Annotated in this window: 52 protein-coding genes, 1 tRNA gene and 1 riboswitch (1 of these 54 only partly in view); of the genes, 11 read left to right on the top strand and 42 right to left on the bottom strand. The window is 71.0% G+C overall.

Annotated elements, in window-relative coordinates; translation table 11 throughout:
- The 7 genes in view from ACWCPI_RS35515 to ACWCPI_RS35485 are tightly spaced (at most 52 nt apart) and all read right to left on the bottom strand, a layout consistent with a single transcriptional unit that may run on beyond the window.
- A protein-coding gene (locus tag ACWCPI_RS35515) for an SDR family oxidoreductase (RefSeq protein ID WP_451042079.1) crosses the window boundary here: on the bottom strand, positions 1-642 show its 5' portion. Its footprint begins 51 nt before the window's first position; 642 of the gene's 693 nt are visible here — the first part of the coding sequence; its start codon is at positions 640-642; its stop codon lies off the left edge, out of view.
- Positions 639-1514 carry a cupin domain-containing protein gene (locus ACWCPI_RS35510; protein WP_451042078.1) on the bottom strand — a complete coding sequence of 292 codons (876 nt, stop codon included), beginning with the start codon at positions 1512-1514 and terminating at the stop codon, positions 639-641. The genes ACWCPI_RS35515 and ACWCPI_RS35510 overlap by 4 nt, the downstream gene beginning before the upstream one ends.
- Positions 1511-2863: an amidohydrolase family protein gene (locus tag ACWCPI_RS35505; protein WP_451042077.1), complete on the bottom strand. Its 1353-nt coding sequence runs from the start codon at positions 2861-2863 to the stop codon at positions 1511-1513. Before ACWCPI_RS35505 ends, ACWCPI_RS35510 begins: the two co-directional genes overlap by 4 nt.
- A 22-nt stretch (positions 2864-2885) precedes the next feature.
- Positions 2886-3866 (bottom strand): alpha-ketoacid dehydrogenase subunit beta, encoded by a 981-nt coding sequence (locus tag ACWCPI_RS35500; RefSeq protein WP_451042076.1) that lies wholly within the window; start codon positions 3864-3866, stop codon positions 2886-2888.
- Positions 3854-4831 (bottom strand): thiamine pyrophosphate-dependent dehydrogenase E1 component subunit alpha, encoded by a 978-nt coding sequence (locus tag ACWCPI_RS35495; protein WP_451042075.1) that lies wholly within the window; start codon positions 4829-4831, stop codon positions 3854-3856. The genes ACWCPI_RS35500 and ACWCPI_RS35495 overlap by 13 nt, the downstream gene beginning before the upstream one ends.
- Positions 4831-6168, bottom strand: coding sequence for a M24 family metallopeptidase (locus ACWCPI_RS35490; RefSeq protein WP_451042074.1), 1338 nt, complete (start codon positions 6166-6168; stop codon positions 4831-4833). Before ACWCPI_RS35490 ends, ACWCPI_RS35495 begins: the two co-directional genes overlap by 1 nt.
- 52 nt (positions 6169-6220) lie before the next feature.
- Entirely contained in the window at positions 6221-6868 is a 648-nt protein-coding gene (locus ACWCPI_RS35485; RefSeq protein WP_451042073.1) for a helix-turn-helix domain-containing protein, read from the bottom strand.
- A 54-nt stretch (positions 6869-6922) separates the two neighbouring features.
- On the opposite strand from ACWCPI_RS35485, the gene ACWCPI_RS35480 reads away from it, so the two are divergent.
- The 5 genes from ACWCPI_RS35480 to ACWCPI_RS35460 all read left to right on the top strand — a co-directional run bounded on the left by ACWCPI_RS35480 (position 6923) and on the right by ACWCPI_RS35460 (position 10048).
- The gene (locus ACWCPI_RS35480) at positions 6923-7207 is read left to right on the top strand and encodes a hypothetical protein (protein WP_451042072.1); all 285 of its coding nucleotides are present in this window, start codon (positions 6923-6925) and stop codon (positions 7205-7207) included.
- Between the two features lie 33 nt (positions 7208-7240).
- Positions 7241-8068: a hypothetical protein gene (locus ACWCPI_RS35475; protein ID WP_451042071.1), complete on the top strand. Its 828-nt coding sequence runs from the start codon at positions 7241-7243 to the stop codon at positions 8066-8068.
- A 170-nt stretch (positions 8069-8238) separates the two neighbouring features.
- Complete coding sequence (locus ACWCPI_RS35470) at positions 8239-9048, top strand: SAM-dependent methyltransferase (protein ID WP_451042070.1); 810 nt, start codon at positions 8239-8241, stop codon at positions 9046-9048.
- Between the two features lie 95 nt (positions 9049-9143).
- The gene (locus ACWCPI_RS35465) at positions 9144-9524 is read left to right on the top strand and encodes a hypothetical protein (protein WP_451042069.1); all 381 of its coding nucleotides are present in this window, start codon (positions 9144-9146) and stop codon (positions 9522-9524) included.
- Entirely contained in the window at positions 9521-10048 is a 528-nt protein-coding gene (locus ACWCPI_RS35460) for an NUDIX hydrolase family protein (RefSeq protein WP_451042127.1), read from the top strand. The genes ACWCPI_RS35465 and ACWCPI_RS35460 overlap by 4 nt, the downstream gene beginning before the upstream one ends.
- 158 nt (positions 10049-10206) lie before the next feature.
- On the opposite strand, the gene ACWCPI_RS35455 is transcribed toward ACWCPI_RS35460, so the two are convergent.
- The 8 genes from ACWCPI_RS35455 to betA form a co-directional block, all read right to left on the bottom strand.
- Entirely contained in the window at positions 10207-10665 is a 459-nt protein-coding gene (locus tag ACWCPI_RS35455; protein ID WP_451042068.1) for an SRPBCC family protein, read from the bottom strand.
- Between the two features lie 59 nt (positions 10666-10724).
- Positions 10725-11897 (bottom strand): N-methyl-L-tryptophan oxidase, encoded by a 1173-nt coding sequence (gene solA, locus ACWCPI_RS35450; RefSeq protein WP_451042067.1) that lies wholly within the window; start codon positions 11895-11897, stop codon positions 10725-10727.
- 134 nt (positions 11898-12031) lie between these two features.
- The gene (locus tag ACWCPI_RS35445; protein WP_451042066.1) at positions 12032-14470 is read right to left on the bottom strand and encodes a GcvT family protein; all 2439 of its coding nucleotides are present in this window, start codon (positions 14468-14470) and stop codon (positions 12032-12034) included.
- A 203-nt stretch (positions 14471-14673) separates the two neighbouring features.
- Positions 14674-15642, bottom strand: coding sequence for an ABC transporter substrate-binding protein (locus ACWCPI_RS35440; RefSeq protein ID WP_451042065.1), 969 nt, complete (start codon positions 15640-15642; stop codon positions 14674-14676).
- A 13-nt stretch (positions 15643-15655) separates the two neighbouring features.
- Positions 15656-17683 carry an ABC transporter permease gene (locus tag ACWCPI_RS35435; RefSeq protein WP_451042064.1) on the bottom strand — a complete coding sequence of 676 codons (2028 nt, stop codon included), beginning with the start codon at positions 17681-17683 and terminating at the stop codon, positions 15656-15658.
- Complete coding sequence (locus ACWCPI_RS35430) at positions 17683-18771, bottom strand: quaternary amine ABC transporter ATP-binding protein (protein WP_451042063.1); 1089 nt, start codon at positions 18769-18771, stop codon at positions 17683-17685. The genes ACWCPI_RS35435 and ACWCPI_RS35430 overlap by 1 nt, the downstream gene beginning before the upstream one ends.
- 20 nt (positions 18772-18791) lie before the next feature.
- Complete coding sequence (locus tag ACWCPI_RS35425) at positions 18792-20261, bottom strand: aldehyde dehydrogenase family protein (protein WP_451042062.1); 1470 nt, start codon at positions 20259-20261, stop codon at positions 18792-18794.
- Positions 20262-20401: 140 nt separating this feature from the next.
- Entirely contained in the window at positions 20402-22072 is a 1671-nt protein-coding gene (gene betA / locus ACWCPI_RS35420) for a choline dehydrogenase (protein WP_451042126.1), read from the bottom strand.
- A 202-nt stretch (positions 22073-22274) separates the two neighbouring features.
- Between betA and ACWCPI_RS35415 the strand changes: the two genes are divergently transcribed.
- Entirely contained in the window at positions 22275-23021 is a 747-nt protein-coding gene (locus tag ACWCPI_RS35415; RefSeq protein WP_451042125.1) for an IclR family transcriptional regulator, read from the top strand.
- A 1-nt stretch (position 23022) separates the two neighbouring features.
- On the opposite strand, the gene ACWCPI_RS35410 is transcribed toward ACWCPI_RS35415, so the two are convergent.
- The 5 genes from ACWCPI_RS35410 to ACWCPI_RS35390 all read right to left on the bottom strand — a co-directional run bounded on the left by ACWCPI_RS35410 (position 23023) and on the right by ACWCPI_RS35390 (position 27650).
- Positions 23023-24153, bottom strand: coding sequence for an aromatic ring-hydroxylating oxygenase subunit alpha (locus ACWCPI_RS35410; protein ID WP_451042061.1), 1131 nt, complete (start codon positions 24151-24153; stop codon positions 23023-23025).
- A gap of 55 nt (positions 24154-24208) precedes the next feature.
- Positions 24209-25372, bottom strand: a complete 1164-nt coding sequence (locus ACWCPI_RS35405) for an NAD(P)/FAD-dependent oxidoreductase (RefSeq protein ID WP_451042060.1) — start codon at positions 25370-25372, stop codon at positions 24209-24211.
- Entirely contained in the window at positions 25369-25731 is a 363-nt protein-coding gene (locus tag ACWCPI_RS35400) for a bifunctional 3-phenylpropionate/cinnamic acid dioxygenase ferredoxin subunit (RefSeq protein WP_451042059.1), read from the bottom strand. The genes ACWCPI_RS35405 and ACWCPI_RS35400 overlap by 4 nt, the downstream gene beginning before the upstream one ends.
- Positions 25732-25929: 198 nt before the next feature.
- The gene (locus ACWCPI_RS35395) at positions 25930-26562 is read right to left on the bottom strand and encodes an MBL fold metallo-hydrolase (RefSeq protein ID WP_451042058.1); all 633 of its coding nucleotides are present in this window, start codon (positions 26560-26562) and stop codon (positions 25930-25932) included.
- Positions 26559-27650, bottom strand: a complete 1092-nt coding sequence (locus ACWCPI_RS35390) for an S-(hydroxymethyl)mycothiol dehydrogenase (protein ID WP_451042057.1) — start codon at positions 27648-27650, stop codon at positions 26559-26561. The genes ACWCPI_RS35395 and ACWCPI_RS35390 overlap by 4 nt, the downstream gene beginning before the upstream one ends.
- A 258-nt stretch (positions 27651-27908) precedes the next feature.
- Between ACWCPI_RS35390 and ACWCPI_RS35385 the strand changes: the two genes are divergently transcribed.
- A complete protein-coding gene (locus ACWCPI_RS35385; RefSeq protein WP_451042124.1) occupies positions 27909-28553 on the top strand; it encodes a class I SAM-dependent DNA methyltransferase in 645 nt (214 codons plus the stop codon).
- Between the two features lie 269 nt (positions 28554-28822).
- Positions 28823-30460 (top strand): ATP-binding SpoIIE family protein phosphatase, encoded by a 1638-nt coding sequence (locus tag ACWCPI_RS35380; RefSeq protein WP_451042123.1) that lies wholly within the window; start codon positions 28823-28825, stop codon positions 30458-30460.
- Between the two features lie 115 nt (positions 30461-30575).
- Here ACWCPI_RS35380 and ACWCPI_RS35375 read toward each other — a convergent pair.
- The 14 genes from ACWCPI_RS35375 to ACWCPI_RS35310 all read right to left on the bottom strand — a co-directional run bounded on the left by ACWCPI_RS35375 (position 30576) and on the right by ACWCPI_RS35310 (position 43198).
- A tRNA-Pro gene (locus ACWCPI_RS35375) sits at positions 30576-30649 on the bottom strand.
- Positions 30650-30785: 136 nt separating this feature from the next.
- Positions 30786-31145 (bottom strand): MmcQ/YjbR family DNA-binding protein, encoded by a 360-nt coding sequence (locus ACWCPI_RS35370; protein ID WP_451042056.1) that lies wholly within the window; start codon positions 31143-31145, stop codon positions 30786-30788.
- A gap of 71 nt (positions 31146-31216) precedes the next feature.
- Entirely contained in the window at positions 31217-31702 is a 486-nt protein-coding gene (locus ACWCPI_RS35365; protein ID WP_451042055.1) for a YfbM family protein, read from the bottom strand.
- A gap of 147 nt (positions 31703-31849) precedes the next feature.
- A complete protein-coding gene (locus tag ACWCPI_RS35360; RefSeq protein WP_451042054.1) occupies positions 31850-32362 on the bottom strand; it encodes a GNAT family N-acetyltransferase in 513 nt (170 codons plus the stop codon).
- A complete protein-coding gene (locus ACWCPI_RS35355) occupies positions 32359-32946 on the bottom strand; it encodes a helix-turn-helix domain-containing protein (protein WP_451042053.1) in 588 nt (195 codons plus the stop codon). Before ACWCPI_RS35355 ends, ACWCPI_RS35360 begins: the two co-directional genes overlap by 4 nt.
- A gap of 46 nt (positions 32947-32992) precedes the next feature.
- Positions 32993-33895 (bottom strand): LysR family transcriptional regulator, encoded by a 903-nt coding sequence (locus ACWCPI_RS35350; protein WP_388806184.1) that lies wholly within the window; start codon positions 33893-33895, stop codon positions 32993-32995.
- Between the two features lie 36 nt (positions 33896-33931).
- The gene (locus ACWCPI_RS35345) at positions 33932-35125 is read right to left on the bottom strand and encodes a glycine C-acetyltransferase (protein ID WP_451042052.1); all 1194 of its coding nucleotides are present in this window, start codon (positions 35123-35125) and stop codon (positions 33932-33934) included.
- A gap of 54 nt (positions 35126-35179) precedes the next feature.
- Positions 35180-36208: an L-threonine 3-dehydrogenase gene (gene tdh / locus ACWCPI_RS35340; protein ID WP_451042051.1), complete on the bottom strand. Its 1029-nt coding sequence runs from the start codon at positions 36206-36208 to the stop codon at positions 35180-35182.
- Between the two features lie 370 nt (positions 36209-36578).
- Positions 36579-37157: a GAF domain-containing protein gene (locus ACWCPI_RS35335; protein ID WP_451042050.1), complete on the bottom strand. Its 579-nt coding sequence runs from the start codon at positions 37155-37157 to the stop codon at positions 36579-36581.
- A 61-nt stretch (positions 37158-37218) separates the two neighbouring features.
- A complete protein-coding gene (locus ACWCPI_RS35330; RefSeq protein ID WP_451042049.1) occupies positions 37219-37818 on the bottom strand; it encodes a GTP-binding protein in 600 nt (199 codons plus the stop codon).
- On the bottom strand, positions 37796-38167 hold the full coding sequence (locus ACWCPI_RS35325) for a DUF742 domain-containing protein (RefSeq protein WP_451042048.1): 372 nt from the start codon (positions 38165-38167) through the stop codon (positions 37796-37798). Before ACWCPI_RS35325 ends, ACWCPI_RS35330 begins: the two co-directional genes overlap by 23 nt.
- A gap of 2 nt (positions 38168-38169) precedes the next feature.
- Positions 38170-38604 (bottom strand): roadblock/LC7 domain-containing protein, encoded by a 435-nt coding sequence (locus ACWCPI_RS35320; protein WP_451042047.1) that lies wholly within the window; start codon positions 38602-38604, stop codon positions 38170-38172.
- A gap of 92 nt (positions 38605-38696) precedes the next feature.
- Positions 38697-41345 carry a sensor histidine kinase gene (locus ACWCPI_RS35315; RefSeq protein WP_451042046.1) on the bottom strand — a complete coding sequence of 883 codons (2649 nt, stop codon included), beginning with the start codon at positions 41343-41345 and terminating at the stop codon, positions 38697-38699.
- Between the two features lie 629 nt (positions 41346-41974).
- The gene (locus ACWCPI_RS35310) at positions 41975-43198 is read right to left on the bottom strand and encodes an MBL fold metallo-hydrolase (protein WP_451042045.1); all 1224 of its coding nucleotides are present in this window, start codon (positions 43196-43198) and stop codon (positions 41975-41977) included.
- A gap of 325 nt (positions 43199-43523) precedes the next feature.
- Here ACWCPI_RS35310 and ACWCPI_RS35305 point away from each other — a divergent pair, with 325 nt between their 5' ends.
- Positions 43524-44702, top strand: coding sequence for a Glu/Leu/Phe/Val dehydrogenase dimerization domain-containing protein (locus ACWCPI_RS35305; protein WP_451042044.1), 1179 nt, complete (start codon positions 43524-43526; stop codon positions 44700-44702).
- Between the two features lie 69 nt (positions 44703-44771).
- Complete coding sequence (locus ACWCPI_RS35300) at positions 44772-45392, top strand: TetR/AcrR family transcriptional regulator (protein ID WP_451042043.1); 621 nt, start codon at positions 44772-44774, stop codon at positions 45390-45392.
- Positions 45393-45492: 100 nt separating this feature from the next.
- Here ACWCPI_RS35300 and ACWCPI_RS35295 read toward each other — a convergent pair whose 3' ends face one another.
- The 3 genes from ACWCPI_RS35295 to ACWCPI_RS35285 form a co-directional block, all read right to left on the bottom strand.
- Complete coding sequence (locus ACWCPI_RS35295; protein WP_451042122.1) at positions 45493-46278, bottom strand: SGNH/GDSL hydrolase family protein; 786 nt, start codon at positions 46276-46278, stop codon at positions 45493-45495.
- 317 nt (positions 46279-46595) lie between these two features.
- The gene (locus ACWCPI_RS35290; protein ID WP_451042042.1) at positions 46596-47546 is read right to left on the bottom strand and encodes a M23 family metallopeptidase; all 951 of its coding nucleotides are present in this window, start codon (positions 47544-47546) and stop codon (positions 46596-46598) included.
- Between the two features lie 4 nt (positions 47547-47550).
- Positions 47551-47716: riboswitch (cyclic di-AMP (ydaO/yuaA leader) on the bottom strand.
- Positions 47717-48016: 300 nt separating this feature from the next.
- Positions 48017-50086 (bottom strand): alpha-galactosidase, encoded by a 2070-nt coding sequence (locus tag ACWCPI_RS35285; RefSeq protein ID WP_451042041.1) that lies wholly within the window; start codon positions 50084-50086, stop codon positions 48017-48019.
- Between the two features lie 183 nt (positions 50087-50269).
- Here ACWCPI_RS35285 and ACWCPI_RS35280 point away from each other — a divergent pair, with 183 nt between their 5' ends.
- Entirely contained in the window at positions 50270-51067 is a 798-nt protein-coding gene (locus tag ACWCPI_RS35280; RefSeq protein WP_451042040.1) for a tyrosine-protein phosphatase, read from the top strand.
- Between the two features lie 21 nt (positions 51068-51088).
- Here the strand turns inward: ACWCPI_RS35280 and ACWCPI_RS35275 are convergent, their stop codons facing one another.
- The 5 genes from ACWCPI_RS35275 to ACWCPI_RS35255 all read right to left on the bottom strand — a co-directional run.
- Complete coding sequence (locus ACWCPI_RS35275) at positions 51089-51208, bottom strand: DUF6126 family protein (protein WP_019759758.1); 120 nt, start codon at positions 51206-51208, stop codon at positions 51089-51091.
- The gene (locus ACWCPI_RS35270; RefSeq protein ID WP_451042039.1) at positions 51205-51837 is read right to left on the bottom strand and encodes a helix-turn-helix domain-containing protein; all 633 of its coding nucleotides are present in this window, start codon (positions 51835-51837) and stop codon (positions 51205-51207) included. The genes ACWCPI_RS35275 and ACWCPI_RS35270 overlap by 4 nt, the downstream gene beginning before the upstream one ends.
- A 72-nt stretch (positions 51838-51909) precedes the next feature.
- Positions 51910-53295: an aspartate aminotransferase family protein gene (locus tag ACWCPI_RS35265; RefSeq protein WP_451042038.1), complete on the bottom strand. Its 1386-nt coding sequence runs from the start codon at positions 53293-53295 to the stop codon at positions 51910-51912.
- On the bottom strand, positions 53292-55250 hold the full coding sequence (dxs, locus tag ACWCPI_RS35260; RefSeq protein ID WP_451042037.1) for a 1-deoxy-D-xylulose-5-phosphate synthase: 1959 nt from the start codon (positions 55248-55250) through the stop codon (positions 53292-53294). Before dxs ends, ACWCPI_RS35265 begins: the two co-directional genes overlap by 4 nt.
- Before the next feature lie 31 nt (positions 55251-55281).
- Positions 55282-55494, bottom strand: a 213-nt coding sequence (locus tag ACWCPI_RS35255; protein WP_451042036.1) for a flavodoxin-dependent (E)-4-hydroxy-3-methylbut-2-enyl-diphosphate synthase, incomplete at its 5' end; no start/stop codon positions are given.

Raw genomic sequence — 55494 nt, 5'->3', positions numbered from 1 at the left:
CCGGTTGCGCAGCAGGAAGTCCACCGCGTCCACCACGTCGGCCATCGTGGCGAGCCGCCCGGTGGGCGTTCTGGCGCGCAACCCGGCCAGCACCTGCTCGGGTCCGCCGCGCCAGTGCGGGCTGTCCCCCACGACCCCGGGATGCACCGCGTTGACCCGGACGGGCGCCAACTCGGTGGCGAGCGTGCGTACCAGACCGCCCACTCCGGCGTTGACGGTCGCCACCGTCGTCGCCCCCGCGTACGGCCGCTCCTTGGCCTGGCCGCCGAACAGCACGATCGCGCTGTCGTCGTGCAGTCGGCGCCGCAGGGTGTGCACGACCTCGGTGTACCCGACGAGCTTGAGCGTGACCAGACGCACAGCGGCGTCGATGTCGTACGCGGTGACCCGGTTGTCGTCCCGGGAGATCGCCGCGATCACCAGGTGGTCGACGCGTCCGACCCCGGCCAGGGCGGCGGCGATCTCGCGGGGCCGCGAGAGGTCGAGGGCGAGGCCTTGCGCGGCACCGACCTCCTCGGCCACCGTGCCGGCGCGAGGCGCGTCCCGGCCGGTGAGGACCACCCGGTCGCCCCGCGCCGCACGCAAGCGGGCGAACTCGCGGCCGATCCCGGACGTCCCGCCCACGACGAGCACACTGCTCATGACCCCAGGGCCTCCCTCAGGTACTCCCAGTCCCGGGTGAACCGGTAGGAGTGGCGCGACGGCGGCTGCGGCGCCTGCGTCTCCAGCCAGCGCAGGGTCCCCTCCCCGGCGTTGGCGAACCCGTGCACGCACCCGACGCCGGCCCAGGCGAGGTCGCCCGGCCCGAGCCGGTACCGCTCGCCGTCGAAGGTGGCGTCGGCCAGCCCTTCCAGGATCAGGTACGTCTCCTCGAAGGGGTGGTCGTGGGTGCCCGCGACGCCGTCGGGGGCGTACTGCACCATGAACATGGTGGAGGCGACCGCGCCGAGGTCGCCGTCGACCATCGGCTTCACGGTGATGCCGCTGTACACGAGCAGCGCGGTCCGCATGCTCGCCGACACCGCGAGCAGGTCCTGGGACTGCTTGGCGGCATCCATCTGGGCGGGCTCGAAGTGGCCGAAGGACCGGGTGCGCGGGTCACGGACGTCGATGCGGACGGGGTCGCGCTCGGGCAGCGCGGGCACCGCCTGGGTGTCGTGGCCGTAGCGGGCCCGCGGCACCGGGGCGAGCATGTCGGCCCAGCGGCCGGAGCTGTCCCCGGCGCCGCGCCAGGCGTGCGGGACGCCGGTCGGGAGGAGGCCGTAGTCGCCCTCGTCGAGGAGGTACGACCCCTCGGGCACATCGAGGATCACGGCTCCGTAGAGCACATGGAAGCTCTCCTCGTACGAGTGCACATGGGCCGCGACCCGGCCGTCGGGCCGTATCCCGCACAGGCCGAAGCCGGTGTGCACGCTTCCGTCGTCCTCGGCGACCAACGTCCGCCGCCGGTACCCCAGTTCGTCGTACGGCGGCTCCGGGACGCCGACGGCCCGGCGCACCAGGTGTCGGGTCATGCCGCGCGCCTCGCCTCCTTCGCCGCGAGGAGCCGGTCGCGGGACTCCTCGACCAGGCGCCGGGCCCGGTCCACGTCGGCCAGCAGCCTGCCGTCGCGCTTGCGGAGCACACCGTCGACGATGACCGTGTCGACGTTGGAGACGTCCGCGGACAGCGTCACCGCGGCCGCCGCGTCGTGCACCGGGGCGACGTTCAGCGCGGTGGCGTCGATCGCGACGATGTCGGCGCGCTTGCCGGGGGTCAGGGAACCGGTACGGTTCTCGAGGCCCGCGACGTGTGCGCCGTTCACCGTGGTGATCTCCAGCATCTGACGTGCTGTCAACATCGTTGCCGGGACCGGCAGATTGGCCTTCCAGCAGTCGGCGTTGACGCGGGCGCGTTCGGCGCCGAAGGCCGCTCGGATCTGGGTGAACATGTCGCCCGGCACGGTCGTGACGACGTCGATGCTCAGCGACGGCCGCAGCCCGTACTCGATGGCCTGCATCACGGGCGGCCACCCGTGCCCCATCTGCGCCTCGACCTGCGGCGCGATCGACACCGTACCGCCGCTGTCGGCGACCATCTGCCACTCGTCCTCGTGGAGGTAGCAGCAGTGGATGTAGGTCGTGTCGGGGCCGAGGAGCCCCAGGTCGTTGAGCTGCTTGACCATGCCGAAGCGGCCCGCCAGCCGGCCCATCGCCACGTGCACGGTGATCGGGATGTCCAGGTCGCGGGCGAGGGCCCACTCGGCGGTGACGACCTCGTCGGTGCAGAAACCGGGGCCGCGGGTGGCGAGCGCCATGGTCAACAGGCCGCTGTCGGAGGCGAAGCAGGTGTCGCGGATCCGCCGTACGTCGTCGCCCGGGATCGCGATCTTGCTCTCGAACCAGTAGTCGGCGAGGGAGGTGTTGGCGCTGCCGTACGCGTACTGGGCGCGGATGCCGGTCTCCGTGAGCGCCTGGATCGCGGCGTCCGGGTGGGCGGGCGTGTTGTTGATGTGCGACCAGTCGACGAGGGTCGTGATGCCGGCGTTCAGGCACTCCAGCGAACCCGCGAGGTTGCCGGCGTACACGTCCTCGGGGGTGTATAGCGGAGCGAAGGTGTCGAGGATGTCGACGAAGTAGTCGTCCAGGGTGGCATCGGGGGCGACGTTCCGGATGGGCGCCTCCCAGGTGTGGCGGTGGGTGTCGACGAAGCCGGGGATCACGATCCGGCCGGTCATGTCGAGCACTTCGGCGTCGGCGCTGATCTCCCGGTCCACCGCGGCGATCGTCCCGTCCTCGATGAGGACGTCGCCCTGGGGCAGGTCCCCGATGCCGGGGTCCATCGACAGCACGTGACCGGCGCGCAGGAGTGTCCGATGGGTCATCGTTCTTCCTCCCATGGGGTGTTCAGTACGCGGCGAGGTCCCGGACGGCCGCCACGACCTTGTCGACGGTGGGGATGACCTCCTCTTCCAGGGCGTCGGCGAACGGCAGCGGCACGCACTCCCCCGCCACCCGCCGGACCGGCGCGTCCAGCAGCCCGAACCCCTCGTCGGCGACGACCGAGACGAGCGTCGCGCCCCAGCCGCCCTGGTACGGGTTCTCCTCGACGGTGACGAGCCGCGAGGTCCGGCCGAGCGAGGCGAGCACGGTGCTCACGTCGAGCGGCACCAGGCAGCGCAGATCGACGATCTCGGCCTCGATGCCCTCCCCCGAGAGGATCTCGGCGGCCTTCCGTGCGAGCGGCACCATGGCGGCGAGGGCGACGAGGGTGACGTCGGCGCCCTCGCGGACGACGGCGGCACGGCCCAGTTCGACGACGTGGTCCGGCGGCGGGGGCGGGCCCTTGGCGGCGAGCAGTGCCTTGTGCTCGAAGAAGACCACCGGGTCGTCGCTGCGGATCGCCGCCGCCAACATGCCGATCACGTCGGCGGGTGTCGCCGGTGCGGCGATCTTCAGGCCGGGCACGGTGAACGCCCAGTTCTCGGTGGCCTGGGAGTGCTGCGCGCCGAAGCCGAGGCCGCCGCCGTTGGCGGTGCGCACGACGAGCGGGACGGTGACCTGGCCGCCGGTCATGTAACGCACCTTGGGGATCTCGTTGGCGAGGTAGTCCCAGCAGCAGGCCAGGAAGTCGGAGAACATGATCTCGGCGACCGGCCGCGTCCCGGTCATCGCGGCCCCCATCGCGGCGCCCACGATGGCCTGCTCGGAGATCGGGGTGTCCCACACCCGCCGGGGCCCGAACTCCTGGAGCAGCCCGGCGGTCGTCTTGAACACCCCGCCCGCCTCGCCGATGTCCTCGCCCAGGCACACCACGGACGGATCCCGGCGCATCTCCCGCGCGATGCCCTCGGCGACCGCCTCCCGGTAGGTGATCACGTCCGCCACGCCGCACCTCCGTCGGCCCATACGTCGGTCAGCGCCTGGTCCGGATCGGGTGGTGGGGCGGCCTTCGCGGCCTCCACCGCGCTCGCCACCAGTGCGCGGGCGCGCTCGTCGGCCTCGCCGACCGTCTCCGGTGCCACCCCCGACTCGACGAGCCGTCCGCGTGCCAGGTCCAAAGGGTCGTGCTTGAGCCACCGTTCGACCTCCTCGGCCGGGCGGTAGGCGGCCGGGTCGGAGCGACTGTGCCCGAAGTGCCGGTATGTCAGCGCCTCCAGCAGCGCCGGCCCTGCTCCTGCCCTGGCCCGCTCCGCCAACCGGGCCACCGCCTCCCGTACGGCGACGACGTCGTTGCCGTCCACCACCTCGCCCGGGATGCCGTACGCGGGCGCCCGGTCGGCCGCGGGACGGGCCACGGCCGTGACGTCGGCGATCGGCGTGTATTCCATGTAGAGGTTGTTCTCGCAGACGAACAGCACGGGCAGCTTCCACACGGCGGCCAGGTTGAGCGTCTCGTGGAAGGCGCCGATGTTGGTGGCCCCGTCCCCGAAGAAGGCGACGGCGATCTGGTCGGTGCCCCGCAGCCGGGCCGACCAGGCGGCGCCGGCCGCCATCGGGAGGTGGGCTCCGACGACGGCGTAGGAGCCGAGCATGCCCGTGGAGGCCTTGGTCAGGTGCATGGAACCGCCTTTGGCCCTGCACAGCCCGGTCGCACGGCTCATGAGCTCGGCCAGGCACTCCTGCGGGGTGGCGCCCCTGGCCAACGCGTGGTGGTGGCCTCGGTAGGTGGCGAAGACGTAGTCGTCGGGGCGCAGGGCCGCGTCGGCGCCCACGGCGATGGCCTCGTGCCCGGCCGCGAGGTGGGTGGTGCCCTTGACGAGGCCCTGCAGGAACAGGTCGTGGGCGGCCTTCTCCGTACGGCGGATGACGGCCATCCGCTCGTAGGCGGTGAGGAGTTCGGCCGGTTCCATCAGCGTGCTCCGTCGCCGCGTGGGGTGTTGAGGTGGGACTGCGCCTCGCGGCGGGTGTCGAGCTCGCCGCCGACCGTCCAGTACTTGCGGCCGGCCACCAGCAGTTCCTCCGCGGGGAACTTCGTGATGACCTCGCAGCCGTCGGCGGTGACCACGAGTTCTTCCTCGATGCGGGCGGCGGACCAGCCGTCGGCGGCCGGCCAGTACGTCTCCAGCGCGAACACCATGCCCTCTTCGAGGACTTCGGGATGATCGAGGGAGACCAGCCGGCTGAAGATCGGTTTCTCCCAGATGGACAGGCCGACGCCGTGGCCGTACTGCAGGGCGAAGGCGGCGGTCTCGTCGACGAAGCCGAACTCTTCGGCGCGCGGCCAGACCTGGACGATGTCGGCCGTCGTGGCTCCGGGCCGGACGAGGGCGATCGCCTCGTCCATGTACTCCCGGCAGCGCACGTACGCGTCGCGCTGGGCGCGGGAGGCACTGCCGACGGCGAAGGTGCGGTAGTAGCAGGTGCGATAGCCGAGGTGGCTGTGCAGGATGTCGAAGAAGGCGGGGTCGCCGGGGCGGATCAGGCGGTCGCTGTAGACGTGCGGGTGGGGAGAGCAGCGCTCGCCGGAGATCGCGTTGACGCCTTCGACGTACTCGCTGCCGAGGTCGTACAGGACCTTGCTGACGACGCCGACGCACTCGTTCTCGCGCACGCCGGGGCGCAGATGGCCGTACAGCTCCTCGTACGCCGCGTCCACCATCGCGCAGGCCTGGGTGAGCAGGGAGATCTCGTCCGGCGTCTTGGTGCGGCGGGCCTCCAGGAAGACCTGCTGGCCGTCGACGACCTCGATGCCCTCGGCGCGCAGGGCGGTGAGGACCGGCATCTCGGCGACGTCGATGCCGAGCGGCTCGCCGGCCAGGCCGTGCTCGCGCAGTTCGCCGGCGATCTTGGCGGCGACGTCCTGGGCGATGCCCGCCTCCGGGTGGAAGGCGCCACGCAGGGTGGAGATGCCGGCGCGGGCTCCGGTGGGCGGGCCTTCCTTGCCGTCGCCGTAGTCGAGCCAGGGGTTGTAGAGCTGGTGGTGGCGGGCGGCGGAACCGAAGTCCCACACGATCGGCTCGCCGCCGCGCACCAGCAGGGCGAAGCGGATCAGCTTGTCCATCGCCCAGGTGCCGATGTGCGTGGCCGTCATGTAGCGGATGTTGGCGAAGTCGAAGCTGAGGACGGCGCCGAGCTCGGAGCGGTTCAGGGTCTCGTTGAGGCGGGCCAGCCGCTGTCTGCGCAGCCGGTCCAGGTCGACGCGCTCTTCCCAGTCGACTGCGTTGGGTCCGAACGTGCGGATCGCCATGGCGACCACCCCCGCTTCGGAGTCAACGACTGTGCACGGCGGGTGTCAAGTGTCACTGAACGGCATCGGGGGTCACGAACCAGATGCCGACGGCCGGTACAGCACCATCATTGCGGTAGCGGTGCGGGGTCGTCGACTCGAAGCAGACCGAGTCGCCGGGACGCAGCGTGTACTCGTCGAAGCCGAGGGTGAGGACCAGTTCGCCCGAGGTCAGACAGCCGTACTCGGTGCCGTTGTGCCGCATGAGGCCGCCCGAGCCGGAGGAGGCTCCGCCGGGCCGGTAGGTCACCTGGAGGAAGTCGACGTCCGAGCCCGGAACGTGGCCGAGGCGCTCCCACACCACCCCCGAGTCCAGCTCCAGAACCTCCCGCTGATCCGGCCTGACCAGGGGGCCGATGCGGCGGCCGGGGTCGGCGGCGAAGGCGGCCAGGGCGTGCGCGACGGTGCCGGGGGCCGACGCTGCGACCGGGGACGCGGCAGCGGCCTCCTCCGCGCCGAAGAGCGATTCGACGGAGATGCCGAGCGCGGTCGTGATGGCGTACAGCGTGCTGACCGAGGGCTGGCTCTTGCCGTTCTCGATCTGCGACACGAGGCTCGCCGAGACGCCGATCTCGCGGGCGAGCGCCCGCAGGCTGGTCCCGCGTTCGAGGCGCGCCTGCCGGATGCGCGCGCCCACGGGCGGGACGGCGGCAGGGGGCATGGGCGGCTCCTCTCTGCGGGCGCGGGCAAAGGAGGCGAGGGGCGTTCGCTCTCATTGAACAGCGGGGAGGGCTGCGACGGTATCGATCCGGAGAAGTGGGCGGGGCGCCGCGAGCGGTTCGGCTTCGTCTTCCGGTTCGGCCCGCCTGGCCCGGGTCCCCATCGTCTCGCGTCGGCGGTCCGGCCGGACGCGGTCCTCGCGGACGAGCCCACCGGCGCCCTGGACCAGGACACCGGCGCCGAGGTGCACAGCCCGGCGCGTGAGGTGCCGGGGCCTCGGGTGCGCTCACTCGAACGGTCCGGTGCCGCTGGTGGGCGGTGTTGCGCGGTGATGCGCTGAGGGCACGCGTCACGTTCTCAGGAGGCACTTGCGATGACCCGTCGTCCGTCCCGACTCGCCCGCGTTCTCTCGTCGGCCCTGGCGGCAGGCGCGCTGCTGGCCACGGCCGCCTGCTCGGAGGACGGCACCGACAAGGACGGCTCGCGGGCCGCGGGGGTCACCGCGTCGCCCGTCGCCCAGAACCGGCAGACCCCCTCGCCCACCGCCACGCTCACCGAGGCCGGCGCCCAGACCGCGCTGATCACCGAGGCGGACATCGAGGACGACTGGACGCAGGTCAAGGACACCGAGGCGGAGAACTGGCACGACGCTCTGCTCATCGGCACGGTCGACGTCTCCGACTTCCTCACCGCCAAGGCCGACGCCGCCGACTGTCAGCGGCTCATGGACTCGCTGTTCGACGACGACCTGCTGGGCAGGCCGTCGGGAGCGAACGCGCTGCGCGGCTTCACACAAGGCGACTCGCGTCTGCTCCACCAGGTCGGGTCCTACGACCGGACCGACCCGCAGGACTCCCTGAACTGGATGGCGAAGCTGCCGGAGGAGTGCGACCGGTTCACGATGACCGAGGACGGGGAAAAGCGCACCGTCCAGGTCGTCGAGACCTCGTTGCCCGACGTGGGCGACGCCCGGGAGGGCCTGCGCGTGACGGTGCAGGGCCGGACCGACGGCGAGCAGGCCACGCTGACGCTGGACGTGGCCGCCGTACGCGTCGGCAACGACGCCATCACCGTGACGGCGGGCGGGCTGGACGGCGACGAGCACGACTCGGTGGAGCAGGCGGTGAAGCTCGGCACCCAGCGTCTGAATGACGTCCTGGCCGGCAAGTCGCCCGCCTCCACGCCCAGCGAGATCCAGTAGCACCGCGGCTCGCGCCCGCCCACCGCCCTCCGACGAACGCCTCCGGACGCCTCCGGACGCCCGTCAACAGCCCCGCCCGCTCTGTCGATTCCCGGGACAACGTGATCAACGGAGCGGCACAATGGCGGCGATGGCCGGTTTCGGTCGTGCGTGCGAGGAGAGGACGAGTCGTGAGTGATGGCCACACCCCGTCGAGCGGGTCGGCGAAGCTGAACACCGGTGTGGCGCACAACGCGCGTGTGTGGAACTACTGGATCGGCGGCAAGGACAACTACGAGATCGACCAGCAGGTCGGCGAGCAGGTCGCGGGGATGTTCCCGATCATCCGGGACATCGCCCGCGCGGACCGGGACTTCCTCGGCCGGGCCGTGCGGTTCGTGGCCGAGGAGCGGGGCGTGCGCCAGTTCCTGGACATCGGCACCGGGCTGCCGACGGCGGAGAACACCCACGAGATAGCCCAGCGCGTCGCGCCCGACTCCCGGATCGTGTACGTCGACAACGACCCGATCGTCCTCGTGCACGCCCGGACTCTGCTGACCGGCACCCACGAGGGCGTCACCGCCTACATCGACGCCGATGTGCACGACCCGGACGCCATCGTCGAACGGGCCGCGCAGACCCTGGACTTCGGCAAGCCGGTCGCGGTGATGATGCTGGGCATCCTCAACTTCGTCCTCGACGACGACAAGGCCCGCGAGATCGTGCGGCGCGTCCTGGCCGCGGTCCCCTCCGGCAGCCTGCTGGTCCTGACCCACCCGACCTTCGACTCCGAGCTCGGCGGCGAGGGCCAGATCCCGGCGATGAAGTTCTGGAACGAGAACGCCACGCCGCCGATCACCGCCCGCAGCGGCACGGACATCGCCGCCTTCTTCGAGGGCCTGGAGTTGCTGGAGCCGGGCATGGTGTCCTGCTCGCAATGGCGCGCCCCGGGCTCCCCCGCGGCCGTTCCGCAGTACGGCGCGGTGGCCGTGAAGCCCTGACGGTCGTACGGCTGGACAGCGACACCCGCATGCACGGAGCGGATCCCCGGCCGCCGACGGACTGGTTACGCCTCACCAGGGGAACGATCCCCGTCATGCTCCTGCGCCGCTGGCCGAATCAGCGCCGGGCCGCCTGTGCGGCGGCGGTGTTCGAGCAGGCGTACCCGGACGTCGGCCTGGCCCCGCACCACGTCGGCCCCTGCCGGTCCGGCCCGGTCCCCTCCGAGGTGCTGGAGATCACCCCGTTGCGCGCACTGCTGTACCACTCCGACGCGTATGGTCTGCCGGAACCGAGCCTGCCGGACGCGTCGCGGATCGCGGCGCGGACGGCCGGTGCCGACGCCCGCCGCCTCTTCGGACCTGCCGAGACCGAACCCGAGACCGAACCCGATCCCGCCCCCGCACCCGATCCCCGTCCGCACCGCGACCGAGCGTTCGCGATCCCGGAAAGTATGATCAAGCAATGTCTGACATGACCGACACCACGCCCGGCTGGCTGAGCACCGACGACCTGGAGCAGGCACGCGCCCGCATGCCGATCCTGTACGTCGAAGCCGTGCCCGTGCGCGTCGACGACAGCGGCGAGGTCACCAGCATCGGTCTCCTGCTGCGCATCGGACCGGACGGAACGGTCAGCCGGACCCTGGTCTCCGGCCGCGTGATGCACCACGAGCGGGTCCGTGACGCCCTGCTGCGGCACCTGGAGAAGGACCTCGGCCCGGTGGCACTCCCCCGGGTCCCTGCCTCCCTGCAGCCGTTCACGGTCGCGGAGTACTTTCCGACACAGGGCATCACGCCGTACCACGACCCGCGTCAGCACGCGGTCTCCCTCGCCTACGTCGTCCCGGTCACCGGCGACTGCCGCCCCCGTCAGGACGCCCTCGACCTGGTCTGGTTCAGCCCGCAGGAAGCCCTGTCCCCCGCGGTGCAGAGCGAGATGCCGGGCGGGCACGGGGTGCTGCTGAAGCAGGCGCTCGCCCATGTGGGGTGCGTGGTCTGACCGCCCCGCGGGGGCCGTGGCCGTCGCCCGAGGCGCGCCCGGCGGTGGCCCCGGCGCCCGCGGTCGGACGGCCGGTCGGCTGCTGACACGGCGGACCGCGGCGCGGCGCACGCCGGGACGGCGTGGCCGGCACCGCGGTCTCGTCGGGTCGGATCCGCTCAGCCGGGCGTGATGCGGCCCCGCCAGGCTCCGGACTCACTCCCTCGGTGCTCGATGTATTCCTTGAAGCGCCGCATGTCGCCCTTGACGCGGCGATCGATCGTCCCCAGCATGTCCGCGGTCTTCTCCACGGCTCCGGTCGGTTCGATGTCCATCACGAGTTCCACCCGGGTGTGGGTGTCGTCCACGCGCTGGAAGCGAACCATGCCCTTCTGATGGGTGTCACCGCTGACGGTGCGCCAGGTAATCCGCTCGTCAGGGAGCTGGTCGACGATCTCGGTGTCGAACTCCCGCCGTACTCCGCCGATCTTGGTGGTCCAGTGGTTGTGAGTGTCGTCGAGCTGGGTGACCTCCTCGACGCCCTCCATGAAGTTCGGGAACTCCTCGAACTGCGTCCACTGGTTGTATGCGGTGTGGACCGGGACCTCGACTTCCACTGCTTCCTTGACGGTGCCCATGTCGGACCTCCTTTCACGCTGCGGCGAGTACCCAGGAGTCGTCCGGCTACAAGTCCTGATCACCTCGTCGTTCCCGGAAGCGGTCGCACGCCCGCCCTTCGGGGGTCGAAGAGCGCGATGGGGTGCTCGGTGCCGCCCTCGACGGCCAGGTCGGCGAGGATCTCGCCGATCACCGGCACGAACTTGAACCCGTGCCCCGAGAAGCCGCAGGCCACGGTGACCCGCGGATGCTCGGGATGCCGGGCCACGACGAAGTTCTCGTCGGGGGTGCTCGTGTACATGCAGGCCGCGCCCTTGAGGAAACGGCCGGGCAGCGCCGGGATGCGGGGCCGCAGGTACGCGGCGATGGTCTCGATCTCCTGCGGGTGGATGTGGCGGTCGAGGGCGTCCGGGTCGGTGGCTCCCCCGGTGCGGAAGAAAGCGACCTTGGCACCGCCGTGCGGGCCGTCCAGGGCGGGGAAGCCGTAGATCTGGGCGCCGTCCGGGTCCTCCCAGATGTAGACGGGGTGCCGGTCGGGGGTGAAGGGGCCGGTGCCGCCCTCGGGCTGGAACCAGTACATGACCTGGCGTTCCACCGTCACGCTGACGCCGAGGTCGGCCAGCAGTTGCGGCGCCCAGGCGCCCGGGGCGATCACCAGCCGGTCGGCGGTGTAGGTGCCGCGCTCGGTGACCACCCGGGCCTTGCCGCCCGGTCCGTCGGCCTCCCACGTGCGTACCCGCTCCTCGAAGTGCAGCTCGGCGCCATGGGCACGGGCGAGGTCCAGGTGGGCACGCACCGTGGCCTCGGGCCGGGCCACACCGGCCCTGCGCTCGTAGAAGGCGACGTCCTCGGGTGCCGGGGCGAAGGTGGGGAAGCGGCGGCGGATGTCTGCGGCGTCCAGCATCTCGTGCTCCAGCCCCCACTGCCGGGCGCTGCGCAGCGTTCCGGCGACGGCCAGGCTGTCCTCGCGTCCGATCAGCAGACCGCCGGTCTCGGTGAAGACCTCGCGCCCTGAGGCGGCGCCCAGTGCCTCCCACAGCTCGTGCGCGCGCAGCAGCAACGGCACGTAGGCGGGGTCCTCGAAGTAGGCCTGCCGGTAGATGCGCGAGCCGCCGTGGCTGGAGCCGAGGTCGTGGGCCGGGCCGAAGCGCTCCAGGCCCAGCACCCGATGGCCGCGGGCCGCCAGGTGGTAGGCGGCCGCGCTGCCCATTCCGCCCAGACCGACGACGATCACGTCGTACGCAGGGGGCATGCGTTCTTGTCTCCTGTGGTGCCGGCTGCCAGGTCGTGGCACGTTCGTACGTCGAACGGGCCACGACCCAGAATCAGACCCGGCCGTCGCCGTGGGCAACCGGATATCGACGTCGGCGCGCCTTCATGGACTGCTCACCCGCGAAGGCGGGTCATCGCCGGGTCGAACAGCGGCTCCTGAGCCACGACCGCCTCGACGCGCTGGTCGAAGTATCCGATGTGCAGGGTGGTGCCAGGGGTGGTGAGGTCGGCGGGCAGCCAGGCGTACGCGATGCCCTTGCCGATCGTGTAGCCGTAGGCGGCGCTGGTGACATAGCCCACCGGGCGGTCCCCGTCGTGGACGGGCTCCTTGCCCATGACGACCGACCGCGGGTCGTCGATCGTGAGGCAGGTCAGCCTCCGCCGTACGTCGGCCCTGCGGCGCTCCAGCGCGGCCCTGCCGATGAAGTCCTCCTTGTCGGGCTTGACGGCGAAGCCGACGCCGGCCTCGTAGGGGTCGTGCTCGTAGGTCATGTCGGTGCCGAACGAGCGGTAGCCCTTCTCCAGGCGGAGGCTGTTGAAGGCGCCGCGGCCGGCGATGATCCCGCCGAGCGGACGGGCCGCCCGCCACAGGGTGTCCCAGAGCTTGTGGCCCAGGTCGGCGGTGGTGTAGAGCTCCCAGCCGAGTTCGCCGACGTACGACAGGCGCATCGCGGTGACGGGGACGGAGCCGATGTGGGCGTGCTTGGCGCGGAAGTACTTCAGTCCCTCGTCGGAGAAGTCCTCGTCCGTCAGGGGCTGGAGCACCTCGCGGGCCAGCGGTCCCCACAGGCCGACGCAGCAGGTCCCGGGGGTGATGTCGCGGACCTGGACGGTGCCGTCGGCGGGGAGGTGGCGGCTGAACCAGTCGAGGTCGAGGTTGCCGTTGGCGCCGACCTGGAACCGGTCGCGGGCGAGGCGGGCCACGGTGATGTCGCTGCGGATGCCGCCGCCGTGGTCGAGGAGCAGGGTGTACGTCACGGAGCCGACGGACTTGGCGACCTTGCCGGTGACCAGTCGCTCCAGGAAGCCGGCGGCGCCGGGGCCGGTCACCTCCAGGCGCTTGAGGGCCGTCATGTCGTACATCGCGACGGTCTCGCGGGTGACCTGGGCCTCGGCGCCGACGATCGGCGACCAGTAGCGCGCGGCCCACGCGTTGGGGGTGGGGACGGAACGGCCTTCGACGAGGCCCGCGTTGGCCTCGTACCACTGCGGGCGCTCCCAGCCGTTCGCCTCCAGGAAGAAGGCGCCGTGCTCCTGCTGGCGGGCGTAGAAGGGGCTGGTGCGGATCGGGCGCGGCTCACCGGGCGGCTGCAGCGGGTGGAGGATGTCGTAGACCTCGGCGAAGTTCCGGCAGTCGCGGGCCAGGACGTACTCCGGGGTCAGCTGGTGCGGCTCGAAGCGGTTGACGTCGCACTCGTGCAGGTCGAAGGACGAGCAGTGACCGTCCACCAGCCACTCGGCCATGGCCCGCCCGACGCCGGCGGAGTGGGTGACCCAGACGGCCTCGGCGACCCAGAAGCCCCTGACGTCCGGGGACTCGCCCAGCAGCGGGAAGTTGTCGGTGGTGAAGGAGAACAGGCCATTGATGCCCTCCTCGACCTTGGCCTCCCGGGTGGCGGGAAGCAGGGACCGGGTCTCGGTCCAGGCGTCCGCGAAGTCCTCCTCGGTGAACTCGAGGACCGAGGGCATCTGGTCGGCCTCGTCGACGGAGAGGATGTCGTCGGCCGAGACCGGCATCGGACGGTGGCCGTAGGAGCCGATGCCGATGGCGTCGAAGCGGTCGCGGTAGTACAGGTCGGCGTCCTGGTGGCGCAGGATCGGCCGGACCGCCTCCTCGCTCTGGCCGGCGAGGGCCGGTACGGGCCCGGTCCAGGCGAGTTGGTGGGCGAGCGGGGTCAGCGGGAGGTTCATGCCGGCCATGCGGGCGATCTTCGGGCCCCAGATGCCGGCGCAGCACACGACGATGTCGGCGGGGATCGGGCCCTGGTCCGTCAGGACACCGGTGACGCGGCCGTCGGCCTGCTGGACGTCGAGGACCTCGTGGCGGGCCAGGAAGCGCACGCCACGCTCGGTGGCCCGGCGGATCTGCGCCTCGACCGCGAGGACGGCCTTGGCGAGGCCGTCGGTGGGGACGAGGAGGCCGCCGAGGACCTTGTCGCGGTTGATCAGGGGGTGCCGCTCGACGCACTCGTCGGCGTCCAGCAGACGGGCCTCGATGCCCCAGGCGGTGACCCAGCCGTGACGGCGACGCAGTTCGGTGAGGCGCTCGGGGGTGGTGGCCACTTCGAGGCCGCCGACCTGGAGGAAGCAGGGCTTGCCGTCCACGTCGAGGGAGCAGAACTTCTCGACGGTGTAGCGGGCCAGTTCGGTCATGGTCTTGGAGGAGTTCGTCTGGAAGACCAGGCCCGGGGCGTGTGAGGAGGAGCCCCCGGTGGCGGGGAGCGGGCCCTGGTCGACCACGGTCACTTCGGTCCAGCCGCGCGCGGAGATCTCGTCCGCGAGCGCCGCGCCGACGACCCCCGCTCCGATGATGACCACTCGGGGTCCCGCCATCGCCGCACCTCCGGTTCAGTTGCTCTCTACGCAACGTGATTCAGGCTGCGCAACTCAATGTGCCCGGCGGGCAGGTGGGTGTCAAGGGGGCCGGTGACGTCGGGCAACGGCGTCGGGAGGGGCCCGGAGAAGGGGCCGGGAACGGCAATGCCCGGTGGGCGGTGCGCCGTCGTGCGCACCGCCCACCGGGCATCAGGGACGGTCTACTTGATCCAGGCCTCCACCTTGCCGCGGTTGGCCTCGACCCACTTCTCGGCCGCCGCCTCCGGCGTCATCTTGTCCACCGCGATGTACTTGGCCACGGTGTTCTGGTCCTCGTTCGTCCAGGTGAAGTTCTTCACCAGGTCGTACGCCGGACTGCCCGACTTGGCGAACTTCGCACTGACGATCTTGTCCAGCTCGTAGACGGGGTAGTCGCAGGCGACCTTCTCCGCGTCCGCGTCACAACCGGTCTTGTACTCCGGCAGCTTGACCTTGACCAACGGCACCTCGGACATGAACCACTGCGGCTCGTAGAAGTAGCCGATCACCCATTCCTTGTTCTTCTCGGCCTTGCGGAAGGCCTGGATGAGCGCGGTCTCACTGCCCGCGTACACCACCTTGAAGTCCAGCTCCAGGTTCTTCACCAGGGCCTCGTCGTTGGTGACGAACGACGGGTCGCCGTCGAGGAGTTGGCCCTTGCCGCCGGACTCGGAGGTCTTGAACTCGGCCGCGTACTTGTTCAGGTTCTTCCAGTCGGTGATGTCCGGGTGCGCCTTCGCCAGCCACGGCGGCACGTACCAGCCGATGAGGCCCTTGTTGCCGGTCCTGCCGGCGTCCACGGCGGTCTTCTGGTCGGTGATGTACTTCTTCTTGAGGTCGTCGTGGCCCCAGTTCTCGATGACGGCGTCCACCTCGCCGGTCCCGAAGCCCTGCCAGGCGATCTCCTCCTTCAGGTCCTTCTTGGTCACCGTGCAGCCGAGGTCGTGCTCCGCGACGTACGCGACGACCGCCGCGTTCGCCTCGTAGCCCACCCACGGGTTGACGGCGAGGTTGAAGGTGCCGCACTTGCCCGAGCCGCCCGAGCCGGAGGAGTCCTCACCGACCTTCGCGCCGCCGCAGGCGGTGAGGGTGAGGCCGAGAACGGCCAGGCCGGCCGCGCCGACTCTCCACTGTCGTACCTGTGTTGCCATGGGTCAGTGCTCCTTACGCGCTCACGCGCCGCGCCGCGGCCTGAGTGATCCGGTCGAACATGACTCCGAGAAGGACGATGGCGAGCCCTGCCGCAAGGCCCTTCCCGTACAACTGCCCCTGGGAGAATCCGGCCACCACGTCGTAGCCGAGGGCGCCCGCTCCCACCAGTCCGCCCACCACGACCATCGACAGCACGTAGATCAGGCCCTGGTTGGTCGCGAGCGTCAGGGCACTGCGTGACATCGGCAGTTGGACCTTGGTGATGATCTGCCACGTGCTGCAGCCGGCCGAGGTGGCCGCCTCGACGGTGGTCTGCGGCACGGCCCGGACACCGTCGGCGATGATCTTGATGGCGACCGGGGCCGCGTAGACGATCGCGGCGACGATGGCCGTGAAACGGGTCGCGCCGAACAGCGCCAGGAACGGCACGAGATAGACGAACGGCGGCATGACCTGCGCCGCGTCCAGCGTAGGGCGCAGCACCCGGTCCACCAGCCCGCTGCGCCCCATCCACACGCCGAAGGCCACACCGAGCGCCATGACGAGCACCGTCGCCACGACGGTGGAGGCCAGTGTGGTCATCGCGTCGGACCACACACCGGTGCCGACCAGGAGACCCACGCACACGGCCGCGGTGATCCCGGCGCGCAGGCCGCCGAGCACCGCGCCCAGCGCGATCAGCACCACGCCGACGAGCCACCACGGGGAGTCGGTGAGCAGCGACTGGAACGGGTTGAGCAGACCGTTGGTGATCGCGTCGCGGAAGGCGTTGGTCAGGGCCGAGAGGTTGTCCTGGGCCCAGGTGGTCGCGGTGTCCGCCGCGCTCGCGACGGAGCGGCCGACGCCGCCCTCGCCGGGGAACTCCGCCGCCCACACATAGGTGTGCGAGAGATACACGAGAACCGCCGTGACGGCGCCCCCGGCGGCCAGCAGCGGCCTGCGCCAGGTCAGGAAGCGGCCGCCCGAGCGCCGGGCCGTCTCCTCGCGGGCGCTGGCGGCGGTGGTGACCCGGTCCAGCACGATCGCCATGACGACGATGGCCAGGCCCGCGTTGAAGGCCGTGCCCACGTCCAGGGACTGAAGGGCCTGGACGACGGTCTTGCCGAGTCCGGGCGCGTCGATCAGGGCCGCGATCGTCACCATGGCGAGCGCCGCCATGATGGACTGGTTGACGCCCATCACCACGGTCCGCTTGGACATCGGCAGCAGGACCTTCATCAGGGCCTGCCGTGGTGTCGCGCCCAGTGAGTCGGCGGCCTCGACGGTGGCCTTCGGTACCGAGCGGATGGCGTGCGCGGTGATGCGGATGGCGGGCGGCGCCGCGTAGATCACGGTGGCGATGGTGGCGGAGGCTCCGCCGATGAGGAAGAACAGGGTGAGCGGGGCGAGGTAGACGAAGGTCGGCATCGTCTGCATGAAGTCCAGGAACGGCGTCACGATCCGGTGGAACCGGTCCGACAGGCCCGCGCACACGCCGAGCGGGATCGCGAACAGCAGCGCCACGAACACCGCGGACAGGGTGAGGGCCAGGGTGTCCATGCTCTCCTGCCAGAGCCCCTGGAGCCCCATGAAGGTGAAGCCCGCGACGGCCAGCAGGGCGACCCGCCAGTTGCCCACCGCCCAGGAGACGTAGCCGGCGATGCCGACGACGCCGAGCCAGCCGATCTGCGGCACGGGCCGGCCGCCGGAGGGCTGGGAGACGAGGTCCTGGACGAAGGTCACCAGGGTGTCGATGACCAGCCGGATCTCGTTGAAGAAGTAGAGGAAGAGCGGGTTGGAGTTGCGGTTGGCGCCGATGGAGTCGTTCGCGTCGTTGAACCACCGGTGCAGGTCCGTGAGGTCCGCCGCCGCCAGGGCGAGGGTCTGCCTGCCGCGCAGCAGGGCGAAGAGCAGCAGCCAGCCGACGAGGACGGCGGCCACCAGCGCGCCGCGGCTCAGCCTGCGCCGCCGGGCGGGGGGCGGGGACACGGGTGCGGTGTCCGCCTGCCGCCCTCGCTCCGGTTTCTGCGGTTGCCCGGGTTTCTCCACGACGACCGTCATCACGCGCCGCCTTCCTGCCCGGCCACCACCGCGAGGATCTCCTCGTCACCGACGATGCCGAGAAGCTTGCCGTCCTCGACGACCCTGACCGGTCTGTCGGCCGCCAGTACCGCCCGGGTGGCCTCCTTCACCACGACGTCGGGGCCGAGTTCGGGGCCGTCGAGGGCGTCCTCGGGCTCGGCCGGACGCATGATCCAGCGCAGGGTGAGCACATCGCCGCGCGGTACGTCCTTGACGAACTCGCGCACGTAGTCGTCGGCGGGGGCGCCGACGAGTTCGTCGCCGGTGCCGCACTGGACCGTCCTGCCGTCGCGCATGATGAGGATGCGGTCGCCCAGTTTGAGCGCCTCGGAGAGGTCGTGGGTGATGAACACCATGGTCTTGCCGACCTCGTGGTGCAGTCGGATGACCTCGTTCTGCATGTCACGCCGGATCAGCGGGTCGAGGGCGGAGAAGGGTTCGTCGAAGAAGAGGACGTCCGGATCGCCGGCCAACGCCCGTGCGAGGCCGACGCGTTGCTGCATGCCGCCGGAGAGCTGGTCGGGGTAGGAGTTCTCGTATCCGGCGAGGCCGACCAGCTCCACCACCTCCTGGGCCCGCCGCGTGCGCTCGGCCCTGCTCATGCCGCGGATCTCCAGGCCGAAGGCCACGTTGTCGACGACCCGGCGGTGCGGCAGCAGGCCGAAGTGCTGGAAGACCATGGAGAACTTGCTGCGCCGCAGCTCGCGCAGCCGCTTGCCGTCGGCCTCGCGGATGTCCTCGCCCTCGAAGACGATCTCCCCCGCGGTGGGTTCGATCAGCCGGGTCAGACAGCGCACCAGTGTCGACTTGCCGGAGCCGGACAGGCCCATGACGACGAAGACCTCGCCCTTGCGCACGTCGAAGTCGACGTCGCGCACGGCGGCGGTGCAGCCGGTGCGGTCCATGAGCTCACGGCGGCCGAGGCCGCACAGTTCCTCGGACTGCGGCACCCGGTCGGCCTTCGGACCGAACACCTTCCACAGCCGGCGCACGGATATGACCGCGCTGCCGTCCGAATCCTGGGGCGTGCCGCGCCGCTGCGGCACCTCGGTCTGTGTTGGGGTCACGGTCGACCTCTCTTCGGCGTTCAGCCGCGGAACCAGTGCTGCGGCCGGGGTTGGATGTTCTGCCAGATGTGCTTGGCCTCTCGGTACTCGTCCAGGCCGGTCGGTCCCAGCTCCCGGCCCACGCCCGAGTGTCCGAAGCCACCCCATTCCGCCTGCGGCACGTAGGGGTGGTAGTCGTTGATCCACACCGTTCCGTGGCGCAGCCGCCGCGCGACCCGCTGGGCCTTGCCGGCGTCCTGGGTCCAGACGGCTCCGGCGAGCCCGTACTCGGTGTCGTTGGCGATGCGTACGGCGTCGTCCTCGCCGGTGAAGCGCTCCACGGTGAGTACGGGTCCGAAGGACTCCTCGTGGACGACGCGCATGTCCTGCCGGCACTCGTCGAGCACGGTCGGCGGGTAGTAGTGCCCGCCGGCGAGGGCGGGATCGTCGGGGCGGGCACCTCCGCAGCGCAGTACGGCGCCCTCGGCGAGACCGGCAGCGACGTACGCCTCGACCTTCGCCAGGTGCTGAGCGGAGATCAGCGCCCCGGTCTGGGCCTGCGGGTCGAAGGGGCCGCCGAGGCGGATGTTCCGGGCGCGGCGGACCACCTCGTCGACGAAGCGGTCGTGCAGCGAGTCCTCGACGATCAGCCGGGCGCCGGCCGAGCAGACCTGCCCGGAATGCAGGAAGACGGCCGTGAGGGCGAAGTCCACGGCCGTCTCGAAGTCGGCGTCGGCGAACACGACGTTCGGGTTCTTGCCGCCGAGTTCCAGCGCGACCTTCTTCACCGTCGCGGCGGCGCTCGCCATGATGCGTCTGCCGGTGTCCAGGCCACCGGTGAAGGAGACCATGTCCACCGCCGGATGCTCGGCCAGAGGTGCGCCCACTTCGGGGCCGGCGCCCAGGACCAGGTTGGCGGCCCCGGCCGGGAGCCCTGCCTCCGCCAGCGCCCTCATCAGCAGGATCGAGCTGGAGGGGGTGAGTTCGCTGGGCTTCAGGACGATCGTGTTGCCGGCGAGGAGAGCCGGGGCGACCTTCCAACCGGCCTGCAGGAGGGGGTAGTTCCAGGGTGTGATGAGGGCGCAGACGCCGATCGGTTCATGGACGACGCGACTCACGGCGTCCTCCCGGCCGGTGTCGATCACCCGTCCGGCGTCGGTGCCACCGAGCCCGCCGTAGTAGCGGAGGCAGGAGACGACGTCGGCCATGTCGTACTCGCTCTCCACCAGCCGTTTGCCGGTGTCCAGCGATTCGGCGCGGGCGAACTCCCCGGCGTCGCGTTCGATGAGGTCGGCCGTGCGCTGCAGCAGCGCGCCGCGCTCCCGCTCGGGGGTGTGCGGCCAGGGTCCCTCGTCGAAGGCGGCGCGGGCCGCGGCGATCGCCGCCTCCGTGTCGGCGCGGGCCCCTTCCGAGACGGTCGCGACCAGGGTGCCGTCAGCCGGGCAGCGGATCTGCCGACTCCCGCCGGCCACCGGGTCCCGCCATTCGCCGGCCACATACAGGTCTGCCACGCGCCAAGCCCTTCAGCCGGAATGCGTTGCGCATCATGCATTCAATTGCTTGTGGTGGAACACCCTTGCGAATGCCGGAGAGCTACGTCAAGGGGCGGGGGATGACGATTTCGCCGTACGGATGCCTGCGCGACCGCACTTCACCGGGCCTGCTTCCGGGCCTCGGGGTGGCGGTACCAGGCGGCCTTCGACGGCGCGAGCGGCTCCTTGCCGAGGATCAGGTCGGCGGCTTTCTCGGCGATCATCATCACCGGCGCGTAGATGTTGCCGTTGGTGACGTACGGCATCACGGACGCGTCCACGACCCTCAGGCCGTCCAGGCCGTGCACGCGCATGCTGCCGGGGTCGACCACGGCCATCTCGTCCGTGCCCATCTTGCAGGTGCAGGACGGATGCAGGGCCGTCTCCCCCTCCTTCGCGACCCAGGCAAGGATCTCATCGTCCGTCTCCACGGTGGGCCCGGGAGAGATCTCCCCGTCGTTGTAGGGGGCGAGCGCGGGCTGGTCGAGGATCCTGCGCGCCACCCGGATCGCCTCGACCCACTCCCGGCGGTCCTGTTCGGTGGACAGGTAGTTGAAGCGCAGCGCCGGGCGCTCGCGCGGATCCCTGCTCCTGATCTTCACCGAGCCGAGCGCGTCGGAGTACATGGGACCCACGTGCACCTGGTAGCCGTGTCCGCCGGAGGGCGAGGAACCGTCGTAGCGGACGGCGACCGGCAGGAAGTGGAACATCAGGTTGGGGTAGTCCACGTCCTCGTTGCTGCGGGCGAAACCGCCGGCCTCGAAGTGGTTGGTGGCGGCCGGCCCCGTGCGGAAGAGCCACTGCAGCCCGATGAAGGGGGCGCGCCACTTGGCCATGTACGGCTGCATGGAGACCGGTTGCCGGCAGGCGTACTGGACGTAGACCTCCAGGTGGTCCTGCATGTTCTCACCGACGCCGGGCAGGTCGTGGACCACGTCGACGCCGAGGGCCCGCAGTTCCTCGGCGTTGCCGACGCCGGAGAGCTGCAGCAGCTGCGGGGAGTTGATGGCGCCGCCGCACAGGATGACCTCCTTGGCGCGGACCCGCTGAGCGGCGCCCCTGCCACGCCGGTACTCGACGCCGACGGCACGTCTGCCCTCGAAGAGGACACGGGTGACGAGCGCGCGCGTCCTGACGGTGAGGTTGGGCCGCTTCATCGCGGGCTTGAGGTACGCCTTGGAGGCCGACAGACGGCGTCCGCGGTGGACGTTGCGGTCGAACTTGGCGAAGCCTTCCTGCCGGTAGCCGTTGACGTCGTCGGTGGGCGCGTAGCCGGCCTCCTCGGTGGCCTTGAGGAAGGCGGTGAAGAGCGGGTTGGTGGCAGGCCCGCGTTCCAGGACGAGCGGGCCGTCGTGGCCGCGGAACTCGTCGTCCGGGTCGGCCGCGAGACAGTTCTCCATGCGCCGGAAGTACGGCAGGCAGTGGGCGTAGTCCCAGGTCTCCATGCCCGGGTCGGCCGCCCAGCGCTCGTAGTCCATGGGGTTGCCGCGCTGGAAGATCATGCCGTTGATGCTGCTGGAGCCGCCCAGCACCTTGCCGCGGGCGTGGTAGATGCGCCGGCCGCCCATGTGGGGCTCGGGTTCGGACTCGTACTTCCAGTCGTAGAACCGGCTGCCGATCGGATAGGTCAGCGCCGCGGGCATGTGGATGAAGACATCCCACGGGTAGTCGGAGCGGCCGGCCTCCAGCACCAGGACCCGGTTCGCCGGGTCGGCGGACAGCCTGTTCGCCAGTGCGCTGCCGGCCGATCCACCGCCGACGATGACGAAGTCGTAGTGCACAGGAGCCATCATGCCTCGTCTCGCTCGCGCCGTAGATACGCGAGGGATGCTAGCGGCGTAGCGCCATGTGCACCAGGTTGCGAACGACGCAACCTGGTGGGCATTCGTATACGGCCTCGTTACTTGCAGCAGTGTTGTTTACTACGCGTATAGTTTTGCTGTGAGCAACTACAGCCATGACACCGAAACGTCAAACACGCAGGCCGGCGGAGTGCAGTCGGTCGATCGTGCCATCAGCGTCCTCGAGATCCTGGCCCAGCGCGGCGAGGCGGGCGTCAGTGAGGTGGCCGCCGAGATCGACGTTCACAAGTCGACCGCGTTCCGTCTGCTCGGCGCCCTGGAGGCGCGCGGTCTGGTGGAGCAGGCGGGCGAGCGCGGCAAGTACCGCCTCGGCTTCGGCGTCGTCCGCCTGGCCGGCGCGGTCACGGGCCGGATCGACATCACCCAGCAGGGCCGCCCGGTCTGCGAGCGCCTCGCCGAGGAGATCGGCGAGACGGTGAACATCGCGGTCATGCAGGAGCACTACGCGATCAACCTGTACCAGGTGCGCGGTCCCGGCGCCGTCAGCGCGTACAACTGGGTCGGCCAGCTGACCCCGCTGCACGCCACGTCCAGCGGCAAGATCCTGCTGGCCCACCTGCCGGCCAAGCGGCGGGCCGCGCTGCTCGCCGAGACCGGCATGAAGAAGGTCACGCCGAACACCATCACGGCGAAGACGAAGCTGGAGAAGAACCTCGCCGAGGCCCGCGAGCGCGGCTACGCGTGGACCCTGGAGGAGCTGGAGATCGGCCTGCACGCCATGGCCGCGCCGGTCCGCGACCGGGACGGCGTGGTCATCGCGGCCCTCAGCGCCTCCGGACCCGCCTACCGCCTGACCGAGGAGCGGCTGCACGAGCTCTCCCCGGTGCTGCTCAAGGGTGCGCAGGAGATCAGCCACCGCATGGGCTACCTGGGCTGAGTCAGCGCCGGGGAGCGCCCAGGCGCGCGTTCACCCAGGCGTGGAAGGCGCCGATGTGGTGCTCGCTGGGCACCAGCACACCGCCCTTGGCGTACATCCGGGAGCCCATGGCGGGTTGGGTGCGCTCGCACGCCGCGAAGTCCTGTCGGTTGACCCGGTCGAAGAGCTCCACGGACCGGCTGACGTCCTCGCCGCCCTCGACGACGTGCGGCAGATACAGCCAGTCGCACTCGACCACCGTGCGGTCGACGGCCACCGGGAACATACGGTGGAAGATCACGTGGTCCGGGACGAGGTTGATGAACACCTGCGGCCTGACGGTGATCGCGTAGTAGCGGCGGTCCTGCTCCTCGGCCACCCCGGGGATGCGGTCCAGGCCCTCGGAACCGTCGACGGTGAAGCCCCGGATCTCCGCTCCGAACTCGGCGCCGTGCCCCACGTAGTACTGGGCCGCGTAGCCGTCGGCGAACTCGGGGAGCACCTCGGTCAGTTCGGGGTGGATCGTGGCGCAGTGATAGCACTCCATGAAGTTCTCGATGATGAGCTTCCAGTTCGCCCTCACGTCGTAGACGATCCGCCTGCCGACCGAGAGGCCCGCGATGTCGTAGTGCTCGATCGACTCCACGTCGCCGAGCCGGCCGATGATCTCACCGACGACGTCCTCCTCGAAGGAGGGCGGGTTCTCCGCGAGGCAGACCCAGACGTAGCCGAGCCACTCACGGACGGCCACCGGGGCCAGGCCGTACTCGGTGCGGCCGACGTCGGGCATCTTGGTGAGGTTGGGCGCGGCGACGAGCTTTCCGTCGAGGCCGTACGTCCAGGCGTGGTACGGGCATTGGAACGCGCGCTTGACCTCGCCGGACTCCTCGGTGCACAGCCGGGCTCCGCGGTGCCGGCAGACGTTGAAGTAGGCCCGGATCGAACCGTCGCGCGCACGGGTGACGAGGATGCTCTCGCGGCCCACGTCGACCGTTCGGAAGGCGCCGGGCTTGCCCAGGTCGCCGGCGCGCGCGACGCAGAACCACATGGTCTCGAAGATGCGCTCCTGCTCCAGGGCGAAGACCGCCGGATCGGTGTAGGAGGAGCCGGGGAGGGTGGCGATCAGGCTGTCCGGCAGGCTGGTCGAGGTCACGGTGGACTCCTCGGGAACGTGGCGGGGTGATGCGGGAGGGGTCGGAAGTACGGCGTCAGGACGTCGCGGCGGCCAGCTGCTTGCGCCGGCGCGTGAACAGCCGGGGCTGGTTCATGCCGAGGACGGCGACCGGTCGGCCCGCTCGGCGGTAGACGGCGAGGACGTTCCGGTCGTCGGGGGCGCCTTCCTCGACCGTCACGCTGTCGGCGCCGGCCGCGTGCCCGGCGAACTGGATCTTCACTCCGTACTGGTCGGACCAGAAGTACGGCGGCCGGGGCGATCCGGGCTGTGCCGCGCCCCCCGCCAGCAGCGCCGCGACGGCGGCGTCCGGCCGCTCACGGGCGCCGGTCCAGTGCTCGACGCGGCGGTGGACTCCCGCGCGCGGGTCGTACCAGTTGGCGCAGTCGCCGACCGCCACCACTTCGGCGACGCCGGTCCGGCCGTCGGCGCCGCACTTGACGCCGTTGTCGAGCTCCACGCCGGATCCGGCCAGCCACTCGACGCACGGGCGGGCACCGACGCCGACGACGACGATGTCGGCCGGGAGGGTGCGGCCGTCGTCGAGCAGGACGGCGTCCACACGCCGTTCACCGCTCAGCCCTCTGACGCCGACGCCGCACAACAGTCGTACGCCGTGGTCCAGATGGAGTCCGCAGACCACGGCGCCCATGGCCTCGCCGAGCGGTCCGGCGAGCGGCGTCGGGGCCGCCTCGACGATCGTCACGTCGAGCCCGAGGGCACGGGCGGTGGAGGCGACCTCGGCCCCGACGAAGCCTCCGCCGATCACCACCAGCCGTCCGCCGCGGGTCAGTTCGTCGCGCAGGGCGCGGGCGTCGTCGAGGGTGCGCAGGGTGTGCACGCCGGCCAGGCCCTCGGTGCCCGGCAGCGTGCGGGCCGCGGCGCCGGTGGCGATGACGACGCCGTCGGCGCGGACCGTCCTGCCGTCGGCGAGCCGGACGGCGCGTTCGCCGCGGTCGAGCCCGGTGGCGCGGACACCGAGCAACCACTCGGCTCCCAGGTCCTCGCCGTCCGACTCCAGCGCGAGGTCCTCTTCACCGAGGGTGCCGGCCAGGAACTCCTTGGACAACGGGGGCCTGTCGTACGGGCGGTGGAGTTCGTCACCGATGACGACCAGCCGCCCGTCGTAGCCCTGCCCTCGCAGCGAGCGTGCCGCCGACAGGCCGGCCAGTGAGGCGCCGACCACGGCGACCGTCCTCACGCGGGACCACCGGCGAGCCGGGCGGCGACGCAGGGCGGCAGGTTGGGGGCGTCGGTCGACACCTGGACGTACACCATGCCGTCCTCGACGAAGACCTCGTGGGTCCGGACCGGAAGCCTGGCCGGCGGGGCGTCGACGGCGCCGGTCCGCAGGTCGAACTTCGAGGCGTGCAGCGGGCATTCCACCTCGCAGCCCTCCAGCCAGCCGTCGGCGAGCGAGGCGTCCTGGTGGGTGCAGGTGTCGTCGATGGCGAAGAGCTCGCCGTCGTCGGTGTGGAACACCGAGACCGGCGGGTCGATGTCGAGCCGGAGGGCCTCGCCTCGCGGGAGATCCGTGAGACGGCACGCGGGAATCATCATGACACCTCGGTGCGTATAGCGAAACGGATTGCGGTAAGCGCAACGCCAGTCTGGGGGCGGCTCCGAAGCGTTGTCAAGGCGTGCAAAAGGCCCCGTTCCGGCCGTTGGTCCGCGTGTTCGCGGGGCAGCCCGAAACGCCCGAACCACCTGCGCAAACAGGCGGAACGGGCGCCGCACGGGAAACCGTTCGGAGGCGGGTCAGTGACCGCGGTCGAGCCACTCCTGGAGGTGGGGGGCCTCGGCCGCGATCGTGGTGGTCCCGCCGTGGCCGGTGTGGACGACCGTGTCGCCGGGCAGCGTGAGCAGCCGCTCCCGGATCGAGTCGATGATGGTCGGGAAGTGGCTGTAGGACCTCCCGGTCGCCCCCGGACCGCCCGCGAAGAGGGTGTCACCGCTGAAGAGCGCCGCCAGGGCCGGTGCGTGGAGGCAGACGGCGCCGGGTGCGTGCCCCGGGGTGTGCAGCACGGTCAGCTCGACGCCCGCCACGGTGAGCACCCGCCCGTCGGTCAGTTCGCCGTCCGGCATCCGGTCGGGGTGGGTCTGTTTCCACAGCGGCAGATCGTCCGGATGCAGCAGGACGGGGGCGCCGGTGCGCGCGGCGAGATCCGGCGCGGCGCCGATGTGGTCGTCGTGGGCGTGCGTGCACACGATGGCCCGCAGGGTGCGGTCGCCGAGAGCTCCGGCGACGGCCTGCGCGTCGTGCGCCGGGTCGACGACGATCGCCTCGTGGTCGTCGCCGACGATCCACACGTTGTTGTCGACCTCCCACGTGCCGCCGTCCAGCGAGAACGTCCCCGAGGTGACGAGGTGTTCGATGCGGGCGCCGGTCACGGGAGGACCACCACCGAGCGCAGGACATCGCCGCCGTGCATCCGCTCGAAGGCCTTCTCGACCTCGTCCAGGGCGATGGTCTCCGAGACGAAGGCGTCCAGATCCAGCCGGCCCTGGAGGTACAGGTCGATGAGCATCGGGAAGTCACGGGAGGGCAGGCAGTCGCCGTACCAGGACGACTTCAGCGCGCCGCCGCGCCCGAAGACGTCCAGCAAGGGCAGTTCGAGCTTCATCTCGGGGGTGGGCACCCCGACCAGGACGACCGTACCGGCGAGGTCGCGGGCGTAGAAGGCCTGTTCGTACGTCTCCGGGCGGCCGACCGCCTCGATGACGACGTCGGCACCGAAGCCGCCGGTCAGCTCGCGGATCGCCTCGACCGGGTCGGTCCGACCGGAGTTGACGGTGTGGGTCGCGCCGAGCTTGCCGGCCATGGCCAGTTTCCGGTCGTCGATGTCGACGGCGATGATCTTCGCTGCCCCGGCCAGACGCGCCCCGGCGACGGCGGCGTCCCCGACGCCCCCGCAGCCGATGACGGCCACGGTGTCACCGCGTCCCACGTTCCCGGTGTTGATCGCGGCGCCGATGCCCGCCATCACGCCACAGCCCAGCAGCCCGGCGGCGGCCGCCGACGCGGCCCGGTCGACCTTGGTGCACTGTCCGGCCGCCACCAGCGTCTTCTCCGCGAACGCCCCGATACCGAGCGCCGGGGACAGCTCCTGGCCGGTCGAGGCGAGGGTCATCTTCTGCCGGGCGTTGTGCGTGGCGAAGCAGTACCAGGGCCGCCCCCGCAGACAGGCGCGGCACTGCCCGCACACCGCCCGCCAGTTGAGGATGACGAAGTCACCGGGCGCCACGTCGCTGACGCCCTCGCCCACCGACTCCACGACGCCCGCGGCCTCGTGCCCCAGCAGGAACGGGAAGTCGTCGTTGATGCCGCCCTCCCGGTAGTGCAGATCGGTGTGGCAGACCCCGCAGGCCTCGATCCGCACCAGCGCCTCACCCGGCCCGGGATCGGGCACGACGATCGTTTCCAGACTGACGGGGGCACCCTTGCCCTGCGCGACGACAGCACGGACCTGGTGAGCCATGGCCACTCCTCGGCTGCTGCGGGATCGATGGGACTGATGTTGCTCATTACGGCACGCATCTCATGTGCCGCAACACAGCATCCTGGAGGGCCGAGCGGGGGTCAAGAAGCCGACACCCTTCACTCCCCGACCGTGCCGCCACGCGTTCGGCCCCTCGTCCACGCGGCCGCCGAGTCCGGACAACTATGAAAAAATGCCCCTGAGGTTTCGGAGGAGATCCCCGTGAGCAGTCCTGGCGACACACCCGGCTACCAGCACATGCGATTCGACCGCACGGGCCAGGCCGAGGCCTTCGACGCCATCGGAGACCGCTATGACGAGGCCTTCCCGCACAAGGAGGGACAGGTGGCCTCCGCCGAGTGGCTCGTCAGGTCGCTGCCGGCCGGGTCGCGGGTGCTGGACCTGGGGTGCGGCACCGGGCTCCCGACCGCGCTCCAGCTGACGCAGGCGGGTCTGGAAGTCGTCGGTGTCGATCTGTCGAGCACGATGGTCGCCCTCGCCCGTGAGAACGTGCCCGCCGGGGAGTTCCACCAGGCGGACATCGCGGACCTAGGTCCCTCGGGCCCCCGCCACCTGGGCCGCTTCGACGCGGTGGCGGCCTTCTTCTCGCTGCTCATGCTGCCGCGCGCCGAGATCCCCCTGGCCCTGCGGACCATCCACGACCTGCTGGTCCCGCGCGGTCTGTTCGCGCTGTCGATGGTGGAGGCGGACGTCGACGACTTCGCGATCCCGTTCATCGGGAGCATCATCCGCGTCTCCGGCTACCTGAGGGACGAACTGCGCGAGGTCGTCGAGGGGGCCGGCTTCGAGATCGTCGAGGAGTCGTCGCACACGTACGCCCCGGCGACCGTGGACGTCCCGCCCGAGGTGCAGGTCTTCCTGCGCTGCAGGCGGCACACCTGAGAACTCCCGGCCCGCCCGCCCCGGGACGGGCCCGCACCGCCGGAAGGACACGCGTGAGGAAGCGGCGCATCGGAGCCGAGCAGGGCACCGGCGGGCACCCGTCCCCGGCCCGCGGGTCCACCGCTGCCTCACGCCGTGCCGCGGCGAGGCGCCCACCGGCCGCACAGGCCCGCGCCGGTCGCCCCCGGGACGACGGCCCGGACGCCGCCGCGTCAGGGACCGACCGGCTCCGCTACCTCGACGCCGCGACCCGTCGGATCGCCCGGGGCATGGACCTCGACGAGACGTTGAACGAGTTGTGCCGTGCCGCCGTCCCCGCGTTCGCCGACACCGCCTTCGTCCACCTGTACGCCCCGCTCCCGACCGGCGACGAGACCGCCACCGCGCCCGGCGTCCTGCGGCTGCACGCCATGGACCACGCACCGCTGCCCAGGACGGCAGCCCCCGGCTCCGGGCCGGCCGCGCCGGGCGCCGGCCCGGTCGAGGCGGCGGAGGTGGTACGCCCGGCCGCCGACGGCCCGCTCACCGAGCTCCTGGAGAAGGGACGGCCGGTCTTCGCGGACACGCCGGGCAGCGCCGCTGCGGCGGCCGAGTTGGTGAGGACGGCGCACGCCCTCCGGGCGCTGCCCGGTCGGCGGCTGATCATCGCTCCCCTGCACGGCCGCAACCACGTCATGGGCAGTGTCGTCCTCGTCCGCGGACCCGACCGGCACGCTTTCAGCCGGGACGACCTGCTCGTCGCCTCTCAACTGGCCACGCACACCGCGCTCGGCATCGACAAGTCGGTCGCGTTCGCGCGCGAGGCGTCCATCGCGGACGCGCTGCAACGCACGATGCTCCCGCCGTCGCTGCCCGAGCCGGTCGGCGTCGTCCTGGCCAGCCGCTATCTGCCCTCCTCACGGACCGCGCAGGTCGGCGGCGACTGGTACGACGCGATCCCGCTGCCCGGCAACCGCGTCGCCCTGGTGATCGGTGACGTGATGGGCCACTCCATGACCTCGGCAGCGATCATGGGCCAGCTGCGCACCATCGTGCAGACCCTCGCCGGCCTTGACCTGCCCCCGGACGAGATCCTGCACCACCTCGACGAGCAGGCCGAACGGCTGGGCAGCGAGCACACGGCGACCTGCCTGTACGCCATGTACGACCCGGTCCTGCACCGCCTGCTGGTCTCCAACGCCGGCCATCTGCCACCGGTGCTCCTGCACGCCGACGGTCGCACGGAGGTCGTCGAGGTACCGCCCGGGGCGCCGATCGGCGTCGGTGGCGGCGACTTCGAGTCCACGGAGATGCACGCGCCTGCCGGGGCGACCCTGCTGCTGTACACCGACGGCCTGGTCGAGTCCCGCGACTCGGACGTGCTGACCGGCGTGGAGCACTTGCGCACCCGGCTGCGGGAGGCCGCCTCGTCGTCCACGGTCACGGGGCTGGAGGACCTGTGCGACCAGGCGCTCGGCACACTGGGCGTCGGCGACCGGGACGACGACGTGGCGCTGCTCGCCGCCCGCTTCGAGGGCATCCTGCCGGAGACCGTGGCGTACTGGTACATGGCTCCGCGTCCGCAGACCGCGCGCCAGGCCCGCCGGCTGACCCGCAGGACCCTGCACGACTGGGGCCTGGACTCCCTGGTGGAATCCAGCGAGCTGCTGGTCAGCGAGGTGGTGGCGAACGCCGTGCGCTTCGCCTCCCGGCCGATCACCCTGCGGCTGCTGTGCACGGACGTCCTGCGCTGCGAGGTGGAGGACGACTCGCCGATCATCCCGAGGATGCGGCACGCGCGACTGAGCGACGAGGGCGGCCGGGGCCTGTTCCTGGTCGACCAGCTGGCACGGCGCTGGGGGGCGACTCGGGTGAGCAGCGGCAAGGTGGTGTGGTTCGAGCAGCCACTGCCCGACGACCGGGCGTAGGGGCGGGGCGCGAGGCGTACGAGATCGTGTTCCGTCAACGGCCGTTGCGCCGCACCATGACCGAAAGGCCGTACCGGAATACTCCGATACGGCCTCTGACCTGCTGTTTCGCAAGTCGGGACGACAGGATTTGAACCTGCGACCCCTTGACCCCCAGTCAAGTGCGCTACCAAGCTGCGCCACGTCCCGATGCCGTCTGACCTGGGGTTTCCCCCGGCCGAACGCGCATGGAAACAATACCGCACTCGGGTCGGTGGTCGCGCACCCCTTTATCCGCTGGTGGCGCCTCGTCCGCTGGTGCCGCCTCGTCCCGACGGGGCGGTCGTCACTCCCCGGTCGGCACACCCACCTCGGGGTGGGCGTCGAGCAGCCGCGACGGCGCCGCCTGGCGCCAGGAGTCGGCGAGGATGTCGCGCAGTTCGCCCTCGTCCTCCAGCGCGGCGAGCCGGGCGCGCACCCAGGCGAACTGCGCCTCGTGGTCGGCGATCCAGAACTTGTCCGGCTCGGCCAGGACCAGTTCGTCGCGCTCCACCTTCGGGCAGCGCACCGCGAGGGACGTCTCGTCCTCGGGCAGGGTGGCGAACATCTTGCCCGCGACCCGGAACGTGGGCATGCTCCAGGCGATCTTCTCCGTCGTGTCCGGCAGAGACAGGGCGATACGGCGTACGTCTTCGGCATCCGGCATGGGAGGCACGTTAGCCGCCGGCACTGACAATGACCTGGTGAAACAACAGGGCCACCCCGCGAGGAGATGCCCTAGAAGCTGAAGTTCATGAAGGCCCCGAGACCGCGCTCGGCCGCCGCGGCGAAGAACTCGACCAGTTCCTCGTAGGCGTCCTTGAGCCGGTCCAGCTGGCCTTCGGGGTCGAACCTCCACATGTTGGGGTAGACCTCCTCGGCCGTCATCCGCTCCGGGTCGTAATGGACCGCCAACCGCTCCCACGGAGTCGCCCGCAGGTGCCGCGCCACGCCCTGCACCTGTTCCGCGGTCCAACCGAACAGGGTCCCGTCGTCCAGGATCTGGAACCCGTCCATCAGGAACTCAAGGTGCACCCCTGCCTCGTCGAACAGGAACTGCAGGCCACCGAACGCCCTGTCCGGCCCACCCTGAGGCCGGTCGGGCATCGGTACGTCGTCACTGCTGTACAGCTCCCAGGTGAACTCATCGGCCCAACTCGGGTCCTGCTCCGCCCTCTCCAGCTCCTGCGTCGTCGCGCTGATGAAAGAGATGCTCACGCCCATGCCAGGTGATCCCCCTTGGTGTACGGCTCGTTCGACCTCTTGGCCGATCGATGACGGCGAGTGTTCCAGGGGGCACTGACAAGCGGGCGCTGACGAACGGCACCGACGGGGGCGCCGACGGGCGGGCACCGGTGAACGGGCGACCGCTCACACGTGCTTGTAGTAGATCGTCGTCGACCGCAGCACGCCGTCCGGGCTCGCCGCGTAATCGGGGATCACCCCGGCCCGGGTCCAACCGGCCGAGCCGTACAGGTGCTCGGCCGGGCTGTCGGTCTCGGTGTCCAGGTGGAGAAGGGTGACTCCGGCGCCGATCGCCGCTTCTTCCGCGTGGGTGAGGAGGCTGCGGCCGAGACCCCGCCCCCGCGCGTCCCGGTGCACCATCAGCTTGACCAGCTCGGCCCGGTGGCCGCTGTTGGGCTTGTCCGGGAAGGCCAGGCCGACCGTGCCGACGATCCGCCCGCCGTCGTGCGCCGCCCAGACCGCCAGGCGACCGTCGGCGACGGCTGCCGCCCGCTCCTTCCACCAGGCCGTCGCCGTGGTGCGGTCCAGCGGTGCCAGGAAACCGACGGAGGCGCCGTCCAGCACCGCGTCCACCAGCAGATCCGCCAATCCCCCCGCCGCGTCGAGCAGTTGGGCCGCGTTCAGTGCCGTCACCCTCATGGCAGCACCACCGCCAGCAGGTACCGCACCCCCTCCGGCCCGGCGCAATGGAACCGCGTCAGCCCCCACACCCGCATGCGCAGGCAGTCCCCGGCGCGCAGACGGTGCTCGGTCTCGTCAACCGTCACGTCGAGTTCTCCTTCCCGTACCCAGATGTGCTGCTCCAGCCCGGGCACCGGCGGCCGGTCGTACGCGATGTCGGCGCCCGCGGTGAGCCGTCCCTCGACGAGCTCGCCGCGCAGCCCGTGATGCGGCGGCGACACGGACCGCCGTACGAACCCGGCGGAACGGTCCTCCCACACCGGCTGCTCGGCCGCCCGGACCAGCAGTGCCGACTCCGACTCGACCTCGCTGAGCAGCTGGGACATGGTCCGGCCGTAGACATGGCACAGCCGGTTCAGCAGCGCGGCGGTGGGACTGGTCTCCGCCCGCTCGGCGCGGGACAGGGTGGAGCGGCTGACGCCGCTGCGCTCGGCCAAGTCCCCCAGCGACCAGCCGCGTTCGGCCCGCAGCTCGGCGAGCCGGGCACCGAGACGGACGTCCACCGCGTCCACGGTGTCGCCACCGTCTGCCCTCTGTTTCATATCCGGGAGGCTATCCCGGATATGAAACGCCCAGGTTACGGGAGCCTCACTCCCCCGCCGCCTCTCCGAGCGCCTGGAGCACCGGCCTGATCAGGGGATGCTCCTCGGCGCCCCGTCGCACGGCCGCGAAGACCCGGCGCGTCGGGGCCACCCCGTCCACGGGCCGTACGACGACCCCCGTGAGGTCCATGCCGCGCAGGGCCGATCGCGGGACGAGCGCCACGCCCGCATCCGCCGAGGCGAGTGCGACGACGGCGCGGAAGTCGTCCGAGGAGTGTTCGAGACGGGGCTGGAAGCCGGCGTTCTCGCACGCCAGGACGACCACGTCGTGACAGGGGTTGCCGGGGTAGGGACCGATCCAGGCGTCCTTGGCCAGCTCCGCCAGCGGCACCTCCGCGGCGTCGGCCAGGCGGTGGTGCACCGGGACGACCGCGTCGAAAGGCTCGGCGTAGAGGGGTACGTGGGTCAGGCGGGGGTCGTCGGCCGGCGGCGCCCCCCGGTACTCGACCGCCACGGCGACATCCACCTGCCGGTCCAGCACCATCGGCAGGCTGGCGTCGCCCTCGGCGTCCTGGACGCGGATGCGGATGCCGGGGGACGTCTCGGCGAGCCGACCCACCGCCGGGGCCACGACCAGGGCGATACCGGTCGCGAAGGAGGCCACCGTGACCGTGCCGGCCGCGCCCGAGCTGTACGCCGCGAGCTCGGCCTCGGCACGCTCCAGCTGGGCCAGGACCGCGTTGGTGTGGCTGAGCAGGATCTCCCCGGCGGGGGTCAGCCGTACGCCCTTCGCGCCACGCTCGACCAGGCGGTGGCCGGTCTCCTGCTCCAGGGCCGCCAGCTGCTGGGAGACCGCCGAGGGTGTCAGATACAGCGCGGCGGCAGCCGCCGTCACCGTACGGTGGTCCGCCACCGCACGGAGGATGTGCAGCCGCCGCGCTTCGATCATGGGATCGATTATCTCAGTGCCGGGAGCGGCCGGGGCTCAGCCTGCCAGTTCCGCCCTGGCCGCCACGAAGGCGTCGACGGCACGGTTCACGTCGTCCGTCGAGTGCGCTGCGGACAGCTGCACCCGGATGCGGGCCTGGCCCTGCGGCACCACCGGGTACGAGAAGCCGATCACGTACACGCCCCGCTCCAGCAGCAGCTCCGCGAGCCGGCCCGCCTTCGCGGCGTCGCCGATCATCACGGGTGCGATGGCGTGGTCGCCGGGGAGGATCTCGAAGCCCTCCTGTGTCATCCGGCGGCGGAACAGCGCGGTGTTCTCGGCCAGCCGCACCCGCAGGTCGTCCGCCGACTCCAGCAGGTCGAGGACCTTGAGGGAGGCCGCCGCGATCACCGGGGCCAGGGTGTTCGAGAACAGGTACGGCCGGGAGCGCTGGCGCAGCAGGGCGACGATCTCGGCGCGGGCCGCCACATAACCGCCGGACGCGCCGCCGAGGGCCTTGCCGAGGGTGCCGGTGATGATGTCGACGCGGTCCATGACGCCGTGCAGCTCGGGCGTGCCGCGCCCGCCGGGGCCGACGAAACCGACGGCGTGCGAGTCGTCGACCATGACCATGGCGTCGTTGCGGTCGGCGAGGTCGCAGATCTCGCGCAGCGGGGCCACATATCCGTCCATGGAGAAAACGCCGTCGGTGACGATCAGCCGGCGCCGGGCGTCGGCCGCGTCCTTCAACTGCCGTTCGAGGTCGGCCAGATCACGGTTGGCGTACCGGAAGCGGCGGGCCTTGGACAGTCGGATGCCGTCGATGATCGACGCGTGGTTCAGGGCGTCGGAGATCACCGCGTCCTCGGGGCCGAGGAGCGTCTCGAAGACGCCGCCGTTGGCGTCGAAGCAGGAGGAGTACAGGATCGTGTCCTCCTGGCCGAGGAACGCGGAGAGCCGGGCCTCCAGTTCCTTGTGCACCTCCTGCGTGCCGCAGATGAAGCGCACCGACGCCATGCCGTAGCCCCAGCGGTCGAGGGCCTCGTGGGCGGCGGCGATCACCTCGGGGTGGTCGGCGAGGCCGAGGTAGTTGTTCGCGCAGAAGTTGAGGACCTCGCCGGGGCGGCCGCCCGCGCTGACGTTCACGGTCGCGGACTGCGGGGTGTCGATCACGCGCTCGGGCTTGTGCAGGCCGGCGGCGCGGATCTCGTCGAGGGTGGCGCGCAGGTCGTCGCGCACGGAGTCGAACATCTCAGGGCTCCCAGAAAGGCAGAGGGGGTTACTCGGTCGGCTTGCGCGAGGCGCCTATGTGGTCCAGTCGAGGATGACCTTGCCGCCGCGGCCGCTCGCCGCGTCGGCGAACGCCGCCTCGAAGTCGCGGTAGCCGTACCGGCCGGTGATCACGGGCGCGAGGTCGAGGCCGCCTTCCAGCAGCACGGACATCGCGTACCAGGTCTCGAACATCTCGCGGCCGTAGATGCCCTTGATGGTGATCATCGAGGTGACGATCCGGGCCCAGTCGACCGGGAACTCCTGCGCCGGCAGGCCGAGCATGGCGATACGGCCGCCGTGCGTCATGTTGGCGATCATGTCGCGCATGGCCTCGGGGCGGCCGGACATCTCCAGTCCGATGTCGAAGCCCTCCCGCAGGCCGAGCTCGCGCTGCCCGTCGACGATGCTCACCTCGGACACGTTCAGGGCGAGGCTCACGCCGATCTTGCGGGCCAGTTGCAGCCGTTCCTCGCTGACGTCGGTGATGACGACGTTGCGCGCGCCCGCGTGCCGGGCCACGGCCGCCGCCATCAGGCCGATCGGACCGGCCCCGGTGATCAGCACGTCCTCCCCGACCAGCGGGAACGACAGCGCGGTGTGCACGGCGTTGCCGAACGGGTCGAAGATCGCGGCGACGTCGAGGTCGACGGGCACCCGGTGGACCCACACATTGGCGGCGGGCAGAGCGACGTACTCGGCGAAGGCACCGTCCCGCCCGACTCCGAGGCCGACCGTGGCACGGCACAGGTGACGGCGGCCGGCCAGGCAGTTGCGGCACTTGCCGCACACCAGGTGCCCCTCGCCGCTGACCCGGTCCCCGGGCTTGATGTCGGTGACGTCACGGCCTGTCTCGACGACCTCGCCGACGAACTCGTGCCCGACCACGAGCGGTGTGCGGATCGCGTGCTGCGCCCAGCCGTCCCAGGACCGGATGTGCAGATCGGTGCCGCAGATGCCGGTGCGCAGCACCTTGATCAGTACGTCGCCGGGCCCGACGGCCGGTTCCGGGACGTCCGCGAGCCACAGCCCCGGCTCCGCCTTCTCCTTGACCAGCGCCTTCACTACGGCTCCCGAGGGTGAGTCCCGCCCTCGGGCATGCCGAACGAGCCCGTGGCCGGGGAGAGGAGTGGAATCGCGTAGCAATCTGCCGCACGCCGGTGCTCCGGTCCATCGAGGATTTCTTAAGCGGCGCCACAGCTTTCCTTCACGCCCTCCCCTGCGGCCTCTCCCGTCCCCGTGTCCCGCCTTTCCTCACCCGCGCTGCCCGCCCCTGAGGTGCGCGATCAGCTCCGGATCCGGCGGAGCCACTGCCCGTACGGTGTCGGTGCGTCCTCCCTCGCGGACGAGCCGCACGAACCCGTCGACGCCCCGTGGACCGGCGCGGCACCGAGACGCAGACCGCTGGTGGCTTCCCTGGTGCGGGGAGGTCCGCTCACAGCGGCAGCCCGTCCGCCGCCCGTCGTTCCAGTCGCATCGCCAGTTCCGACGCGGACGCCTTGATCGTCTCCAGCCCCGCCCTCCCCCACGGCCGGGGCTCCACGTCGACGACGCAGACCGTGCCCAGCGCCATCCCGGTGGAGTCGATCAGCGGGGCGCCCAGATAGGAACGGATGCCGTACTCGTCGACGATCGGGTTGCCCGCGAACCGGGGATAGTCCCGCACATCCTCCAGGACCAACGCCTTGTGCCGGACGACCACATGGGGGCAGAACCCGTGGTCGCGTTCCATATGGCGGCCCAGTTCCGGCTTGGTGTCGTCGGTCTGCTCCAGGGACACGAGGGGCCGCCGCGCATGCAGACCGGCGAAGAACTGCCGGTTCTCGCCGACGAAGTTGACCATGGCGTAAGGCGCGGCGGTGACTTCGGCGAGGCGGTCCGCGAAAGCGTCGAGGGCGGGGTCCGGATGTTCTCCCAGACCCAGTCCGAGCAGCCGACGGGCGCGGGCGGGGGCCTCCTTGTCCTCGGGGGTGAGCAGCAGACGAGCAACCGGGCGGGGTGGGCCGTAGCTCATGGGCGGATTCCGTCGCTGTAGGCGTAGGTCATATGCGGTTCCGTCCTGGTGTGTGCGGGTGTCACATGTGGGCGCCGTGGCTCGGCGCGGGTGCCGGCGTGTGGGCGATGAGATGCCGGACGAGGGTCAGCAGGGTCTGGACACCGGAGCTGGAGATCCTGGCGTCACAGCGGACGATGGGGATCTGCGGATCGAGGTCGATGGCGGCGCGGACCTCCTCCGGGTCGTACCGGTGGGCCCCGTCGAACTCGTTGATGGCGACGATGAAGCCGAGGCCCCGCTGCTCGAAGAAGTCGACGGCGGCGAAGCACTCCTCCAGGCGCCGGGTGTCGGCGAGGATGACCGCGCCGAGCGCGCCCTCGGAGAGTTCGTCCCACATGAACCAGAACCGTTCCTGGCCTGGTGTGCCGAACAGATAGAGCACGTGTTCCGGATCGAGCGTTATGCGGCCGAAGTCCATGGCCACGGTCGTCTCGACCTTGTTCTCGATGCCCTCCAGGTTGTCGGTCGCGGCGCTGACCGTGGTGAGGAGTTCCTCGGTGCTGAGCGGCGCGATCTCGCTCACCGCGCCGACGAAGGTCGTCTTGCCTACCCCGAATCCTCCCGCCACCAAGATCTTCAGTGCGGTGGGGAAGGGGTCAGAGCTGTCGTCGTAGTCCATCGAGCACTGCCTCCAGAAGAGCCCGGTCAGTCGGGTTGTGGTGGAACTCGGGGGGCTTGGTGGTGAGCGCCCCGCCGTCGACGAGGTCCGACAGCAGCACCTTGGTGACCGCCGCCGGCAGCTTCAGGTGGGCGGCGACCTCGGCGACCGAGACGGGGGCGCGGCACAGGTCGAGCGCCTGCTCGTGCTCGGGGCCGAGGTAGCCGAGGGGGGTCGCCCCGGTGGCCATCACCTGCGACATCAGGTCGAGCGCGACGGTGGGCCGGGTACGGCCGTTGCTGACCGTGAAAGGTCGCACGAGCCGTCCGGCCGCATCGTCGAGCCAGGGCCCGTCGCCGGCCGCCGTCACGTTCAAGGCCTCATCGCCGAGGGTTCGACGGAGTGCTGCCGGGGTGCGGTGATCAGGTACGGGCGGACGCTCTTGACCAGCATCGCCATCTCGTAGCCCAGCACCGCCGCGTCGGCCTCGCGGCCGGCCAGCACGGCGAGGCAGGTGCCGGATCCGGCGGTGGTCACGAAGAGCAGCGTCGAGTCGAGTTCGACGACGACCTGCCGCACGTCCCCGCCGTCACCGAAGCGGACCCCGGCGCTGCGGCCGAGGGAGTACAGGCCGGAGGCCAGGGCTGCCATGTGGTCTGCGCTGTCCGGGTCGAGACCGTGAACCGACTTCACCAGTCCGTCGCAGGAGAGGAGCACCGCGCTGGTGGTGTGCGGTACACGCTGCACTAGGCCACTCATCAGCCAGTCGAGATCGGACACATGAGCGGTCGGCGCTTCGCTCGCCATGATGGATCGACTCCTTGGGGTACGAATGTCTGCGGGAGCGCTGGGGGTGGGGGTTGCCGCCCAGGCGGACGTCAGGCTGGTCAGGGGCGTGGTCATCCGGCTGGTGCGCTCCCGTCGTGCCGGGTGGTGTGGTCGGCGCCGGGAGCGAACCCGGGGGGCGTCTCGGCGTTGTTAGGCCGGTCCATGGGTGATCCATCCATGTGTGACCCGGTGGTCATGGGGGTCACATCTGTGTGGAGGCCATCCAGTGGGGTCGGGCGCAGGTGGTCGGTCTGCGGGCGACCTGTGTCCGGGATCGTCGGCTCCGGACGGACCGGTGTCTGGTGCAGGGGCTCCAAGCGGGGACGCTCGAAGGACGTGGGGTCCTGTCGGGTCGGTTCCGGGGTGCGTGACGCGGTGTCGGGGGTCGAGTGCCGCGGGGGCACGTAGATGGGGTCGGCCTGGTGGGTGAGGAGGGCCTGGTGTGTGGGTGTCGGGGTGGTGGCGGTGCCGGCGGTGGTGCGCGGCGAGTGGGGGTGGCCCGCGTCCAGGTGGCCGAGGCCGACGAGGTGGGGGGGCGTGTGGCCCGAGGCCGTGTCGCCGGACGCCATGTGGTCGGACGGCATGTGGTCGGACGGCATGTGTGTTGTGCGGCCCGACGGCGTGTGCGGGACATCCATGTGGCTGGCGCCCATGAGTCCGCCTCGCCCGAGGTCTCCGTGCCCGAGGTCTCCGTGCCCGAGATCCATGTGCCCCGGGTCGACCCGCCAGGGGTCCTTGAGCCCCAGCTCTGTGGCGGTGTCCTCCATGTGGTCTGGGCCCATATGGCCGCCGCCCGTGTGCTCGGCGTCCATGGGCGCCGCTTCCCTGCTCCCCGTGTCGCTGTGCCCGGCATCCATGTGCGGGGTCTCCATGTGCCCGGCATCCAAGGGCTGGACGTCCATGTGCCCGGCATCCATATGCGCCGCCTCCATGTGCTGCTGCGTCTCGGCGAGCCCGATGCCCCGTTGGAAGGCCGCCATCAACCCCGGGTCGTGCCCGGCGAGATGGTCGGGCTCCTGACGAGGCGCGGGAGCTTCACGCAGCTGAGGGGCGATGTGCTCCTGGGCACGGCGGCGCGGGAGTTGAGGCTTGTCCATGGTGCCGCGGACGGTGGTGATGCGCGGGGTGGGCGGAGCGACGGTGTTCTCGTCGAGGAGCCGGCGTTCGTCGGGCTTGATGCCGGGCACCGCTTCCGCCGGATTGGCCCGCTCTGCATGCGCGCCCCGCACGACGAGCGGTGCCGGCCCACTGCCGTCCGCCCTCGGGGCAGCACCCCTGCCGGCCTGCGGCTGCGGCTGACGCGGTGTCCCCGGCGTCGCCTCGCCCGCCCCGCGCTGCCCGGCCGCCGGTGCTCCCGAGCCCGTATGACGCTGCTGCTGAGGCACCGGCGCCTGCTGTGCACGCCCCTGCGACGGGGCGGGCGGCGGGGCCTGCGGCGGTACGGCCGTGCCGCCCGCGGGAGTGTGCGAGTTCTGCGGCTCCGACACCCGCGCGACGCCTCCGCGCCCCTCGGGTTCGGTGCCCAACAACCCCTGTGGCACGACGAGTACGGCTTGGACACCGCCGTAGATGTTGGTCTGCAGACGCACGTGGATGCCATGCCGCTTGGCCAGTTGCGACACGACGAACAGCCCGATGCGCCCGTCCGCCAGCAAGCTGGCGACGTTGACTTGGTCGGGGTCGGTGAGCAGGGCGTTCATACGGTTCTGTTCGCCGACAGGCATGCCGAGCCCGCGGTCCTCCACCTCCACGGCAAGCCCCGAGGTCACGAGGTTGGCCCGGAGCAGCACTTGGGTGTGGGGGGCGGAGAACACCGTGGCGTTCTCGACGAGTTCGGCCAGCAGGTGGATCACGTCGGCGACGGCGTGTCCGCGCAGGGTGCCGTCGATGGGCGGCACCAGCTTGACGCGGGAGTACTGCTCGACCTCGGCGATCGCCGAACGCAGCACCTCGGTCATGGAGACCGGGTTGCTCCACTGCCGGCGGGAGACGGCCCCGCCGAGGACGGCGAGGTTCTCGGCGTGGCGGCGGATGCGGGTGGCGAGGTGGTCCACGTGGAAGAGGCCCTTGAGCAGGTCCGGGTCCTCGATCTCGTTCTCCAGATCGTCGAGGATGGAGATCTCCCGGTGCACGAGCGACTGAAGGCGCCGGGCGAGGTTGACGAAGACCTCCAGCTTCTGCTCGCTGCCGGCCTGGCTGGAGAGCTGGGAGGCCTGGACGACGGCGGTGATTGCCCCGTCGTGGGCGCGGGCGATGTCGGCGGCCAGCAGCTCGAAGTCGTCGGCGCCGTCCGGTGGACCGGTGCGCGTCTTGCGCTTCGGCGCACCGTCGCCGCGTCGCAGAGCCTCCACGAGCGACCGCAGATCTGCCTCGCCGCGGGCACTGCTGCGGCGCAGCGCGTCGATGCGGTCGCTCACGGACTTCGTGGTGCGGTCGGCGGCCACCGCGGCGATCAGGATGCCCGCGAGGGCCACCGAGACCGCGCCCGCGAGCACGCCCCACAGGGTGAGGCTCGGCCGTACTCCGGTGGTGCGCACGAGGAACAGGACGGCCGCGCAGGCGCTGAGTGCCACGGCGATGGGCGGCAGGACGGCCAGGCGCATCAACTGGTGGCGTATGTGGGTCTCGGGCAGCGCGGGCGCGGTGCGGGGGGCCGGGCGCCCGTGCCGCCCGCCCTCACGGCGGTCTGCGCGTGCGGCCGGGGCGCGGAGTTGAGACATCGGGGTCCTCGTACTGGTCCGTCGGTCGGGGCCTGGGGATGCGCACGGTCTGCACGGCCCGGGGCATGCGCCATCGCGATGTCGGTCGACGCAGCCGACAAGTTCGGCTCCGTGTCGCCCGACGGACACTGACAGTAGTCGCCTTCGCATCATGTGCGGTGGGCAGTTGACAAAGTCCGGCAGGCAGCGTCCCGCTCTGGTATGAGGTCTCGTACGACAGACCGATAACCCGTCTCCTCACGGTTCGACGCGAGGGACGGGAACGATCGGACCTGGTCAGAAGTGGTCACAAAGCAAAGTCGGCGGCGGGGCACATCTTCCGTGCCACCGCTCACCGACTTACGGATCCCCCGCTCACGAACGCCCCGGCCGTGACGTTTCCGCGCCTACCGGCCGAGGGTACCGACCCCCGGCACGTCACGGCACGTATCGGCGCACCCCGCCGATCGGGCGCCCCCTGGCGCCCCCACGCTCCCGGCGTGAGCCGTCGAAGGCGGGCGCACGGATCCGACGAACGCGCCCCGCTCCGAGCGAACTTCCCCTGGCCGACACGCTCGTGCGACCTCGGACCGACAGGCTCGTGCGGCCCCATGTGACCGACCAGTGCCGCCCTGGCACATCAGAGGTGCCTACACCACCGCCGGGCTGTCGGGCCCCGCCACCGCCGGGCTGTCCGGCCCCGCCACCGCCGGGCTGTCCGGCGCCGCCACCACCGGCGGCCACGCCGGCCACCCCTCGGCGGGGGCCTCGGTCACCTCGCGCCACCACGGGGTGACGGGCGGCGCGGTGGCCGGCTCGAAAGGCTCACCGCAGCGGGGAGCCGCCATCGTGACCCCGGCCTTGTGCGTGGCCCGCATCATCCACTCCCCCGGCTCCGCCCACGGATGCGGCGCCAGGTTGAAGGTGCCCCAGTGGATCGGCAGCATGACGCCCGCGGTCGGATCACCGCCCTGCAGGTCGAGGTGGGCCCGGACGCCCTCGTCCGGCGTCATGTGGATGTCGGGCCAGAAGTCCGAGTAGGCCCCGACCTGGATCATCGTGGCGTCGAACGGGCCGTGGTCGGAGCCGATGTCCTTGAAACCCTCGAAGTAGCCGGTGTCACCGCTGTGGTAGATCCGGTGCTCGTCCGAGGCGACGGCCCAGGACGCCCAGAGCGTGTGCTGCGTGTTGCGCAGACCGCGCCCGCAGAAGTGGCGGGCCGGGGTGGCGGTCAGCGTGAGGCCGCCGACCTTCGTGGTCTCGTGCCAGTCCAGCTCGCGCAGCCGGTCTGCGGACACACCCCAGTGTTCGAGGTGACCGCCGACGCCGAGAGGCACCGCGAAGAGGGTGTCCGTGCCGGCCAGCGCCTTGATCGTCGGCATGTCCAGGTGGTCGTAGTGGTCGTGCGAGATGACGACGGCGTCGACGGGCCCGAGCGCGGTGAGGGGCAGCGGCACCGGGTGCAGCCGCTTGGGCCCGGCGAAGGGGAACGGCGAGCAGCGCTCTCCCCACACCGGATCGAAGAGGACCCGGTGGCCGTCGATCTCCGCGAGGACGCTGGAGTGCCCCATCCAGGTCAGGCGCAGTCCGTCCGAGGGCGGCTTCGCCAGGTCGGCGTAGGTGGTGGAGTGCACCGGCACCGTGCCGTCGGGAGCACGGCGGGGGCGGGTGTCCTTGTCGAAGAAGACCTTGGCGAACTCCACCATCGACCCGGACGGCCGGGTCCGGGCGGCGCCTCCGGGGTTCTGGAAGACCCCGTCCCTGAAGTGCGGCGATCTCTGGATGCGCGCCATGCGCTCACCGCTCGGATCCACGCCGAAGGCTTCGGGCCGCAGGGCGCGGAGCCCGGAGCTCGGGAAACGGAAACCGGCCACGGTACCTCCAGGTGGAGTCGGTGAGGCTTCCATTATGGTCGGCCCCTCCGACATCCCCGGATGAGCCCGGAGGACGACTCCCCGGCGCCCGACACCCGACGCCGGTTCCCGGCACCCCACTCCCGTGCGACTGAAGCACCCTCGTCCCGTCCCCCTCCCTGCCCCACCCCCCTCCATCCGGCTTCTCTCCCCATCACTCCCCCCGGCCCCCTCCACCCCGCTCCGAGAGCCACCCCGCATTGACATGTCCCCGCCCTCACTCCAATACTGACCCGTCGTTCAGTATCCGCGCGCGGCACGCGGCCCGCCCCTCCCCGGAGACCCCATGACCACCCCCTTTCTGTCGCTCACCTGGACCGACCACGTCACCGGCCGTCAGGGCTTTCTGGTCGTCGACCGGCTGGTGCGCGGCGTGTCCAGCGGCGGGCTGCGGATGCGGCCGGGTTGCACGCTGGACGAGGTCGCCGGGCTGGCGCGCGGCATGAGCATGAAGGAAGCCCTGCACTACGACCCGGAAGCCCGCTACATCCCCCTGGGCGGTGCCAAGGGCGGCATCGACTGCGATCCGCGGGACCCGGAGGCGTACGGCCTGCTGGTGCGCTACCTGCGGACCATGCGGCCGTACATCGAGAGCTGCTGGACCACGGGTGAGGACCTCGGCCTCACCCAGGACGTGGTCGACCGGGCGGCCACCGAGGCGGGGCTCGTCTCCTCCGTCCAGGCCGTGTATCCGCTGCTCGACGACGAGGCCGGCGCCCGTCGGCGGATCGCGGACGCCTTCGCGGTCGAGGTGGACGGCATAGGGCTCGACGAGCTGGTCGGCGGCTGCGGAGTCGCCGAGTCGGTGCTCGCGGCGCTGGACCGGGCCGGTGTGCCGTACTGGCGGACCCGCGTGGCCGTACAGGGGTTCGGCACCATGGGCGGTGCCACGGCGCGTTTCCTCATGCGTGCGGGACTCACCGTCGTGGCGGTCGCCGACATCAAGGGCACGATCGCCAACCCGGCGGGGCTCGACATCGAGGCCCTGCTCGCCGCACGGGACGCGTACGGCACCGTGGACCGGGCCGCGCTGCGCCCCGGCGACCGCGAGCTGCCGGGCGAAGCGTGGCTGTCTGCCGAGGCGGAGGTGCTGGTGCCGGCTGCCGTGTCGTACGCGATCGACGTCACGAACCAGGGCCGGATCACCGCCCGCTGGATCGCCGAGGCGGCCAACATGCCCGTACGGCCCGAAGCGGAGGAGCTGCTGGCCACGCGGGGCGTGACCGTGCTGCCGGACGTGGTGGTCAACTCGGCCACGAACGCCTGGTGGTGGTGGACGCTGTTCGGCGACCTCGACGCGGACGCTGACGCCGCGTTCGCCCACACACGGCGCTCGATGCGCGCCCTCACCGATCTCACCCTGGCCCGCGCCGAGGCCGACGGCACGACACCCCGGTGCGCCGCGCACACCATCGCGGCGGACCGGCTGGCGGTGATCTCCGACAGGTTCGGTTGGCACGGCTGAGCGCGGACGGCGTGTCCTCACCGGGACACGGCCCGAGGCCGGCGGGTGCCGAGGCTTTAGGGTGACGGCGTGGCAAGAGTGCGGTTGAGCGTGGCGGAGCGGCGCGAGGAGTTGCTGCGGGCCGCCGTCGAGCAGATAGAGGCGCGGGGCGTGACGGCGGTCAGGATCGCCGACGTGGCCTCGGCGCTCGGGGTGAGCAACGCCCTGGTGCTCTACCACTTCGACACCAAGGAGAAGCTGGTCGCCGCCGCGTTCTCGTACGCCGCCGAGGGTGATCTGACCCGTCTGCGGAAGATCCTCGGCCGTCGTACGACGGCGTTGCGACGGTTGCGGGCCGCCGTGCGCTGGTACGCGCCGACCGGCCAGGCCAAGGGCTGGCGGCTGTGGATCGAGGGCTGGGCGGCGGCGTTGCGCGAGCCCGCGCTGCAGGAGGTCACACGGGACCTCGACCGGCAGTGGAAGGCCGCCCTCACCGAGGTGCTCGCGCAGGGCGTGGCCGCGGGTGAGTTCGACTGCCCGGACCCCACCGGCACGGCCCTGCGCCTCACGGCGCTTCTCGACGGGCTCGCCGTGCAGTTGACGTCGTACTCCGGCGCGGTGTCACGCGCGCGTGCCCGGGAGTGGGTGGACGAGGCGCTGGCCCGGGAACTGGGGCTGGAGCGGGAGGCGTTGGCGGCGGCGACGCGGTGAGGCCGCCGACCTCCCGCCGACCGGTCGGCGCCGGCACCCGGCGGCCGTGCGGGCCGCGCCCCCTGGAACCGGGCACGGCCCACGTCGCCGGAGCGCCGGCTCAAGCCACCGCGTCGATCCGCATCTTGATGTCGTCCGGCGACAGTGCGCCCTTGGCCGTCACATGGTCGCCCGAGGACTCTCCGCGCAGCCGACGCCCGATCCAGGGCACCAGGTACTCGCGCGCCCACTGGACGTCGTCCCGCCGGATCTCCAGAGTGCCGCGCGGCGGGAGCGGCGGCCAGGGCTGGTCGGGGTCGGCCGGCACATCGAGGCCGAGGACCTGGCCCGCGCGCAAGGCCACGCGCGTGTGCCCTTCCGGAGACAGGTGGAGCCGGTCGTGGTCCCAGGCGCGCCGGTCCTGAACGGTCTTCAGGGACCACAGGTCGAGCACCGGACAGCCGTACCGGTCGGCGATGGCCCGCACATGGCCGTTGTACGTGGCGATCTTGCCGCGCAGATGCTTCAGCACGGGCACGCCACGGGTGTCGAATCCGGTCGTCACCATGACGGTGCCGACCGCGGAGGTCAACCGGGCGACGGCCCGCTCGAACCGCTCGGCGACCTCGTCGGGGTCGGTGCCGGGCCGGATGATGTCGTTGCCGCCCGCGCAGAAGGAGACCAGGTCCGGGGCCATTTCGATGGCCTGCGGGAGCTGGTCCGCCACGATCTGGTCGAGCAGTTTGCCGCGCACGGCGAGGTTGGTGTAGTCGAAGTCGCCCTCGGGCCGCCGGTCCGCGAGGAGGACCGCGAACCGGTCGGCCCAGCCGACGAACGCCCCGTCGGGGCCGGGGTCGCCGACGCCCTCGGTGAAGCTGTCCCCCACCGCGACGTACGACCCGATCACTGATCTGCTGTCACTCTTCGAATCGTCTGCCACATCGGCACATGATTCACCTTCGAATGTGACCTACGCGACCGTAGGGCAGGGTTGACGAGCGGTGAGATAAGCCACTTCCCAAGTGTTCGCCAAACCCGGAATAACCCTTTGGTCAGGTGCGTTGCGGACGCAGCCACCGGACCCGGAAGTCGCCGACCCGGAAGTGGCTCCACACGGTCCGGACGGCGAGCCGACCTCCCCTCGGACACGCCGAAGGCCGGACCCCGGGATCGGGGTCCGGCCTTCGGCTGCGTGTCAGGCAGACGGCGTCGGCAAGACGACCGTCAGCCGATGGCGACGCCCTTCGAACGGAGGTAGGCGACCGGGTCGAGGTCCGAGCCGTAGTCCGGGGTGGTGCGGATCTCGAAGTGCAGGTGCGGGCCGGTCGAGTTGCCGGTCGAGCCGGAGAGGCCGACCTGCTGGCCCGCGGTGACGGACTGGCCGCTCGACACCGAGAGGGACGACAGGTGGGCGTACTGGGCGTAGCGGCCGTCGGCGAGCTGGATGACGACCTGGTTGCCGTACGCGCCGGCCCAGCCGGCGGAGACGACCGTGCCGGCGCCCACGGCCTTCAGCGACGTGCCGGTCGGGACGACGAAGTCGACGCCGGTGTGGTAGCCGCTGGACCACATGCTGCCCGCGACCTTGTAGGCGGTGCCGACGGCGGCACCGGCCACGGGTGCCGTGAAGCCATTGGCGGTGCCGGTGGTGTCGGCGCTCTGCGCTGCCGTGGTCGCCTTCGACGCGGTGGACTTGGAGGACTTGGAGGACTGGGACGACTTGGACGGCTTGGACGGCTTGGAAGCGGTCGAGCCGGAGGACGGCGCCGGCGACTTGGGGGCGCTCGGCGCGGCCTTGCCACCGAGGGTGAGCTTCAGACCGGGGTGGATCAGCGCCGGGTCGTCACCGACGGCCTCACGGTTGTCGGCGTAGAGCTTCTTCCAGCCGCCCTCGACGTTCTGCTCGTCGGCGATCTTCGAAAGGTAGTCGCCGACCTTCACGGAATAGGTCCGCGCATCCGCCTTCTTCGCCGTTTCCTTCTTCTCGGCGGCTTTCTGTCCGGCGACCGGAAGGGCCTGAACGGCCTTTTCCGAAACGGTCTGCGAAGGAGCGGCGTGGGCGCCGGTGGCACCGATGAGCGGGAGGGCGAGAGCGGCGCCACCGGTTCCGGCGACGGCGATGGAGCGGGTGAAGCGCGGGGACTTCGGACGGCGGTGCTTACCCTTCGCGGGCATGGCGAATTCCTCTCCGGCGCCTGCGAGGTGAGCTGTCGGGTGCGGGCTGGAGATGCCCGGCCGCGTCGGGACGCGACTTGACCCCAAGCCGTTCCGGAGACCGGAACAGGCGGTTGTACCTGTGGGTCCCCCGCTCCTGCCGTACACGGGTGAGTTAGCGCGGAATCCGGTCGGCGGCAGGATTCGGCGTCCGTCCGGATGGGTGGCGAACGTAAGCGAGGAAGACGCGCGGGAACAAGTGAGGGGTTCCGTCCGAATGCGTTCCTGTTGATCCCTTGTGGGAATTATCGGTCACCCTCCGTTGATTAGCGGGGCACCTCCCGACACAAAGCTCCTTGAAACACATATGGATTACGTGAACATGACCAGCAACGCACCGTCACGATTATGACGCTGCTCACGTGACACTGCTCCAGCTTCCTTCACTCCGGAGCGAGTTGGAATGAAGGAGCTGAATTCGGACAGAACCCCTAGATGCGACGCAGTCGGATAACCGTCGCATCAAGGTCGCCACGCAATCCGACCTTCAGTCCGTGATGCAGCAGTACGGCACCTCTGTGCGTTTCGCCCGTTTCAAGGCATTCATACGATGCTGTCGGGTCGAGCGCACGCAGCCGCAGCGCCGGGACGGGCTCGCCGAACCGCTGGGCCTGGAGCCAGGCGAGGACGACCGCGTCGCCTCCGCGCACGTACTGCACCGCGCTCAGCCCACCCTTCGGAGGCCGCAGCCGGTAGAGGTCGCCGTGCTGCACCACGGGCCTGATCTCCTTGTAGAGCGCCACCCACTCCCGCGCTTCGGCGAGTTCCTCCTCGCTCCAGCGGGCGAGGTCGCCGCCGACCCCGAGCACCCCGGCCATGGCGCTCACGAAACGGAAGCGCAGGGAGCTCGCACGGTGATTGAGCATGGCGTTGGGGCTGTCGGTGACCCAGGCGGCCATGGCGCGGGCGGGGTGGACCTGGCTGAAGCCGTGCTGGACGGCCAGCCGGTCGAGCGGGTCGGTGTTGTCCGAGGTCCACACCTGGTCCGTACGGCCCAGCACCCCCAGGTCGATCCGCCCGCCCCCACCCGAGCAGGACTCGAAGGCGACGCCCGGGTGGGCGGCCCGCAGCCGGTCCAGCAGCCCGTACAGAGCCCGCACGTGGTCGACCCACAGCCGTTGCGGGTACGACTCCCCGGGCCAGCCGGCGTCGGTGAAGCAGCGGTTGAAGTCCCACTTCACATAGTCGATCGGGGCGCTGGACAGGAGCCCGTCGAGCCGCTCCCACAGGTATTCCTGCACGTCCTCGCGGGCGAGGTTCAGTACGAGCTGATTGCGGAATTCCGTCCGCTTTCGCCCCGTTTCATATTGAATCCATGATGGATGGGCGCGATACAACTCACTGTCCGGATTGACCATTTCCGGCTCCACCCAGATGCCGAACTGCATGCCGAGCTCGTGCACGTACTCCGCGAGCGGCTTGAGCCCGGACGGGAAGCGGTCGGGGTTCGGCACCCAGTCGCCGAGTCCGGCGCGGTCGCTGGTGCGTGCCCCGAACCAGCCGTCGTCGACCACGAACAGTTCGACGCCGATGGCCGCGGCCCGCCGCGCGAGCACGCTCTGCTGCTCCTCGGAGATGTCGAACTCCGTCGCCTCCCAGGAGTTGAACAGCACCGGCCGGTCCTGGTCGGCGTCCGGGATGACGTACGAGCGCTGGTACGCGTGCCAGGCCCGGCTCGCTCCGCCGAAGCCGCTCCCGCTCCACAGTCCGGCGAAGACGGGTGTCGTGAAGGACTCCCCCGGTCCCAGCCGCAGCAGCCCGGAGTCGTCGTGTCCGGCGCCGCCGGTGATCTGCACGCGCGCGTCCGGGAGTTGGGCGACGGCGATGCGCCAGGACCCGGACCAGCCGAGGGCGCAGCCATAGACCTCGCCGCTCTCCTCGGTGGCGTCCGTGTCGAGGGCGACCCATGGCAGATGCTGGTGTCCGGTGTGCCCTCGGCGGCTGCCGAGGACCTTCTCGCCGTAGGTGAGGGGCGATCGCACGAGCCTGGACTCGGCGCCCCAGCGGCCGTGCAGCTGGGACAGCCGCCACACGTCCCGGTCCGGCAGCGTCCAGGTGGCCGAGTCGGCGCGCAGCAGTTCCAGGGCCGGTCCCCCGTTGTCCAGGGTCACCCAGCGTTCCACGACGTCGTCGCGCATCCGGTAGTGCAGGGTGATGCGCAGACCCCCGTCACGGAAGCGCAACCGCAGCTCGTCCCCGTCGGTGTCGTACCGCTCGAAACCCCACTCGGTGCCGCGCCGCTCGTCGGTGCGCACGGACAGGGCCGGACGCACGAAGCGGGGGCCGCCCTCGACCGGATACTCCTCGCGCCCGTCGAGCGGGGACTCGAAGGGCCGGTATTCGGGCAGCGGACTCACCGCGAGGGCCTCGGCGTCGGCCAGCGCGATCCGGGGCCCCCAGTGGAGGTGCAGCAGTTCGTCGCCGTCGGTCAGATGCAGGGCGTATCCGCTGGTCGGCCCGGTCAGGAGCCAAGTGCGGCCATTGGCTGAGATCTCCAGCATCGAGCTCCCCACAGATTCGAACAGTTGCCATCAAGTACCAACATCATCAAGGGTCCGACCACCCCGAGGCAACGCCTGTGGACAAACTCATTGCCCCAGGAACCGATGTCGTATCGTCGAGAGCGCACCCCGTCGGCCGCATCGTCGAGCCGCGCCGCCGGGGCCGACTGGGAGGGAGCCCCCGTGACGCAGCAGATCCCGTCGACCGAGCCCGAACTGGCCGGTGTCCGCAATTTCCGCGATGTGGGCGGACTGCCGACGGTGGACGGACGACGGGTGCGGCACGGCGTGCTGTTCCGCAGCGGTCACCTGGCACACGCGACCGAGGACGACGCCGCGTTCCTCGGCGCCCTGGGGCTGCACACGGTCTTCGACTTCCGCAACGCGGCCGACCAGAAGCTGGAGGGCCCGGACGTCGAGCTGCCCGGCGTGCGCAATGTGAACCTGCCGTTGAGCGACCCGGCGGACGGCGCGGAGTTCTGGAAGATGGTCCGTGACGGTGACCTCGACCAGCTGCGGGAGATCCTCGCGGACGGCAAGGCCGCGAACCGGATGATCGCTTCGTATCGCATGATCATCACGGAGCGCACCGGCGAGCACTCCCAGGTGCTGCACGCACTCGCCGAGGACAGCGTCCCCGCCCTCATGCACTGCGCCGCGGGCAAGGACCGCGCCGGCCTGTCCATCGCCGTGACGCTGCTCGCCCTCGGCGTCGAGCGCGACGCGATCCTCGCCGACTACCTGGAGTCCAACGCCAAGCACCGCCGCTACAAGGTGCACCGCAGCAGCAGCGCCTCCTCGGCCTACTCCCCCGAGGTGATGGAGTTGCTCAGCCCGCTGTTCGACGCGCGCGCCGAGTACCTGACGGCGGCCTTCGAGACGATCGAGGGGACGTGGGGCACCGTCGACACCTACCTGGAGCAGGGGCTGCGGCTCACCCCGCAGACCCGGGAGCGGCTGCGGGAGCGGCTGCTCGACTGACACCCGGCCGCCCCGTGTCCACTACTTCGCGCCCGCTTCGAACAGGAAGTAGATGAAGGCGGCGAAGACGTGCCCCACCGCGATGTAGATGATGAGCCGTACCCACAGACCGCGTGGGAACTTCTCCTCCATGTCGCTCATGGCGTCTCTCCAGGGGTGTGGCCCAGGCACAGCGTGGCCGTGGGGCTCTGCAGCAGGGTGTGGACGAACAGCAGCTCGACACCGACCTCGTCCTGGGCGGCGATGCGGTGCGGGGTGAGCGAGTCGAAGTGGGCGCTGTCACCGGGCGCGAGCCGGTGCGTGGCGTCCCCGAGGCGCAGCCGCAGCCGCCCCTTGAGGACGTAGAGCCACTCCTCACCGGGGTGCACACGCACGATGTCGCCCTGAGAGCCGTAGGGCACATGGACGCGCAGCGCCTGCATCCCGCGCCCGGCGGCGCCCGCCTGCCAGTACGTCCAGCCTCCGGCCGCACTCGGCTCCATGGCGGCGGCGCGCACGACCGCGTCCCGGTCGGCGACCGTTTCACCGAGCAGTTCGGAGACGGTCGTACCGTAGATGCGCGCGAGCGCGAGCAGCATCGGCAGGGACGGCTGGCGCTGCCCGGTCTCCAGACGGGAGAGGTGGGCGGGTGAGAGCCCGGCGGCGCGGGCGGCGGACTCCAAGGTGAGCGCCGCTCGGCGGCGCAGGGCCCGCAACCGGGGGGCGACGGCCGGCAGGGCGTCGGCGGAGCCCGGTGTATCGCCCTCGGGGGCGAGGTCGGGAGAGCTCATGCTCTCCATTCAGCCGGAGGCTTGCCTCTGCGGCAAATCCATTGCCTCAGAGGCAAAAGCCCCGAGTCGGCCTCAGCGGTTGGCCACCGCCTGCTTGATCAGCGTCTTGCCGAAGTCCCACATCAGCCCGCCACCGCTGTGCGCGTCGTCCATCACGTCCGTGAAGGCGTCCACGAACCGGTCCACCTCGCGCTCGCCGATGATGAGCGGTGGAATGAGCTTGATCACCTCCAGGTGGTCCCCGGAGACCTGGGTGAGGATCCGGTGCCGGCGCAGCAGCGGCACGACCACCATCTGCGCGAACAGGCCCTTGCGGGCGGCCTGCAGCATGGCCCAGCGGCTGCGGAGCTTGAGCGAGTCGGGACGGCCGAACTCGATGCCGATCATCAGCCCTCGCCCGCGGACGTCGGCGAGCAGCTCGTACTTGCCGGTGAGTGCCGAGAGCCGGGACTTGAGCCGCTCCCCGGTCGCCCGCGCGTTCGCGACGACCTGCTCGTGCTCCAGGACGGACAGGACGGCGAGCCCGGCCGCCATGGCCTGCGCATTGGATCCGAAGCTCGCCGAGTGGACCAGCACCCGGTCCATGGACGAGTAGACCTTCTTGAAGATCCAGTCCTTGCCGAGCGTGGCGCCCACCGGCACATAGCCCCCGGACAGCGCCTTGGCCACGCACACCAGGTCCGGCTCCACCCCCTCCTCGTGCTGGTAGGCGTAGAAGTCGCCGGTCCTGCCGAGCCCGGTCTGCACCTCGTCCGCGATGAGCAGTGCCTTGTGCCGGTGCAGCAGCTCCTGGGCGGCCCGCAGATAGCCCGGCGGGGCCTCGTGGACGCCCTTGCCCTGGATGGGTTCCACGATCAGGGCGGCCACGTCGCCGCCGCGCAACTCCCGCGCCAGGGCGTCGAGATCACCGAGCGGTACGGCCGTGTCGGGCAGCAGCGGGGCGAATCCGTCCCGGAAGCCCGACTCGCCGTTGACGGACAGCGAGCCGGTGGTCAGCCCGTGGAAGGCGTGGTCGCAGTACAGGATCCGCGGCCTCCCGGTGACGAACCGCGCGAATTTCAGCGCGGTCTCCACCGCCTCCGTCCCGCTGTTGCCGAAGAACACCCGGTCCAGGTGCGGGCTGTGCGCGAGCAGCCGCTCGGCCAGCAGGCCGGGCAGCGGCTGGCAGTCGAAGCGGGTGAGGTCGGCGAGGCAGGCGTCGAGGACGTCGTGCAGCGCCTTGCGGACGACGGGGTGGTGGCGCCCCAGGCCCATCACCCCGAACCCGGCGAGCATGTCCAGGTAGTCGTCGCCGTCCGCGTCCCAGAAGTAGGCGCCTTCGGCCCGCTCGTAGACCTTGTCGAAGCCGATGGTGCGCAGCATGCGCGGGAGCTGGTGGTTCAGGTACTCGCCATGCAGCTCGTAGCGCTCGGCTCCGCGCTCGGCGAGGAGTCTGCCGAGGTCGAACTCGGTGGTCATTCAGGTTTCTCCTTGACTGGCACGGCGGTACGACCGTCCCGGCCGACGTCGGCCTGCCCGGTGCCGGCCGGGCCGTGCTCTGCCTCCTTGAGGGCCAGGCTCGCGCTGATCCGTCCGGCGACCTCGACGGGCGTGAGCCCGATGTCGGCGAGCACCTCGCCCCGCTTGGCGTGCGCGAGGAACTGTTCCGGGATGCCGAACCGCCGTACGGGCACGTCGACATCGGCGTCGCCCAGTGCCAGCGCCACGGCGGCGCCGACTCCCGCCGAGCGGCTGTTGTCCTCGACGACCGCCACGATCCGGTGCTGCGCGGCGAGGGGCACGAGCGCCGGATCCACGGGCTTCACCCAGCGCGGGTCGACGACGGTGCACGTGATGCCGCGCGCCTGAAGCAGCTCGGCCGCCTGGAGGCACACCGGGGCCATCACGCCGACCGCGACGAGGAGGACGTCCGGCTCGCGCCCGGACCGGTGCAGCACGTCCAGGCCGCCCACCCGGTCCACCGCCGGGATCGACGGCCCCACGGACTCCTTCGGGAACCGCACCAGCGTCGGGGCGTCGTCGACGGCCACCGCCTCCCGCAGCTGCGCCCGCAGCTGGTCGGCGTCGCGCGGCGCGGCGATCCTGAGGCCGGGCACGACCTGGAGGACGGACAGGTCCCACATGCCGTTGTGGGAGGCCCCGTCGACTCCCGTGACGCCGGCCCGGTCCAGTACGAACGTCACCCCGCACCGGTGCAGCGCCACGTCCATGAGGAGTTGGTCGAAGGCCCGGTTGAGGAAGGTGGCGTAGACGGCGACGACCGGATGCAGCCCGCCCGTCGCGAGCCCCGCCGCCGACACGGCCGCGTGCTGCTCGGCGATCCCCACGTCCCACACCCGGTCCGGGAACCGCTCCGCGAACTTGCCGAGCCCGACCGGGTGCAGCATGGCCGCCGTGATCGCCACGACGTCCTCCCGCTCCTCGCCGATCCGCACGATCTCGTCGCCGAAGACCGACGTCCAGGACGGCCCGTTGGACGGCGCCAGCGGCTCGCAGGTCAGCGGGTCCATCACACCGACGGTGTGGAAGTGGTCCTCCTCGTGGGCGAGAGCGGGTTCGTAGCCGCGCCCCTTCTCCGTGAGGCAGTGGACCAGCACGGGCCCGTGGAAGCGCTTGGCCCTGCGCAGCGCCGACTCGACGGCCCCGATGTCGTGTCCGTCGATGGGGCCGACGTACTTCAGACCGAGGTCCTCGAACATGCCCTGCGGGGCGAAGGCGTCCTTGAAGCCCTTCTTCGCGCCGTGCAGGGACTCGTAGAGCGTGTGGCCCACGAGCGGGGTGCGCAGCAGGACGTCCTTGCCCCAGGCCAGGACCTTCTCGTAGCTGTCGGTCGTACGCAGGGTGGCCAGGTGGTTGGCGAGGCCCCCGATGGTCGGGGCGTAGGACCGTTCGTTGTCGTTGACGACGATGATCAGCGGCCGGTCCTTGGCGGCCGCGATGTTGTTCAGCGCCTCCCAGGCCATGCCGCCGGTCAGCGCCCCGTCGCCGATCACCGCGACGACATGGCCCTTCTCCCCCTGTACCTGACGGGCCTTGGCGAGTCCGTCGGCCCAGCCGAGCGCGGTGGAGGCGTGGCTGTTCTCGACGATGTCGTGCTCGGACTCCTCGCGGGAGGGGTAGCCGGACAGGCCACCCTTGCCGCGCAGCTTGGAGAAGTCCTGCCGTCCTGTCAGCAGCTTGTGCACGTAGCTCTGGTGTCCGGTGTCCCAGACGATGCGGTCGACCGGCGACTCGAAGACCCGGTGGAGCGCGATGGACAGTTCCACCACCCCCAGGTTGGGCCCGAGATGTCCGCCGGTCCTGGCGACCGCGTGCACCAGGAACTCCCTGATCTCGTCGGACAGCTCACCGAGTTCCGCCTCGGACAGCGCCTTCAGGTCACGTGGTCCCCGGATGTTCTCCAGAATCGTCACGCTCGGGCCCCCTCTCGGTCCGTGCCTTGCTTCAGCTCACAGTCACTTCTGGTTTCCCCGTGACGATGGAGGCGCCCGTGGCGGCGCCGCCCTGCTCCATCCGCTCGGCGATCTTCATCGCCTCCTCGATGAGGGTCTCGACGATCTTCGACTCGGGCACGGTCTTGATGACCTCGCCCTTGACGAAGATCTGGCCCTTGCCGTTGCCGGAGGCGACGCCGAGGTCGGCCTCGCGGGCCTCGCC

Source organism: Streptomyces sp. NPDC001920, from assembly GCF_053594495.1.
The sequence above is the reverse complement of the archived record's forward strand: the minus strand, read 5'-3'. Positions and strand labels throughout refer to the sequence as shown.

What these genes read in the sequence shown, in the direction of transcription:
- ACWCPI_RS35510 (WP_451042078.1), bottom strand. Translation starts at nt 1,514, where the DNA reads ATGACCCGACACCTGGTGCGCCGGGCCGTCGGCGTCCCGGAGCCGCCG.
- ACWCPI_RS35505 (WP_451042077.1), bottom strand. Translation starts at nt 2,863, where the DNA reads ATGACCCATCGGACACTCCTGCGCGCCGGTCACGTGCTGTCGATGGAC.
- ACWCPI_RS35495 (WP_451042075.1), bottom strand. Translation starts at nt 4,831, where the DNA reads ATGGAACCGGCCGAACTCCTCACCGCCTACGAGCGGATGGCCGTCATC.
- ACWCPI_RS35490 (WP_451042074.1), bottom strand. Translation starts at nt 6,168, where the DNA reads ATGGCGATCCGCACGTTCGGACCCAACGCAGTCGACTGGGAAGAGCGC.
- ACWCPI_RS35485 (WP_451042073.1), bottom strand. Translation starts at nt 6,868, where the DNA reads ATGCCCCCTGCCGCCGTCCCGCCCGTGGGCGCGCGCATCCGGCAGGCG.
- ACWCPI_RS35475 (WP_451042071.1), top strand. Translation starts at nt 7,241, where the DNA reads ATGACCCGTCGTCCGTCCCGACTCGCCCGCGTTCTCTCGTCGGCCCTG.
- ACWCPI_RS35465 (WP_451042069.1), top strand. Translation starts at nt 9,144, where the DNA reads ATGCTCCTGCGCCGCTGGCCGAATCAGCGCCGGGCCGCCTGTGCGGCG.
- ACWCPI_RS35460 (WP_451042127.1), top strand. Translation starts at nt 9,521, where the DNA reads ATGACCGACACCACGCCCGGCTGGCTGAGCACCGACGACCTGGAGCAG.
- ACWCPI_RS35455 (WP_451042068.1), bottom strand. Translation starts at nt 10,665, where the DNA reads ATGGGCACCGTCAAGGAAGCAGTGGAAGTCGAGGTCCCGGTCCACACC.
- solA (WP_451042067.1), bottom strand. Translation starts at nt 11,897, where the DNA reads ATGCCCCCTGCGTACGACGTGATCGTCGTCGGTCTGGGCGGAATGGGC.
- ACWCPI_RS35445 (WP_451042066.1), bottom strand. Translation starts at nt 14,470, where the DNA reads ATGGCGGGACCCCGAGTGGTCATCATCGGAGCGGGGGTCGTCGGCGCG.
- ACWCPI_RS35440 (WP_451042065.1), bottom strand. Translation starts at nt 15,642, where the DNA reads ATGGCAACACAGGTACGACAGTGGAGAGTCGGCGCGGCCGGCCTGGCC.
- ACWCPI_RS35435 (WP_451042064.1), bottom strand. Translation starts at nt 17,683, where the DNA reads ATGACGGTCGTCGTGGAGAAACCCGGGCAACCGCAGAAACCGGAGCGA.
- betA (WP_451042126.1), bottom strand. Translation starts at nt 22,072, where the DNA reads ATGGCTCCTGTGCACTACGACTTCGTCATCGTCGGCGGTGGATCGGCC.
- ACWCPI_RS35400 (WP_451042059.1), bottom strand. Translation starts at nt 25,731, where the DNA reads ATGATGATTCCCGCGTGCCGTCTCACGGATCTCCCGCGAGGCGAGGCC.
- ACWCPI_RS35390 (WP_451042057.1), bottom strand. Translation starts at nt 27,650, where the DNA reads ATGGCTCACCAGGTCCGTGCTGTCGTCGCGCAGGGCAAGGGTGCCCCC.
- ACWCPI_RS35385 (WP_451042124.1), top strand. Translation starts at nt 27,909, where the DNA reads ATGCGATTCGACCGCACGGGCCAGGCCGAGGCCTTCGACGCCATCGGA.
- ACWCPI_RS35380 (WP_451042123.1), top strand. Translation starts at nt 28,823, where the DNA reads ATGGACCTCGACGAGACGTTGAACGAGTTGTGCCGTGCCGCCGTCCCC.
- ACWCPI_RS35370 (WP_451042056.1), bottom strand. Translation starts at nt 31,145, where the DNA reads ATGCCGGATGCCGAAGACGTACGCCGTATCGCCCTGTCTCTGCCGGAC.
- ACWCPI_RS35365 (WP_451042055.1), bottom strand. Translation starts at nt 31,702, where the DNA reads ATGGGCGTGAGCATCTCTTTCATCAGCGCGACGACGCAGGAGCTGGAG.
- ACWCPI_RS35360 (WP_451042054.1), bottom strand. Translation starts at nt 32,362, where the DNA reads ATGAGGGTGACGGCACTGAACGCGGCCCAACTGCTCGACGCGGCGGGG.
- ACWCPI_RS35355 (WP_451042053.1), bottom strand. Translation starts at nt 32,946, where the DNA reads ATGAAACAGAGGGCAGACGGTGGCGACACCGTGGACGCGGTGGACGTC.
- ACWCPI_RS35350 (WP_388806184.1), bottom strand. Translation starts at nt 33,895, where the DNA reads ATGATCGAAGCGCGGCGGCTGCACATCCTCCGTGCGGTGGCGGACCAC.
- ACWCPI_RS35345 (WP_451042052.1), bottom strand. Translation starts at nt 35,125, where the DNA reads ATGTTCGACTCCGTGCGCGACGACCTGCGCGCCACCCTCGACGAGATC.
- ACWCPI_RS35335 (WP_451042050.1), bottom strand. Translation starts at nt 37,157, where the DNA reads ATGAGCTACGGCCCACCCCGCCCGGTTGCTCGTCTGCTGCTCACCCCC.
- ACWCPI_RS35330 (WP_451042049.1), bottom strand. Translation starts at nt 37,818, where the DNA reads ATGGACTACGACGACAGCTCTGACCCCTTCCCCACCGCACTGAAGATC.
- ACWCPI_RS35320 (WP_451042047.1), bottom strand. Translation starts at nt 38,604, where the DNA reads ATGGCGAGCGAAGCGCCGACCGCTCATGTGTCCGATCTCGACTGGCTG.
- ACWCPI_RS35315 (WP_451042046.1), bottom strand. Translation starts at nt 41,345, where the DNA reads ATGTCTCAACTCCGCGCCCCGGCCGCACGCGCAGACCGCCGTGAGGGC.
- ACWCPI_RS35305 (WP_451042044.1), top strand. Translation starts at nt 43,524, where the DNA reads ATGACCACCCCCTTTCTGTCGCTCACCTGGACCGACCACGTCACCGGC.
- ACWCPI_RS35290 (WP_451042042.1), bottom strand. Translation starts at nt 47,546, where the DNA reads ATGCCCGCGAAGGGTAAGCACCGCCGTCCGAAGTCCCCGCGCTTCACC.
- ACWCPI_RS35285 (WP_451042041.1), bottom strand. Translation starts at nt 50,086, where the DNA reads ATGCTGGAGATCTCAGCCAATGGCCGCACTTGGCTCCTGACCGGGCCG.
- ACWCPI_RS35275 (WP_019759758.1), bottom strand. Translation starts at nt 51,208, where the DNA reads ATGAGCGACATGGAGGAGAAGTTCCCACGCGGTCTGTGGGTACGGCTC.
- ACWCPI_RS35270 (WP_451042039.1), bottom strand. Translation starts at nt 51,837, where the DNA reads ATGAGCTCTCCCGACCTCGCCCCCGAGGGCGATACACCGGGCTCCGCC.
- ACWCPI_RS35265 (WP_451042038.1), bottom strand. Translation starts at nt 53,295, where the DNA reads ATGACCACCGAGTTCGACCTCGGCAGACTCCTCGCCGAGCGCGGAGCC.